General features: G+C 65.3%; 47 protein-coding genes (1 of these 47 cut by a window edge). 23 read left to right on the top strand and 24 right to left on the bottom strand.

Annotated elements, in window-relative coordinates; genetic code table 11:
* Together AC1ECK_RS11215 and AC1ECK_RS11210 are read left to right on the top strand one after the other, a co-directional pair.
* Positions 1-1,131, top strand: the final stretch of a protein-coding gene (locus AC1ECK_RS11215) for a [protein-PII] uridylyltransferase (RefSeq protein ID WP_480318923.1). Its footprint begins 1,449 nt before the window's first position; 1,131 of the gene's 2,580 nt are visible here — the last part of the coding sequence; the start codon falls outside the window, past its left edge; its stop codon occupies positions 1,129-1,131.
* 6 nt (positions 1,132-1,137) lie between these two features.
* The gene (locus AC1ECK_RS11210) at positions 1,138-3,132 is read left to right on the top strand and encodes a pseudouridine synthase (protein ID WP_480318921.1); all 1,995 of its coding nucleotides are present in this window, start codon (positions 1,138-1,140) and stop codon (positions 3,130-3,132) included.
* 174 nt (positions 3,133-3,306) lie between these two features.
* On the opposite strand, the gene def is transcribed toward AC1ECK_RS11210, so the two are convergent.
* Together def and ligA are read right to left on the bottom strand one after the other, a co-directional pair.
* Positions 3,307-3,840 carry a peptide deformylase gene (def, locus tag AC1ECK_RS11205; RefSeq protein WP_480318919.1) on the bottom strand — a complete coding sequence of 178 codons (534 nt, stop codon included), beginning with the start codon at positions 3,838-3,840 and terminating at the stop codon, positions 3,307-3,309.
* Positions 3,837-5,888, bottom strand: a complete 2,052-nt coding sequence (gene ligA / locus AC1ECK_RS11200; RefSeq protein ID WP_480318917.1) for an NAD-dependent DNA ligase LigA — start codon at positions 5,886-5,888, stop codon at positions 3,837-3,839. Before ligA ends, def begins: the two co-directional genes overlap by 4 nt.
* Positions 5,889-6,140: 252 nt before the next feature.
* Between ligA and AC1ECK_RS11195 the strand changes: the two genes are divergently transcribed.
* A complete protein-coding gene (locus AC1ECK_RS11195; RefSeq protein ID WP_480318915.1) occupies positions 6,141-6,989 on the top strand; it encodes a hypothetical protein in 849 nt (282 codons plus the stop codon).
* A gap of 108 nt (positions 6,990-7,097) precedes the next feature.
* Here AC1ECK_RS11195 and AC1ECK_RS11190 read toward each other — a convergent pair whose 3' ends face one another.
* The 3 genes from AC1ECK_RS11190 to AC1ECK_RS11180 form a co-directional block, all read right to left on the bottom strand.
* The gene (locus AC1ECK_RS11190) at positions 7,098-8,339 is read right to left on the bottom strand and encodes a cell division protein ZipA C-terminal FtsZ-binding domain-containing protein (RefSeq protein WP_480318913.1); all 1,242 of its coding nucleotides are present in this window, start codon (positions 8,337-8,339) and stop codon (positions 7,098-7,100) included.
* Positions 8,340-8,436: 97 nt separating this feature from the next.
* Complete coding sequence (smc, locus tag AC1ECK_RS11185; protein ID WP_480318911.1) at positions 8,437-11,955, bottom strand: chromosome segregation protein SMC; 3,519 nt, start codon at positions 11,953-11,955, stop codon at positions 8,437-8,439.
* 148 nt (positions 11,956-12,103) lie between these two features.
* Entirely contained in the window at positions 12,104-13,069 is a 966-nt protein-coding gene (locus AC1ECK_RS11180; protein WP_480318909.1) for a DMT family transporter, read from the bottom strand.
* A gap of 315 nt (positions 13,070-13,384) precedes the next feature.
* Between AC1ECK_RS11180 and dapC the strand changes: the two genes are divergently transcribed.
* The 6 genes from dapC to cls all read left to right on the top strand — a co-directional run bounded on the left by dapC (position 13,385) and on the right by cls (position 19,632).
* Positions 13,385-14,617, top strand: a complete 1,233-nt coding sequence (gene dapC, locus AC1ECK_RS11175; RefSeq protein ID WP_480318907.1) for a succinyldiaminopimelate transaminase — start codon at positions 13,385-13,387, stop codon at positions 14,615-14,617.
* 56 nt (positions 14,618-14,673) lie between these two features.
* Positions 14,674-15,501 (top strand): 2,3,4,5-tetrahydropyridine-2,6-dicarboxylate N-succinyltransferase, encoded by an 828-nt coding sequence (dapD, locus tag AC1ECK_RS11170; RefSeq protein ID WP_480318905.1) that lies wholly within the window; start codon positions 14,674-14,676, stop codon positions 15,499-15,501.
* The gene (locus tag AC1ECK_RS11165; protein ID WP_480318903.1) at positions 15,501-15,866 is read left to right on the top strand and encodes an ArsC family reductase; all 366 of its coding nucleotides are present in this window, start codon (positions 15,501-15,503) and stop codon (positions 15,864-15,866) included. The genes dapD and AC1ECK_RS11165 overlap by 1 nt, the downstream gene beginning before the upstream one ends.
* A gap of 127 nt (positions 15,867-15,993) precedes the next feature.
* A complete protein-coding gene (dapE, locus tag AC1ECK_RS11160; RefSeq protein WP_480318901.1) occupies positions 15,994-17,133 on the top strand; it encodes a succinyl-diaminopimelate desuccinylase in 1,140 nt (379 codons plus the stop codon).
* Positions 17,134-17,150: 17 nt separating this feature from the next.
* Complete coding sequence (gene prmB, locus AC1ECK_RS11155) at positions 17,151-18,035, top strand: 50S ribosomal protein L3 N(5)-glutamine methyltransferase (RefSeq protein ID WP_480318898.1); 885 nt, start codon at positions 17,151-17,153, stop codon at positions 18,033-18,035.
* 157 nt (positions 18,036-18,192) lie between these two features.
* On the top strand, positions 18,193-19,632 hold the full coding sequence (cls, locus tag AC1ECK_RS11150) for a cardiolipin synthase (protein WP_480318896.1): 1,440 nt from the start codon (positions 18,193-18,195) through the stop codon (positions 19,630-19,632).
* Between the two features lie 94 nt (positions 19,633-19,726).
* On the opposite strand, the gene AC1ECK_RS11145 is transcribed toward cls, so the two are convergent.
* Positions 19,727-20,206: a glutathione peroxidase gene (locus AC1ECK_RS11145; protein ID WP_480318894.1), complete on the bottom strand. Its 480-nt coding sequence runs from the start codon at positions 20,204-20,206 to the stop codon at positions 19,727-19,729.
* Between the two features lie 183 nt (positions 20,207-20,389).
* Here AC1ECK_RS11145 and abc-f point away from each other — a divergent pair, with 183 nt between their 5' ends.
* The gene (gene abc-f, locus AC1ECK_RS11140) at positions 20,390-22,336 is read left to right on the top strand and encodes a ribosomal protection-like ABC-F family protein (protein WP_480318892.1); all 1,947 of its coding nucleotides are present in this window, start codon (positions 20,390-20,392) and stop codon (positions 22,334-22,336) included.
* A 77-nt stretch (positions 22,337-22,413) separates the two neighbouring features.
* Positions 22,414-23,511 carry a CaiB/BaiF CoA transferase family protein gene (locus AC1ECK_RS11135; RefSeq protein ID WP_480319443.1) on the top strand — a complete coding sequence of 366 codons (1,098 nt, stop codon included), beginning with the start codon at positions 22,414-22,416 and terminating at the stop codon, positions 23,509-23,511.
* A 144-nt stretch (positions 23,512-23,655) separates the two neighbouring features.
* Here AC1ECK_RS11135 and AC1ECK_RS11130 read toward each other — a convergent pair whose 3' ends face one another.
* The 3 genes from AC1ECK_RS11130 to alr form a co-directional block, all read right to left on the bottom strand.
* Positions 23,656-23,919, bottom strand: coding sequence for a DUF2866 domain-containing protein (locus tag AC1ECK_RS11130; RefSeq protein ID WP_480318890.1), 264 nt, complete (start codon positions 23,917-23,919; stop codon positions 23,656-23,658).
* 142 nt (positions 23,920-24,061) lie between these two features.
* Positions 24,062-25,438: a DNA repair protein RadA gene (gene radA, locus AC1ECK_RS11125; RefSeq protein WP_480318888.1), complete on the bottom strand. Its 1,377-nt coding sequence runs from the start codon at positions 25,436-25,438 to the stop codon at positions 24,062-24,064.
* A 98-nt stretch (positions 25,439-25,536) separates the two neighbouring features.
* A complete protein-coding gene (alr, locus tag AC1ECK_RS11120) occupies positions 25,537-26,607 on the bottom strand; it encodes an alanine racemase (RefSeq protein WP_480318886.1) in 1,071 nt (356 codons plus the stop codon).
* A gap of 218 nt (positions 26,608-26,825) precedes the next feature.
* Between alr and lplT the strand changes: the two genes are divergently transcribed.
* On the top strand, positions 26,826-28,133 hold the full coding sequence (gene lplT / locus AC1ECK_RS11115) for a lysophospholipid transporter LplT (RefSeq protein ID WP_480318884.1): 1,308 nt from the start codon (positions 26,826-26,828) through the stop codon (positions 28,131-28,133).
* Positions 28,134-28,264: 131 nt separating this feature from the next.
* Complete coding sequence (thiD, locus tag AC1ECK_RS11110) at positions 28,265-29,071, top strand: bifunctional hydroxymethylpyrimidine kinase/phosphomethylpyrimidine kinase (RefSeq protein WP_480318882.1); 807 nt, start codon at positions 28,265-28,267, stop codon at positions 29,069-29,071.
* 142 nt (positions 29,072-29,213) lie between these two features.
* On the opposite strand, the gene AC1ECK_RS11105 is transcribed toward thiD, so the two are convergent.
* From AC1ECK_RS11105 to tsaB, 4 genes are read right to left on the bottom strand one after another with little or no spacing between them, the layout of a single operon-like run.
* Positions 29,214-30,191, bottom strand: coding sequence for a DUF1853 family protein (locus tag AC1ECK_RS11105; protein ID WP_480318880.1), 978 nt, complete (start codon positions 30,189-30,191; stop codon positions 29,214-29,216).
* Positions 30,191-31,249, bottom strand: a complete 1,059-nt coding sequence (locus AC1ECK_RS11100) for a uracil-DNA glycosylase (protein WP_480318878.1) — start codon at positions 31,247-31,249, stop codon at positions 30,191-30,193. Before AC1ECK_RS11100 ends, AC1ECK_RS11105 begins: the two co-directional genes overlap by 1 nt.
* On the bottom strand, positions 31,236-31,730 hold the full coding sequence (rimI, locus tag AC1ECK_RS11095; RefSeq protein ID WP_480318876.1) for a ribosomal protein S18-alanine N-acetyltransferase: 495 nt from the start codon (positions 31,728-31,730) through the stop codon (positions 31,236-31,238). The genes AC1ECK_RS11100 and rimI overlap by 14 nt, the downstream gene beginning before the upstream one ends.
* A complete protein-coding gene (tsaB, locus tag AC1ECK_RS11090; protein WP_480318873.1) occupies positions 31,727-32,551 on the bottom strand; it encodes a tRNA (adenosine(37)-N6)-threonylcarbamoyltransferase complex dimerization subunit type 1 TsaB in 825 nt (274 codons plus the stop codon). Before tsaB ends, rimI begins: the two co-directional genes overlap by 4 nt.
* A gap of 181 nt (positions 32,552-32,732) precedes the next feature.
* Here tsaB and AC1ECK_RS11085 point away from each other — a divergent pair, with 181 nt between their 5' ends.
* The 3 genes from AC1ECK_RS11085 to aceA all read left to right on the top strand — a co-directional run bounded on the left by AC1ECK_RS11085 (position 32,733) and on the right by aceA (position 36,691).
* The gene (locus AC1ECK_RS11085; RefSeq protein WP_074299679.1) at positions 32,733-33,002 is read left to right on the top strand and encodes an acyl-CoA-binding protein; all 270 of its coding nucleotides are present in this window, start codon (positions 32,733-32,735) and stop codon (positions 33,000-33,002) included.
* 416 nt (positions 33,003-33,418) lie between these two features.
* Positions 33,419-35,008, top strand: a complete 1,590-nt coding sequence (locus AC1ECK_RS11080; protein WP_480318871.1) for a DEAD/DEAH box helicase — start codon at positions 33,419-33,421, stop codon at positions 35,006-35,008.
* 375 nt (positions 35,009-35,383) lie between these two features.
* Positions 35,384-36,691: an isocitrate lyase gene (aceA, locus tag AC1ECK_RS11075; protein WP_480318869.1), complete on the top strand. Its 1,308-nt coding sequence runs from the start codon at positions 35,384-35,386 to the stop codon at positions 36,689-36,691.
* A gap of 325 nt (positions 36,692-37,016) precedes the next feature.
* On the opposite strand, the gene AC1ECK_RS11070 is transcribed toward aceA, so the two are convergent.
* Both AC1ECK_RS11070 and AC1ECK_RS11065 read right to left on the bottom strand, forming a co-directional pair.
* Positions 37,017-37,451, bottom strand: a complete 435-nt coding sequence (locus AC1ECK_RS11070; RefSeq protein WP_480318867.1) for a universal stress protein — start codon at positions 37,449-37,451, stop codon at positions 37,017-37,019.
* 233 nt (positions 37,452-37,684) lie between these two features.
* Positions 37,685-38,587 (bottom strand): LysR family transcriptional regulator, encoded by a 903-nt coding sequence (locus tag AC1ECK_RS11065; protein WP_480318865.1) that lies wholly within the window; start codon positions 38,585-38,587, stop codon positions 37,685-37,687.
* Between the two features lie 171 nt (positions 38,588-38,758).
* Between AC1ECK_RS11065 and AC1ECK_RS11060 the strand changes: the two genes are divergently transcribed.
* Both AC1ECK_RS11060 and aceB read left to right on the top strand, forming a co-directional pair.
* A complete protein-coding gene (locus AC1ECK_RS11060) occupies positions 38,759-39,547 on the top strand; it encodes a haloacid dehalogenase type II (protein WP_480318863.1) in 789 nt (262 codons plus the stop codon).
* A 155-nt stretch (positions 39,548-39,702) separates the two neighbouring features.
* Positions 39,703-41,304, top strand: a complete 1,602-nt coding sequence (aceB, locus tag AC1ECK_RS11055) for a malate synthase A (protein ID WP_480318861.1) — start codon at positions 39,703-39,705, stop codon at positions 41,302-41,304.
* 190 nt (positions 41,305-41,494) lie between these two features.
* On the opposite strand, the gene AC1ECK_RS11050 is transcribed toward aceB, so the two are convergent.
* The gene (locus AC1ECK_RS11050; RefSeq protein ID WP_480318859.1) at positions 41,495-41,896 is read right to left on the bottom strand and encodes a gamma-glutamylcyclotransferase family protein; all 402 of its coding nucleotides are present in this window, start codon (positions 41,894-41,896) and stop codon (positions 41,495-41,497) included.
* Between the two features lie 195 nt (positions 41,897-42,091).
* Between AC1ECK_RS11050 and AC1ECK_RS11045 the strand changes: the two genes are divergently transcribed.
* Positions 42,092-42,907 (top strand): AraC family transcriptional regulator, encoded by an 816-nt coding sequence (locus AC1ECK_RS11045; RefSeq protein WP_480318857.1) that lies wholly within the window; start codon positions 42,092-42,094, stop codon positions 42,905-42,907.
* On the opposite strand, the gene AC1ECK_RS11040 is transcribed toward AC1ECK_RS11045, so the two are convergent.
* From AC1ECK_RS11040 to xylA, 6 genes are all read right to left on the bottom strand, one after another.
* On the bottom strand, positions 42,904-43,368 hold the full coding sequence (locus AC1ECK_RS11040; protein ID WP_480318855.1) for a GNAT family N-acetyltransferase: 465 nt from the start codon (positions 43,366-43,368) through the stop codon (positions 42,904-42,906). The two genes, AC1ECK_RS11045 and AC1ECK_RS11040, sit on opposite strands and share 4 nt — an antisense overlap.
* Before the next feature lie 149 nt (positions 43,369-43,517).
* Positions 43,518-44,717 carry a sugar ABC transporter permease gene (locus AC1ECK_RS11035; protein ID WP_480318853.1) on the bottom strand — a complete coding sequence of 400 codons (1,200 nt, stop codon included), beginning with the start codon at positions 44,715-44,717 and terminating at the stop codon, positions 43,518-43,520.
* Complete coding sequence (gene xylG / locus AC1ECK_RS11030) at positions 44,714-46,273, bottom strand: D-xylose ABC transporter ATP-binding protein (RefSeq protein WP_480318851.1); 1,560 nt, start codon at positions 46,271-46,273, stop codon at positions 44,714-44,716. The genes AC1ECK_RS11035 and xylG overlap by 4 nt, the downstream gene beginning before the upstream one ends.
* A gap of 80 nt (positions 46,274-46,353) precedes the next feature.
* Positions 46,354-47,382, bottom strand: a complete 1,029-nt coding sequence (gene xylF / locus AC1ECK_RS11025) for a D-xylose ABC transporter substrate-binding protein (protein WP_480318849.1) — start codon at positions 47,380-47,382, stop codon at positions 46,354-46,356.
* Positions 47,383-47,574: 192 nt separating this feature from the next.
* Positions 47,575-49,053, bottom strand: a complete 1,479-nt coding sequence (gene xylB / locus AC1ECK_RS11020) for a xylulokinase (RefSeq protein ID WP_480318847.1) — start codon at positions 49,051-49,053, stop codon at positions 47,575-47,577.
* A gap of 14 nt (positions 49,054-49,067) precedes the next feature.
* On the bottom strand, positions 49,068-50,390 hold the full coding sequence (gene xylA, locus AC1ECK_RS11015; protein ID WP_480318845.1) for a xylose isomerase: 1,323 nt from the start codon (positions 50,388-50,390) through the stop codon (positions 49,068-49,070).
* A gap of 315 nt (positions 50,391-50,705) precedes the next feature.
* Between xylA and AC1ECK_RS11010 the strand changes: the two genes are divergently transcribed.
* From AC1ECK_RS11010 to AC1ECK_RS11000, 3 genes are all read left to right on the top strand, one after another.
* Positions 50,706-51,923 (top strand): XylR family transcriptional regulator, encoded by a 1,218-nt coding sequence (locus tag AC1ECK_RS11010; protein ID WP_480318843.1) that lies wholly within the window; start codon positions 50,706-50,708, stop codon positions 51,921-51,923.
* A 53-nt stretch (positions 51,924-51,976) separates the two neighbouring features.
* Positions 51,977-53,062, top strand: a complete 1,086-nt coding sequence (locus AC1ECK_RS11005; RefSeq protein ID WP_480318841.1) for an aldose epimerase family protein — start codon at positions 51,977-51,979, stop codon at positions 53,060-53,062.
* A 314-nt stretch (positions 53,063-53,376) separates the two neighbouring features.
* Positions 53,377-53,760, top strand: coding sequence for a hypothetical protein (locus AC1ECK_RS11000; protein ID WP_480318839.1), 384 nt, complete (start codon positions 53,377-53,379; stop codon positions 53,758-53,760).
* A 22-nt stretch (positions 53,761-53,782) separates the two neighbouring features.
* Here AC1ECK_RS11000 and AC1ECK_RS10995 read toward each other — a convergent pair whose 3' ends face one another.
* On the bottom strand, positions 53,783-54,664 hold the full coding sequence (locus AC1ECK_RS10995; RefSeq protein WP_480318837.1) for a phosphatidylinositol-specific phospholipase C: 882 nt from the start codon (positions 54,662-54,664) through the stop codon (positions 53,783-53,785).
* A 198-nt stretch (positions 54,665-54,862) separates the two neighbouring features.
* Here AC1ECK_RS10995 and AC1ECK_RS10990 point away from each other — a divergent pair, with 198 nt between their 5' ends.
* On the top strand, positions 54,863-55,888 hold the full coding sequence (locus AC1ECK_RS10990) for a LacI family DNA-binding transcriptional regulator (protein ID WP_480318835.1): 1,026 nt from the start codon (positions 54,863-54,865) through the stop codon (positions 55,886-55,888).
* 230 nt (positions 55,889-56,118) lie between these two features.
* Here AC1ECK_RS10990 and ugpB read toward each other — a convergent pair whose 3' ends face one another.
* Positions 56,119-57,444 carry a sn-glycerol-3-phosphate ABC transporter substrate-binding protein UgpB gene (gene ugpB / locus AC1ECK_RS10985; RefSeq protein ID WP_480318833.1) on the bottom strand — a complete coding sequence of 442 codons (1,326 nt, stop codon included), beginning with the start codon at positions 57,442-57,444 and terminating at the stop codon, positions 56,119-56,121.
* Positions 57,445-57,523 lie beyond the last annotated feature (79 nt).

The following is a 57,523-nucleotide window of genomic DNA, read 5'->3' as shown; positions in this document are numbered from 1 at the left end:
GTGGCGGCGCTGTTTCACGACATCGCCAAAGGCCGCGGCGGCGACCATTCCACGCTCGGCATGGCCGACACACGGCGTTTCTGCCGCGAACACGGTATCGAAAACGGCGACGGCGAACTAGCGGTGTGGCTGGTTCAGCACCATCTGACGATGAGCCAGGTCGCGCAGAAGCAGGATACGAGCGATCCCGAGGTCATCAAGCGATTTGCAGAACTGGTGGGCAACGAACGGCATCTGACCGCGCTGTACCTGCTGACGGTGGCCGACATTCGCGGCACCAGCCCGAAGGTCTGGAACGCCTGGAAAGGCAAGCTGCTCGAAGACCTGTACCGCACGACGCTCGCCGTGCTCGGCGGCGCCCGCCCGGACGCGCACTCGGAACTGAAGTCGCGTCAGGAAGAAGCGCTCGCGCTGCTGCGCCTCGAAACCGTGCCGGACAATGCGCATCAGGCGCTCTGGGACAAGCTCGACGTCGGCTACTTCCTGCGTCACGACGCTGCGGATATCGCGTGGCAAACGCGCGTGCTGTACCGCCATGTCGAAACGCCCACGCCGATCGTGCGCGCCCGCCCGTCGCCGGTCGGCGAAGCCCTCCAGGTGCTGGTCTACGTGCAGGACCGCCCTGACCTCTTTGCCGGAATTTGCGCGTATTTCGACAAGAACGGGCTGTCGGTTCTCGACGCCCGTGTCAGCACGACCCGGCACGGCTATGCGCTGGATAACTTCATCGTCCAGCACACCGAAGAAGACGTGCATTATCGCGACATCGCCAATCTGGTCGAGCAGGAACTGAGCGCGCGCCTCATGGCGGACGGCACCCTGCTGCCGGAGCCGTCGAAGGGGCGCCTGTCGCGCCTGTCGCGGACTTTCCCCGTTACGCCGCGCGTCGACCTTCGGGCCGACGAACGTGGTCAGTACTACATCCTGTCCGTGTCGGCGAACGACCGGCCAGGCCTTCTTTATTCGATCGCGCGCGTGCTGGCCGAGCACCAGGTCGGCGTCCAATCGGCGCGGATCAATACGCTCGGCGAACGCGTCGAGGACGTGTTCCTGCTGGACGGACGCGGCCTCTCGGACAACCGCCTGCAAATTCAGGTCGAGACCGAACTGCTGCGCGCGATCGCAGTGTGAGATTTCATGCGAGTCAAATTGACAGCCAAGCATCCGCGGTCGGCTTCGTCCGAACGCGCCCCTGTTCGCTCGGGTAGTAGCACCGCGCGCAAACCGACGCGCCCTGCCGGGCCGCGGCCCGCCACGCCGGCTGGCGGCGGACGGGAAGCCACGCCGGGCGGGGCCGGCAAGCGTCCGGCGGGTAAGCCTGCGGGTTTTGCGGGCGGCGCTGGCCGTGCGCAAGGCGGGGCACGGCCGCCGCGTGCCGAAGGTTCGTTTTCGCGTGACCGGGACGCGGGCAACGCCGGCGCGCCTCGTCGTGCGCCCTCGGAGCGGCCACCGCGCCGCGATGGCGATGCGGGTGCGCCGCGCCGGTTTGAGGGTGAACGTGCGCCGCGTAAGTTCGAAGGTGGGCGTACCGAGCGGGCGCCGGGCCGTTTCGAGGGTGAACGTCCGCCGCGTAAGTTCGAGGGTGAGCGTACCGAGCGGGCGCCGCGTCGTTTCGAGGGTGAACGTCCGCCGCGTAAGTTCGAAGGTGAGCGTGCCGAGCGTGCGCCGCGCCGTTTCGAGGGTGAACGTGCGCCGCGTAAGTTCGAGGGCGAGCGTACCGAGCGTGCGCCACGCCGTTTCGAGGGTGAGCGTCCGCCGCGAAAGTTCGAAGGTGAGCGTACCGAACGGGCGCCGCGTCGCGCCGAAGGCGAGCGGCCCGCTCGCTTTGCCCGCGAAGAAGGCGCGCGCCGCCCGTCCTTTGGCGCACCGCGCGGCCCCCGTGGCGCTGACGACGCCCGCGGTCCCGGCGCCCCGCGCGCCGCCAGCGCCTTCAATACCGGTCCACGTGGCGAGCAGCAACGCCCGGGGCGCCGCGAACGCGAAGAATTACGCGAGCGTGGCACTTCCGAGCGCCCGCGCTTTGGCGCCGGCCGCAGCGGTTCCGACGAGCGTCGCAGCTTCGAACGGGGACCGCGCGACGACCGTGGCACACGAGCTCCTGCCCCGCGCGGGTTCGGCGACCGGCCGCCGCGCACTGAACGTTCGGAGCGCACGGAGCGTACTGAGCGCGGCGCGCGCAGAGAGCGCCCCGTTAGTGGCGGTGCTGGTGCTGGTGCTGGTGCCCGCGCACCGCGCAGCAGCGAGCGCCCCGCACCCGCCAGCCGCTTCGCCGAGCGCGAGCGTCCGGCCCGCGCCGACAAGGCGCCGCGCCCTGAGCGTAGCGAAGACTCCGCTGCACGTCCGGCCGCGCATCGCCGCGATCACGACGACGCGCCGGGCACGTTGCGTCTGTCGAAACTGATGTCGGAACTTGGCCTGTGTTCGCGCCGCGAAGCCGACGAGTGGATCGAGAACGGCTGGGTGCGCGTCGATGGTGAAAAGGTCGACACGCTCGGCTCCAAGGTCCGCCCGGACCAGCGCATCGAGATCGACCCGGCGGCCCAGGCAATCCAGGCACGCCTCGTCACGATCCTCATCCACAAGCCGGTCGGCTATGTGTCGGGTCAAGCCGAAGACGGCTACCAGCCGGCTGTCACGCTCGTCACCCCGGATAACCGCTGGGAAGGCGACAACTCGGACATCCGCTTCTCGGTGTCGCATCTGCGTCAGCTCGCCCCTGCGGGCCGGCTCGACATCGACTCCACCGGGCTGCTGGTGCTGACCCAGGACGGCCGGATTGCCAAACGCCTGATCGGCGGGCACTCGGAAGTCGAGAAGGAGTATCTGGTGCGCGTGACCTACGGCGAGATGACGACCGAGATCGATCGGCACTTCCCGCCCGAAAGTCTCGAGTTGCTGCGCCACGGCCTGGAACTCGACGGCGTGCCGCTCAAGCCGGCCAAGGTAAGCTGGCAGAACGGCGAACAGCTGCGTTTCGTGCTGCGCGAAGGCAAGAAGCGGCAGATTCGCCGCATGTGCGAGCTGGTCGGCCTGGAAGTGGTCGGCCTGAAGCGTGTGCGCATGGGCAGCGTGCCGCTTGGCGCATTGCCGCCCGGACAATGGCGCTACCTGGCGCACGACGAGTCGTTCTGATCGTGCGGCGCGGCCACGACGCGCGTTGAAGGCTACCCGGCAGAAAACACCGCCTATATGAAAAAGCCCACGCGAATGCGTGGGCTTTACTTTTTCTGCACAGCCTGGCGCAGCGTGGCTTGAGCCGGCCCGGCGTGGCGGCCTTGAAGCAGGCCCGGGGCCGCCGCTCCTCGCTCAGTCGTCGCTGCTCGGATCCATATCCGGGAACAGCACTTCCGTGAAACCGAACTTGGCGAAATCGTTGATCCGCATGGGATACAGCTTGCCGATCAGATGATCGCACTCGTGCTGCACGACGCGGGCGTGGAAGCCCTCGGCGACACGGTCGATCGGATTGCCGAACTGGTCGAAGCCGTGATAGCGGATCATCGAAAAACGGCTGACGGCGCCGCGCAATCCCGGCACCGACAGACACCCCTCCCAGCCCTCTTCCATGTCCTGCGACACCGGCGTGATGGTCGGATTGATCAGCACCGTTTCCGGCACCGGCGGCGCGTCAGGATAACGTTCGTTATGCCCGAAGCCAAAAATCACCACCTGCAGGTCAACCCCGATCTGCGGCGCGGCGAGGCCCGCGCCGTTCGCGTCGTGCATGGTCTCGAACATGTCCTTCACGAGGGCATGCAGGTCGGGCGTGTCGAAATGGTCGACTGGGGCGGCGATGCGCAAAAGGCGCGGATCGCCCATCTTGAGAATTTCGCGGATCATGTTATTTGCCCCTCCAGGAGCTTACGCATACCATCTTCGTCGAGCACAGGGATGCCGAGTTCCTCTGCTTTCGCCAGTTTGCTGCCTGCTTCGGCGCCGGCCACCACATAATCGGTTTTCTTCGACACGGAGCCGGCCACCTTGGCGCCGGCCGCTTCGAGCATTTCCTTCGCTTCTTCGCGCGCCAGCGTCGGCAAGGTGCCCGTCAGCACGACTGTCTTGCCGGCCAGCACCCCTTGCGGCGCCTTCGGCGCGGGCGGGCCTTCAGTCCATGCGACCTTGCCCGGCGCACGCAGTTGCTCGATCACCGTGCGGTTGTGCTCTTCGGCGAAAAATCGCTGGATCGACTCGGCAACCACCGGCCCGACGTCGTTCACCTCCAGCAGTTCTTCGACCGTGGCGTTCATGATCGGATCGAGCGAGCCGAAATGCTTGGCCAGATCCTTCGCTGTCGATTCGCCGACCTGGCGAATGCCGAGCGCGTAAAGAAACCGCGCGAGCGTAGTGTGCTTGGCCTTTTCGAGCGAGTCGAGCAGGTTCTGGGCGGACTTCTCGCCAAAGCGGTCGAGTTCGGCGAGCGTCGCGAAGCCGAGGTTGAACAGGTCAGCCGGGGTGCGCACGAGGTTCAGTTCGACCAGTTGGTCGATGATCTTCTCGCCGAGCCCGTCAATATCCAGCGCGCGGCGTTGCGCGAAGTGCCACAACGCCTGCTTGCGTTGCGCCGGGCAGAACAGGCCGCCGGTGCAACGGGCAATCGCCTCGTCGGGCAGCCGCTCGATGGCCGAGCCGCATACCGGACACTGCGTCGGCATGACGAACTCGGCGGCATCCGCCGGCCGACGCTCCATCAGCGCGCTCACCACCTCCGGAATCACGTCGCCGGCGCGCCGCACGATCACGGTGTCGCCGATACGGATGTCCTTGCGGCGCACCTCATCCTCGTTGTGCAGCGTGGCATTGGTCACCGTGGCGCCGCCGACGAACACCGGCTCGAGCCGCGCCACCGGTGTGATCGCGCCCGTGCGGCCCACCTGCACGTCGATTGCCAGCAACTTCGTCAGCGCTTCCTGGGCCGGGAACTTGTGCGCCAGCGCGAAGCGCGGCGCGCGCGATACAAAGCCAAGGACATCCTGCTCTTCGCGGGCATTGACCTTGTAGACCACTCCGTCGATGTCGTACGGCAGCGCATCGCGCTTCTCGCCCACCGCGCGGAAGAATCCCAGCAGCCCTTCAGCGCCCTCTACGACCGACCGCTCGCCGTTGACCGGCAAGCCCAGTTCGTCGTACCAGTCGAGCAGTGCGCTGTGGGTAGCCGGCATCGGCTCGCCGTCGAGCACGCCAATGCCATAAGCGAAAAACGACAGCGGACGCTGGGCCGTGATGCGGGGATCGAGCTGGCGCAAACTGCCGGCCGCCGCGTTACGCGGGTTCGCGAATTCCTTGAGCCCGGCCGCGCGCTGCCGCTCGTTCATGCGGTCGAAATCGCGCTTGAACATCAACACTTCGCCGCGCACGTCGAGCATCTTCGGTATGCGTTTTCCTTTGAGCGTCAGCGGAATGGAACGGATCGTGCGGACGTTTCCCGTCACGTCCTCGCCGGTGGTGCCGTCGCCTCGCGTGGAAGCCTGCACGAAGCGGCCGTCGACGTAGCGCAAGGAAATGGCCAGGCCGTCGAACTTCAGTTCGCACGCATAGCGGACCGGAGTTTTGCCGAGTGCGTCGGCAATGCGCTTGTCGAACGCAACGATGTCTTCGTCGGCGAAACCGTTGTTCAGCGAGAGCATCGGCTGGTCGTGCAAGACCGGCTCGAAGCCGCTCGCGGCCTCCCCGCCGACGCGTTGCGTGGGCGAGTCCGGGGTGACCAGATCCGGGTGATCCGTCTCGATCTGTTGCAGCTCCCTGAAGAGCTTGTCGTACTCCGCATCCGGCAGGTCCGGCTGGTCGAGTACGTAGTACGCATGGTTCGCGCGTTCAAGTTCCGCGCGCAACCACGCGGCGCGCTCGGCCGGGCTGCTCGTTGCTGGGTTAGGGACGGTAGTTCGGGCCATGCTATCGGAAGATTCGCCGGTGAAATTCAGACCCCAGATTATCTCAGGAACCGTGCTCCGTGGACATTAGCCGGATGGCCAGTTTCGTACGCCGCCTCACCCAGATGCCGGATTCACGCATGCCTCGCGTGATGGCCTACCATCGGCCGAACGGCTAACGTATGCGCCGCCGCATTGACACTCGTGCGGCGCAATGCGACTGTGAGCACATCATCCACGTGCCGCGGGGGCACATCGATCAGAGGAGAAATCATGGCAGGCTTCATCGTGATCGGGCAAAGCAGCCTTCGCCGGCTGGCCGCGCTCGCCGTGGCAGTGTTAGCCACCCTGCTCGCCGGATACGCGGCACCGGCCTCGGCGCTCGAACAGGTGATCAGCGTGCCGGTGGCCGATAACGCCACGATCTCGTACCTGCTCACGCAGAAGGACAGCAGCCACCCGGCGTGGATACTGGTGATGTTCGCCGGCGGCGACGGAGCTTTGCAACTTGCACAGGCGGGCGACGGCGCAATCAGCCTGCGTCTGAAGAACAATTTCCTCGTGCGGGCCCGCACGCTGCTGGTCGACGACCGCTTTGCGACTGTGCTGGTCGACGCGCCGTCCGACCAGCCCGGCGGCTACACGGACGCGTTCCGCGCGGCGCCGCGCCACGCGCAGGATGTCGCGCGCATCGCGGCCGACCTGCGCACGCGCTTTCCCGAGGCAAAACTGGTGCTCGTCGGCACCAGCCGCGGGACGATTTCCTCGGCGTTTGTCGGCCGCGCGCTGCCCGATACCTGGGACGCGGTGATCCACACGTCGACGCTAAGCAGCCCGGCGCGTGGTCAGGCGTTGCAGCTTGACGGCTTCAACTATGGTGAGATCCATGCGCGGCAACTCTTCGTGCATCACGTCGACGATGGCTGCTTTCTGTGTTCGTTCAGTGCAGCGAAACGTATCGCCGATAACGGGCACGACCTGATCGCCGTCAGCGGCGGGAGCGCGCAAGGCAATCCCTGCGAAGCCAAGGGGCACCACGGTTTCTATGGACAGGACGCCGCGGTAGTGGCCGCGCTCAAGGCATGGATCAGCGGCGCGCAATGGCCGAAGGAGATTGACTGAGCCGAGTGCTCGCGACGCTCGCGAGACTGGTTTTCGCGGTGTTTGGCGCCATCGCGCCGCGCGCCGGGCCACCCAGCGTGTGGCCCGGCGCGCAAACATCAAAACAGCTCACTGGCTAAACAGGCGCCGCGTGGCCGGCGAGCCCGCCGGGATCCCGGCCTGTTCGAGCTTGGCGTACAACGTCATCAGTTGCTTTTCGATCGCCAGCAGCGCGGTCTCCGGCAGCGGACGACGGCCGTCGTCGACCACTCGCCCGCCGATCCGCTCGGACAGCGATTTCGCGTAGTCGCACATCAGCCGGAACGGCAGGATGTCTTCGTCGGCCACCGGCACGTCGAGCACCAGGGTGATCATCTGGCCGCCCTTGTAGGTGAGGTCGTCGCGCAGGAAGTTGGTGTCGCCGAACTGCAGCATGAACACCGGGCTTTGCTTCGCGTCGAGCTTGACGAAGCGGGTGCCGTCGCGCGAGAGCAGCAGGCCGTCCTGCGAAGCCACCGCCTGCACGTAGTTCGCCGACCACGGCGCGCCGTCCGACAGCACGTTGATCGACAGTTGCGCGTCGCACTGGGCGGCAAAGCCGTCCAGCTCGCGCGCCATCGAGACCGTCTCCATCATGTCCGGGAATTCGGGCGCCGCGTCGATCGCATCCGCGAACTGCTGCACGCCGGTGACGAACTCGGAGAACTCCAGTTCGTTCAACGGCCCGTTGCGGTTCGCCAGTTGCGCCGCTGCGCGCAACTCTTCGTAGCGCACGCCGTTCTGCAACAACTCCCACGCGCCGCCGCCTTCCGGCTTGCCTTCGATATGCACCGGCTTGCTGCCCGCCCGGCGCAGGCGTTGCGCCAGCGGAATCACCTTGTCGCCCGCCAGCGGGCCCGCCAGACGAAGCGGCACGATGCAGTCGATGCGCCGATCGACGATCGCGGGCGGCGCCGAGGAAATCGTCGTCGCGGCCGGCAAAATCGGCTCGACCGGCTCATCGGCACCACCCGCGGCAGCACCAGCAGCAACTTCGCCCTCGGCCTCAGGGAACCCATTCGGCGTGGTCGTTTCGGCCTGGATATCCGCCGGTGTATCGAGCGGCGCCGCCGTACCGAAGGTGGGTTCGACACGCGACCCGGTATCGGCCGTCTCATCGGAAGCGGGCTCGCGGCGCGCGGTCGGCCGGGCCGGTTCGATGAACGGGCTGGGTTCTTCCTGATCCTCCCGTGCGAAGGCCTCGGCAGTATCGGCCGGCATCGGCCGCGGCATGCGGCGCCGCACTTTCGCGCCTTGCCATGCGTTGTACACCACCACCCCCCCGACCACCACGGCACCCGCGCCGATCAAACCGAGTGTCAACTCGTCCATGCATGCTCCATCAGCAATTCTTCTGTTTGTGCGGCGCCTGAACCTGCGCCGCGCGGCAACCGGGCCGCAGCGGGGCGCAGGCTCGCGCCGTCCGAACTCAAACGATATTCTGGGCGAAACCCGCGGCCGTTTCCATGTCGACCGCGACGATCCGCGACACGCCCTGCTCCTGCATCGTCACGCCGATCAGTTGCTGGGCCATTTCCATCGCGATCTTGTTGTGCGAAATGAACAGGAACTGGGTCTTGTCCGACATCGCGCGCACGAGATTGGCAAAGCGCTCGGTGTTGGCGTCGTCGAGCGGCGCGTCCACTTCGTCGAGCAGACAGAACGGCGCCGGGTTCAACTGGAACATCGCGAACACGAGAGCCGTTGCCGTCAGCGCCTTCTCGCCGCCGGACAGCAGGTGAATCGTCGAGTTCTTCTTGCCCGGCGGTTGCGCCATGACCTGCACGCCGGCATCGAGAATTTCGTCGCCTGTCATGATCAGTTTCGCCTGACCGCCGCCGAACAGACGCGGGAACAGTTCGCCGAAATGCCGGTTCACCTCGTCGAAGGTGCCCTGCAGCAGCGTACGGGTTTCCTGGTCGATCTTATGGATTGCGTCTTCCAGCGTTTCGATCGCGCTGGTCAGGTCGGCCGACTGCGCATCGAGGAAGGTCTTGCGTTCGGTGGCGGCCTTCAGTTCGTCGAGCGCGGCCATGTTGACCGGCCCCAGCGCGGCGATGGCGTTGTTCAGCCGCGTGACTTCGCCTTGCAGGTAGGACGGCTTCATGTCCGGCGTCAGCCTCGCCTGCAATTCGGCCTCGTCGACGCCCGCTGCGGCAAGCTGCTCGATGAACTGCTCGGCGTTCAGGCGCGCGGCCTGTTCCTTCAACTGCAATTCGGTGATGCGCTCGCGCAGCGGCTGCAGCGCGCGTTCTGCCGTGAGACGCGTCTCGTCGGCGGCACGCAGCTTCGCGGTCAGGTCGTCCAGTTCGAGACGCGCGGCATGCAGCGCCTCTTCCTTGACCGCGCGGATCTCCAGCGCGCCTTGCAAGCCGGTATGCGCGGTCTGCTCGTTGATCGTTTCGAGCTCCGCGCGCGCGTCTTCGAGCGAGGTAGCCACGCGCTCGCTCTGCTCGTGCGCCACCTGGATGCTGCGCTTCAATTCGTCGATCCGGTTCGCCATGTTGCGCGCGGCAAAGCGTGCATCGGTGGCGGCCCGGTCGAGATCGCGCGACTGCGCGCGCGCTGCGGTCAATTCCTCGTCGAGTGCTTCAAAGGCCAACTGGTTGTCTTCGAAACGCGCCTGCAACTCCGCCAGCTCGGCATCGTGGCGCTCGAAGTTCGCCTCCGACTCGCCGCGCAATGCGCGTTGCTCGTCGATCTGCGCGGTGATCTCTTCGAGCTCTTCGCGGATCTGCGTGCTGCGCTGCATGTAGCGCTCGTGCGCTTGCGTGAGCTTGAGCACGTCCATCTGCAGCGCGTGCACGCGCTGGGTGGCCCGTTCGGCTTGCTGGCGCACGTCCGTCAAGGCTTGCGCCGCTTGCGTGTGAGCGGCCTCGGCGCGAATCGCAGCCGATTTCGCTTCATCGGCGAGCAGCGCCTGGGCGCGCACCTGACGGGTCAGGTTTTCGATTTCCTGCTGACGGGCCAGCATGCCGGCCTGTTCGGAATCCGCAGCATAGAGTTGCACGCCGACGCGCGTCACGGCATGGCCTGCCTTGACGACGAACACGCCGCCCTCGGGCAGTTGCGAGCGCTGCGAGAGCGCCTGGGCCAGATCGTCGGCAACGAAAACCAGACCCAGCCAGTCGTTCAGGACCGCACGCAGACCGGCATCGTCGATGCGTACCAGCGCCAGCAGCGGCCGCAGCGCGGCCGGGCTCGCGACCGGCGCACCGGCCACCGGCGGCGCATAGAAGGCGAGCTTGGCAGGCGGCGCATCGGTCGCGAAGGCTTTGACCCAGTCGAGATTCGACACTTCGAGCGCAGCGAGGCGTTCGCGCAGCACCGACTCGAGCGCGGTTTCCCAGCCGGCTTCGACGTGCAGCTTCTTCCACAGCCGCGGCAGGCCGTTCAGCTCGTGTTTTTCGAGCCACGGCTGGATCTTGCCTTCGGTCTGGACGTTTTCCTGCAACTGCCTGAGCGCGGCAAGACGCGCGTCGAGCTGATGAATCTGCGCGCTTTCCGACTGCACGCGCTCCTGGGCGGCGCGCCGTTCGCCGTCGAGGCGCGGCAGCGTTTCCTGGGCATCGGCAAGACGCGCCTGGGCATCGTGCAGGATTTCTTCGTGCTCGGCCAACTGCATGCGCAGTTCTTCGAGCTGGCCTTCGTCGGGCGCGTCGAGTCCGCCCGCTTCCGATTTCAGACGCTCGTGACGCTGCTGCAACTGCTGCAGTTGCTGATCGGCGTTGCGCTGGTGCGCGGCTTCGAGCTTGAGCGCCTGCTCGGTCTGGGCAATGCCGCCACGCTCCTCATTGAGCTGGGTCTGCGCATCGCGCCAGCGCGCTTCGAACGCCGGCATCGCGTCATGCTTCGCAGCGGCTTCGTCTTCGGCGAGCGCGGCCTTTTCTTCCGCCACCGCCAGTTGCTCTTCCGCATCTTCGAGATCGCCCTGAGCCTTCTGGGCCTGCGACAGCCACTGCTCGCGCTGCGCCGTCAAGGCGGCGATCTGCGCCTGCACGCGATTGCGCGATTCGACGATGAACTTGATCTCGGCCTCGAGGCGGCTGACTTCAGCGTTGGCCTCATAGAGCGCGCCTTGCGCACCCTGCATGGCGTCGCTTGCCGAGTAATGCGCCACCCGCAGCGTTTCGAGCTGCGCTTCGACTTCGCGCAGCTTCGCGGTGTGGGCTTCGAGATCGATCTGGGCCTGCTCGATGGCGCGCTTCTGGCGTTCCTGCTCGCCGCCGGCTTCGTTCTTGCGCAGCAGCCACAAGAGGCGCTGCTTCATTTCGCCGTCGGCCTGCAGTTCCTTGAACCTGGTCGCAACGATGGCCTGGCCTTCGAGCTTTTCCAGGTTCGTACCGAGTTCGCGGACGATGTCTTCCACCCGCGTCAGATTCTCGCGCGTGTCGTGCAGACGGCTCTCGGTCTCGCGGCGGCGTTCCTTGTACTTCGAGACGCCGGCGGCTTCTTCGAGGAACACTCGCAGCTCTTCGGGCTTCGCCTCGATCAGGCGCGCAATCATGCCCTGGCCGATGATGGCGTACGCCCGCGGCCCGAGACCGGTGCCGAGGAAGATGTCCTGAATGTCGCGGCGGCGCGCCGGCAGGTTGTTGATGTAGTAGCTCGAGGTGCCGTCGCGCGTCAGCACGCGCTTGACGGCGATTTCGGCATACTGCCCCCACTGGCCGGCGGCGCGGCCGTCGGCGTTGTCGAACACGAGTTCGACGCTGGCGCGGCTACCCGGCTTGCGCGCAGTGGAGCCGTTGAAGATCACGTCCTGCATCGACTCGCCACGCAGCTCGGAGGCGCGCGATTCGCCGAGCACCCAGCGCACGGCGTCGATGATGTTGGACTTGCCGCAACCATTGGGACCGACCACGCCGACGAGCTGGCCCGGAACCTGGAAATGCGTGGGATCGACGAATGATTTGAAGCCAGCGAGTTTGATCGAGGTCAGACGCACGGCGATATCGCTGATTGAAAAGGGAAAATGAAGGTGGACCGCAGAGGCCGCGCGAGCCGTTTCCGGCTACGGCGCAACGCCCCATGCGAGCCCCGCGATACGGGCGCCGCGCACGCCCGCTCAGGCGCGCGACGGCAAGCAGGGGCAATCATACCATCGCCCGTGGGCCATCCTGGCCCCTCGCCTCGCGATCGTCCCCTGGCGGCGCCTCTCTCTCCTGCTTTGGCTTCGTCCGGTGTACCCAGCTCGACAGCGCCGAGGCCAGCACGATGCACGCGCCGCCCGCCCACTCGCGCGGGCCGGGTGTCTCACCGGCGAACAGCCAGGCGGAGAGCGCGGTCACCACGATCTCGAACAGCATGATGATCGACGCCCGGTTGGCGGGAATCCGCGCCACGCCGTATTGAACCAGCATGTTGTTCGACGCCAGCAGGAAGCCCAGGCCCAGCACCAGCAACGCTGCTGTGCCCAGATGCGCGCCGGTAGGCGGCGCGGGCATCGCTTCGAAGAACGACGCGCAGGCGCCAAACAGCGCCGCGCCGCCGAAAATCGTCGCGGTGCGCATCTCGCCCTTCATCTCGGGCAACACGCGGCTCGTCTTGAGGATCAGCACATTGCTCATGGCAAAGCCCATCCCGCCGGCCAGACCCGCCCATTCGGCAAGATTGTCAGGCAGCGGCACGCCGAGCTGCGGCGACCACAGCATGGTCATGGCGCCCGCCAGCGACAGCGCCGCGAGACCCGCAGCCGCCCAGCTCAGGCGTTCGCGCAGGATGAAGTGGGCAAACAGTGCGGTCCAGGCCGGCGTCAGATAGAACAGCAGTAGCACGCGCATCACCTGGCCGTGGATCGAACCCCACACGAAGCCCACGTTGGTGACGCCGGCCGCCAGCGCGAGCGCGGGCAGCACCCAATGCCAGCGCACCGTGGCGATGGAGCGGCGGCGCACCAGCAGCACGAACAGGCAGCCGGCGCCGCTCGTGAGCGCGCTGGCCGCGGTGCCGGTCACGCCGAGCGCGGCCAGCATGCGCAGCGGATACCAGACCACTCCCCATACCGACGCGCCCAGCATGATGGCGAGCGTCGGCCAGCTCGTGCGAAGCCAGTTGTTCATCGGGCGGCGCTCCTGCCTTGCGGTTCAGGTGCTCCACCCGCGCGCCGTACTTCATGGCCCGTTTTGCCCTCGACTGCCGACTGCATCGTCTCTCCCAGTTTTATTTACGCAGGCTGCCCGGCGCGGACCGCGCGCCAGGCGACCTGGCGGCCGCGCCCTGCCGCACGCCTTTTGCCCGGCACGCGGCGCTCTGCGCCACGTTATAATCATCGATCCGCCGCCTGTGCCGTCCAAGCGCCGTACTACAGCGATTGTGGCCACTGCGCGTGCCCGTCACCTGCCTCTGCCCGTCTTCGATCAGGCCCGATCCGCCAAGTGAACCCGCTACTCGACTCCCTCCAGCCCTATCCGTTCGAAAAGCTGCGCGTGCTTTTCAAGGACGTCACGCCGCCCGCCAGCCTGCCGCACATCAGCTTCGGCATCGGCGAACCGAAACATCCGACCCCCGCGCTGATCCGCGACGCGGTGATCGCCTCGCTCGGCGGCCTGGCGGTGTATCCGGCTACCATCGGTTCACCGGCGCTGCGCGAGTCGATTGCCAACTGGGCAACGAAGCGCTACAACCTGCCGCCGCTCGATCCGGCCACTGAAGTGCTGCCGGTCGCCGGCTCACGCGAGGCGCTGTTTGCGCTCGCGCAGACCGTGATCGACCCGAAGCGGAACGCGGCGGGCGAGCCCGCGATCGTACTCTGCCCGAACCCGTTCTACCAGATCTATGAAGGCGCCGCCTTGCTGGCCGGCGCGCAGCCGTATTTCGCCAATAGCGATCCGGCCCGCAATTTCGCCTGCGACTATGCGGCGATTCCCGCCGACATCTGGGCGCGCACGCAACTGCTCTACGTCTGCTCGCCGGGCAACCCGACCGGCGCCGTGCTGACGCTCGAAGACTGGCGCGAACTGTTCGCGCTGTCCGACCGTTACGGCTTCGTGATCGCCTCCGACGAATGCTACTCGGAGATCTATTTCGACGAAGCCAAACCGCCGCTCGGCGCCCTGGAAGCCGCGCACCAACTGGGCCGCGGCTTCGAGCGCCTCGTGATGCTCTCCAGCCTGTCGAAGCGCTCGAACGTGCCCGGCATGCGCTCGGGCTTCGTCGCGGGCGACGCGGCGATCCTCAAGCAGTTCCTGCTATACCGGACATACCACGGCGCCGCCTTGTCGACGGTGTATCAAAGCGCGAGCATCGCCGCCTGGAACGACGAGACGCATGTGCGCGAAAACCGCGCCAAATACGTGCAGAAATTCGCCACCGTCACGCCGATGCTGGCCGAGGTGCTCGACGTGCGTCTGCCGGATGCGGCCTTTTATCTCTGGGCCAATGTTGCGCGCACGGGCCTCCCGGATACCGAGTTCGCCCAGCGGCTGTACGCCGACTATAATGTGACGGTTCTGCCGGGCTCGTATCTCGCGCGCACTGCGCACGGCACCAACCCCGGCCGCAATTTCGTGCGCCTCGCCCTTGTCGCCGATGTCGACGAGTGCACTGAAGGCGCGCAGCGGATCGTCGACTTTTGCCATGGGCTCGCGCGCGAGGCGCACGCCCGGTGACGCGCGGCACCTCCTTCCTCAGACTTCAACTCTTTCATCCACGATAAGCCACGAATATGTCGCAACAACTTCAGCAGATCATCGATAACGCCTGGGAAAACCGCGCCGACCTGTCGCCGAAGGCCGCCCCCGCCGAGGTGCGTGAGGCCGTCGCGTACGCCATCGAACAACTCGACAAGGGCGCCCTGCGCGTCGCCGAGAAGAAAGACGGCGAGTGGCTCGTCAATCAATGGCTGAAGAAGGCGGTGCTGCTGTCGTTCCGCCTGGAAGACAACGCGCCGATGCCCGCCGGCGGCTACTCCCAGTTCTACGACAAGGTGCCCTCGAAGTTCGCCAGCTACACCGCTGAAGACTTCGCTGCCGGCGGCTTCCGCGTGGTGCCGCCCGCCATCGCGCGGCGCGGCTCGTTCATCGCGAAGAACGTCGTGCTGATGCCGTCGTACACCAACATCGGCGCTTACGTCGACGAAGGCACGATGGTCGACACGTGGGCCACCGTCGGCTCGTGCGCGCAGATCGGCAAGAACGTCCACCTGTCGGGCGGCGTGGGCATCGGCGGCGTGCTCGAACCGCTGCAGGCCAACCCGGTCATCATCGAAGACAACTGCTTCATCGGCGCGCGTTCGGAAGTCGTGGAAGGCGTGATCGTCGAAGAGAACTCGGTGATCTCGATGGGCGTGTACCTCGGCCAGAGCACCAAGATTTACGACCGCGAAACCGGTGAAGTCACGTATGGCCGGATTCCGGCCGGCTCGGTGGTGGTGGCGGGCAACCTGCCGTCGAAGGATGGCTCGCACAGCCTGTACTGCGCTGTGATCGTCAAGAAGGTCGACGCGAAGACGCGCGCCAAGGTCGGTCTCAACGAGCTGCTGCGAGGCGACTGATGGCGCGCGCCAACAAGACCGTCGTCTACGGCATTCCGAACTGCGACACCGTGAAGAAGGCCCGCGTGTGGCTGGAAGAACACGGCGTCGAGTTCGAGTTTCACGATTTCAAGAAGGCCGGCGTCACGGCGCCGCTCGTGCAGGACTGGCTGAAGGACGTCAAGCTCGACGCCCTGCTGAACCGCCGCGGCACGACCTGGCGCGGCCTGTCGGACGACCTGAAGGCCGCCGCGGACACGGAGTCGGGTGCGATCGCGTTGATGATCCACAAGCCCTCGGTGATCAAGCGGCCGGTGCTGGTCGTCAATGGGCGGGTCAAGACGCTCGGCTTTTCCGCTGAAGAGTACGAAACGTTGTTCGCCTGAGATTGTTACCTGAGCGCAAGGCCGGCGCCTGCCGTCCGGGCGCCACGCGCATAAGAAGCTGTTGCCGGCTGCGGCGGTTCACCCGCAGCCGGCATTTTTTCATTTCAAAGTGGCTTGTACTGAATCCATGTCCGGCACCCTTGCCCTTACCGAACAACTGATCGCGCGCGCCTCCGTCACGCCCGACGACCAGCATTGCCAGCGCATCCTGATCGAACGCCTGAGCGCGCTCGGCTTCGAATGCGAGACCATCGAATCGCACGGTGTGACCAACCTGTGGGCCGTCAAGCGCGGCGTCGACGGCACGCGCGGCAAGCTGCTCGTGTTCGCCGGCCACACCGACGTGGTGCCGACCGGTCCGCTCGAGCAGTGGAGCTCGCCGCCGTTCGAGCCGACTCATCGCGACGGCATGCTGTATGGCCGCGGCGCAGCCGATATGAAGACCTCGATCGCGGGCTTCGTGGTGGCCAGCGAAGAGTTCTTGGCGGCGCATCCGGCGCATCGCGGCTCGATCGGCTTCCTGATCACGAGCGACGAAGAAGGTCCCGCCACCGACGGCACCGTCAAGGTCGTCGAAGCCCTGCAGGCGCGCGGCGAACGGCTCGACTACTGCATCGTCGGCGAGCCGACTTCGAGCGTGCGGTTCGGCGACATGGTGAAGAACGGCCGGCGCGGCTCGATGTCCGGCAAGCTCACCGTCAAGGGCGTGCAAGGCCATATCGCCTATCCGCATCTGGCAAGGAACCCCGTGCATCTGCTCGCGCCCGCGCTGGCGGAACTGGTGGCCGAGCGCTGGGACGACGGCAACGAATACTTCCCACCCACCACGTGGCAGGTGTCGAATATCCACAGCGGCACGGGCGCGAGCAACGTGATTCCGGGCCATGCCGACGTGCTGTTCAACTTCCGTTTCTCGACCGCCAGCACGGTCGAAGGCCTGCAAGGCCGCGTACATGCGATTCTCGACAAGCATGGGCTCGAATACGACCTGCAATGGTCGGTGAGCGGCCTGCCGTTCCTGACGCCGCGCGGCGACCTGTCGAACGCCCTCGCCACGGCAATCAGGAACGAGACCGGCGTGACGACCGAGCTGTCGACCACCGGCGGCACCTCGGACGGCCGCTTCATCGCGCGCATCTGCGAACAGGTGGTCGAGTTCGGCCCGCTGAACGCCAGCATCCACAAGATCGACGAGCATATCGACGTCACCCATATCGAGCCGCTCAAGAACGTGTACCGCCGCGTGCTCGAACAACTGGTCGCCTGACCAAGGACACCCCTGCGATGACGCTCCCGTTTTCCACCGTCCGCGACCTGCTGCGTTTTGCAGTGACGCGCTTTAACCAGGCCGAACTGTCGTTCGGCCATGTCTCGGCCAACGCTTACGACGAAGCCGCTTACCTCGTGCTGCACTCGCTGCATCTGCCGCTCGATCTGCTCGAGCCGTTTCTCGATGCGAAGCTGACCCCGGCGGAAATCGACACCGTGCTGGGCGTGATCGAGCGCCGCGCCACCGAACGCGTGCCGGCGGCCTACATCACGCAGGAAGCGTGGATGCACGGTTTCCGCTTCCACGTGGACGAGCGCGTGATCGTGCCACGCTCGTTTATCGGCGAACTGCTGCAGGACGGCCTGCAACCGTACGTCGAAGATCCCGAGCAGGTCGGCGCGGTACTGGAGTTGTGCACCGGTTCCGGCTGCCTCGCGATTCTCGCGGCGCACGCCTTCCCGAATGCCGACATCGACGCGGTGGACCTGTCGAAGCCGGCGCTCGAAGTGGCAACGCGCAACGTCGACGAATACAAGCTCGACGACCGGATTGCGCTGTTCGAGGGCGACCTGTTCGCCCCGCTGCCCGAGCGCCGCTACGACGTGATCATCACCAATCCGCCGTACGTCAATGCGGATTCGATGGCCTCGCTGCCGGCCGAGTATCGGCATGAACCGGAAATGGCGCTGGCCGGCGGTGCGGACGGCATGGACATCGTACGCAGGATCATCGCAGAGGCGCGCAACTGGCTGACCGACGACGGCGTGCTGGTGGTCGAAATCGGCAACGAGCGCGCCAATGTGGAAGCGGCGTTCGGCGGGCTCGACCTCGTGTGGCTGTCGACCAGCGCCGGCGACGACAACGTGTTCCTGATCCAGGCGGCAGATCTGCCGGGTTGATCTGCCGGGCTAGTCAGTTCGGCTGATTGGCCAGGCTCAAGTACCAAAATCCGTCGAACCCGACCGCAACGCGAACGGGTTCGGTAAGATGAGCGCGACCGACTTCCCTGCCCTCATACCGGATGGCCGGGAAGCGCATTGAACACCGCTCGCGCCTATGCAATTCGATTTGCTTCACATCGCCCCGCTCGTCGCTCTCGCCCATGTGCTTGGCGTAGTCGCGGCGTGCCACGCCATTCTGAACACGCGGACCTCCCAGGGCGCGATCGCATGGGCGGTCTCGCTGGTAGCGATGCCCTATCTGACACTGGTGCCGTATCTGTTCCTCGGCCGCAGCAAGTTCGCAGGCTACGCCGACGCACGCCGTCTCGAGAACGAATCGCTGCGCACCCAGGCGCATCCCCACGCCTGGGACGAACAGGGCTCATCGGCCGGCCATCCGACCGAAGAGCTTGGCCACCGGCTCGTACGCTCGCTCACGCACCTGGGCGGGATGCCCTTCCTGCCCGGCAATACGGTGCGCACGCTGGTGAACGGCGAAGCGACCTTCGCCGCCATCCTCGAAGCCATCGATCAGGCGCGCAGCTACATCATCGTGCAGTTCTTCATCGTGCACGACGATGCGCTCGGCGAGATGCTCAGGGACGCCCTGCTCGCCAAGGCCGCGCAAGGCGTGCGCATCTATTTCCTGTACGACAGCATCGGCAGCTTCGACCTGCCGCATAGTTACGTGGCGAGGCTGCGGGCAGGCGGCGTGGAGGTGCACCCGTTCGCCACCAACCGGCGCTTCGTCAACCGTTTCCAGCTCAACTTCCGCAATCACCGCAAGATCGTTTCGGTGGACGGCGAGCGGGCGTTCGTGGGCGGCCATAACGTCGGCGTGGAATACCTCGGCGCCAAGCCACCGCTGTCGCCATGGCGCGATACGCATATCGAGGTGCGCGGTCCGGTGGTCGCCAGCATCCAGTTCGTCTTCACCGAAGACTGGTACTGGGCCACCCAGACACTGCCGCCGTTCGAGATGCCGCCGTACCAGCCGACCGGTCAGGGCATGCATTGCATCGTCATGCCGACCGGTCCGGCCGACAAGCAGGAAACCTGTTCGCTGTTCTTCGTCGAGGCAATCAACGCGGCGCGCGAGCGGATCTGGATCACCACGCCCTATCTCGTGCCGGACGAAGCCGTGTTTTCGGCGTTGCGGCTGGCGGTTCTGCGCGGCGTGGACGTACGCATTCTGATTCCGTGCCGGCGCGACCACTATGTCGTGTTCGAAGCGTCGAAGCTGTACGCCTACGATTCGGTGCGCGCGGGCATCCGGATCTTCCGCTACCGGCCGGGCTTCCTGCATCAGAAGGTGGTGCTGATCGACAGCGTGGCTGCCGCAATCGGCAGCGCCAATCTCGACAACCGCTCGTTTCGCCTGAACTTCGAAATCATGGTGCTGACCGTGGACCGCGGCTTTGCGGCCGAGGTCGAAGCGATGCTCACGCGCGATTTTGCCGAAGCCTATGAGATCGACCGTAGCGAGTACCGTCAGGCGCCTGCGTTCAGGCGCGTCACCATGCATATCGCGAGGCTGTTTGCGCCGATTCTTTAGCGGCAGCGTTGGCAACGGCCGGCATGCTTGCCGGGGCCGCCGCCCCGGACTCGGCTGTGCGTCACCCAAAACCTGCAGAACCGGCCAGGTTCGCTTACAGCAGCTTCTCGATCTCGTCGGCGATCGCTTCGGGTTTGGTCACCGGTGCATAGCGTTTGACGACCGTGCCGTCGCGGCCCACCAGAAACTTGGTGAAATTCCACTTGATGCCCTCGAGTCCCAGCAGGCCCGGCGCCTCGCCGGTCAGATAGCGGTACAGCGGATGGGCATTGGCGCCGTTCACGTCGATCTTGTCGAACATCGGGAAGGTCACGCCGTAATTCTTCTCGCAGAAACTGCCGATCTGCGCCGCATCGCCCGGCTCCTGCTTGCCGAACTGGTTGCAGGGAAAACCGAGAATCTCGAAGTCACGCCCTGCATAGGTTTCGTACAGCGTCTGCAGGCCGGCGTATTGCGGCGTGAAGCCGCATTCGCTCGCCGTGTTGACGATCAGCAGCACCTTGCCCTGATAGCGCTCCAAGCTGACTTCTTCGCCACCCAGGGTGCGCGCCGAAAACGAATAAATCGATGTCATATACCCTCTTGTATGTCGATTGGAGTTAGCGCCTTAGCGCTTACTCCTGTCCCCTGCAACATATCCAACGAAAGACCTCAGTCTAAGCGAAAAGCCCGGCCAGCACAGTCGGCCGAACGGCCGATCCCTGCCGGGGCGTGGGCCGGTCTAAAATAGCGTTTTTCTCAAGCCGGCCTCTTCCTTGTGATCCGCTTCAACCAGTTCAGCCTCGCGCGCGGCACCAAGCCGCTCTTCGAACAAACCACCTTCACCCTGAATCCCGGCGAGAAAGCCGGGCTGGTCGGGGCGAACGGCGCGGGCAAGTCGACCCTGTTTGCCGTGCTGCTCGGCGAACTGCATGCGGACGCCGGCGACTTCTCCATGCCGCCGTCGTGGCAGATCGCCCACGTGGCGCAGGAAACCCCCGCCGTCGACAAGACCGCGCTCGCCTATACGCTGGACGGCGACGCCGCCTTGCGCGCCATCGAGGCGCGGATCGCCGCCGCATCGGCCGCGCACGACGGCGCCGCCGAAGGCGAGGCGCACGCGGCCTTCGCCGACGCTGACGGCTACACCGCCCCGGCGCGCGCCGAAGCGCTGCTGCTCGGCCTCGGCTTCACGCTCGAGCAAACCCGCCTGCCGGTGGCGAGCTTCTCCGGCGGCTGGCGCATGCGCCTGAATCTGGCCCAGGCGCTGATGTGCCGCTCCGACCTGCTGCTGCTCGACGAGCCGACCAACCACCTGGACCTCGATGCGATCGTCTGGCTCGAAGACTGGCTGCACCGTTATCCGGGCACGCTGATCGTGATCTCGCACGACCGCGAATTTCTCGATTCGGTCTGCAACGTGACGCTGCATCTGGAGCAACAGCAGATCAAGCGCTACGGCGGCAATTATTCGCAGTTCGAAATCCTGCGTGCCCAGCAGATCGCCCTGCAGCAGAGTGCGTATGAGAAGCAGCGGCGCACGGTCGAGCATCTGCAGAGCTACATCAACCGCTTCAAGGCGCAGGCCACCAAGGCGCGCCAGGCGCAAAGCCGGGTGAAGGCGCTCGAAAAGATGGAGCTGATCGCGCCGGCGCATGCGGCCTCGCCGTTCACATTCGAGTTCCGCACGCCGGACTCCGCGCCCAATCCCATGATGGTGATGGAAGGCGTGCGCTGCGGCTATCGCAACGAAAGCGGCGAAATTCCGATCGTCGAGCACGTCAACCTGTCCATCCAGAACGGCCAGCGTATCGGCCTGCTCGGCGCCAACGGCCAGGGTAAGTCCACGCTCATCAAGACGCTCGCCGGCACGCTCGAAGCGCTCGGCGGCGGCGTGCGCGAAGGCAAGGGACTGCGCATCGGCTACTTCGCGCAGCATCAGCTCGAAACGCTGCGCCCGCAGGACTCGGCGCTGCAACATCTGGCACGGCTTGCACCCGATACCCGCGAGCAGGAACTGCGCGATTACCTCGGCGGCTTCAACTTCTCCGGGGAAATGGCCACCGCCGCGATCGAACCGTTTTCCGGCGGCGAGAAAGCCCGTCTCGCGCTCGCGCTGGTCATCTGGCAAAAGCCGAACCTCCTGCTGCTCGACGAGCCGACCAACCACCTGGATCTCGAAACACGCCATGCGCTCACCATGGCGCTCGCCCAGTTCGAAGGCACGCTGATTCTCGTCTCGCATGACCGGCATCTGCTGCGCGCCACCACCGATCAATTCATGCTGGTGGCGAAACACCGCCTGCAACCGTTCGACGGCGATCTCGACGACTACCGCGACTGGCTGCTGCAGCACGCCGCCGAACAGCGCGCCGCACTCAAGGCAGGTAACGGAGCCGCGGTCGGCGTCAATGGCGGCAACAGCGAAGACAGCGCGGCGAACCGCAAGGAGCAGCGCCGTCAGGACGCCGAAACGCGCCAGAAGCTATCGCACCTGAAAAAGCCGCTGCAAAGCCGCATCGGCAAGATCGAAAAGGAAATGGACGCGCTCAACGCCGAAAAGGCGGCGCTGGATACGTTCGTCGCCGATCCGGCGAGTTACGATCAGGAGCAGAAGAGCAAACTGACGGAAGCGATCCGGCGTCAGGCGGATGTGAATGCGCGCCTCGAAGCGCTCGAAGCCGAATGGCTCGATACTCACGAGGAACTCGAACAGATCGGCTAGCGGCGCGATACGCGGCTGCACCGGCATCGCCGGGCGTTTTCTAAAGAGAGAGGTTGGCATTGACGTCTCCCGCTGCATTGCAAGGCCTGCGCGTACTGGACCTGACGCGCCTGTTGCCCGGCCCGGTCGCGGCTCTGCGCCTCGCGGAAATGGGCGCGGACGTACTGAAGATCGAAGCGCCCGGCGCCGGCGACCCCACCCGCACGATGCTGCAGGCCTCGAGCGACCGCGTCGCCGGCCGCCCCGGCGCGTTCTACCGGATGGTCAACCGCGGCAAGCGCGAAACGCGTCTCGACCTCAAGTCCGAAGCAGGACGCACCGTGCTGCGCGCGCTGGCGCGCGAAGCCGACGTGCTGATCGAGAGCTTCCGGCCGGGTGTGATGGAGCGCCTCGGCATCGGCTACGAAACCCTGAGCGCGCTCAATCCCAAGCTCGTCTACTGCGCGATCACCGGCTATGGATCGACTGGGCCGTTCGCCAGTCAGGCCGGCCACGATCTGAACTACATCGGCTACGCGGGCGTCCTCGAGCAACTGGCGAGCCGCGACGGCGCACCGATCCTGCCGAACTTCCAGATTGCCGACCTGCTCGGCGGCGCCGCGAGCGCGGTCGCACAGATTCTCGCGGCGCTGTGGCACGTGGCGCGCGGCGGCAACGGCCGCTTCGTCGATATTTCGATGTCGCACGTCACCCATGCGAACAATTTCCTCGCCCAGGTCTCGCTCGCGAACGACGGCGCGGCGCCGCCGCCGGGCGGCGGCCTGCTCAACGGCGGCGTGCCTTGCTACAACCTGTATCGCACCCGGGACGGCCGCTGGCTCGCGGTCGCGGCGCTCGAACTCAAGTTCTGGGAGACGCTTTGCCATGCGCTTGATCGCCCGGAATGGGCATTCCGGCACTGGAGCGTCGGGCAGGCTATCGGCGGCCCGGATGCGCTCGCGCTGATGCAGGAGATGGCCGGCCTGATCGTCAGCCGACCGCTGGAAGATTGGGTAAGGTTGCTTGAGCCGCTGGATTGCTGCGTCTCGCCGGTGTTGACGCCGGCAGAAGCCGCGCAGCATCCGCTTTTCAATCCGGATGCCGAGGCCGACGAAGCGAGCGCAGAAGCAGATGAAGGTGTACCTGACGAGGCCAGTCAAGCGCCCAATGATAACGAGGCCGGACGGCCTCGCTGAAGGCGTAAAGGCGCGCCAAGGCAAGTAAAGGCACACAAAGGCACGCTAAAAACGAGCTGCTGGCACGCCTGAGACACCCTAGGGGCACGCAGCGCACGCGTCAGACATTGCGCCGCCTCCTGCCTCCTACCCCCTGCAGCCCGCTTACCGCCGCGGCAAAGTCTGCCGAGGCGCACGCTCATCGTCGTACAGCATGTATTTGCGGCCTTCGACGTGCCGGTCGATGGTCGCGCGCACTTCATCCGGCGTAGCGTTTTCAGCAACCACGCGGCGCGAAATCTGGCCGGTTGTGTCAATCCATTCGACGATCCGGCACGCACCGCCCCAAGGCTGACGGATGGGCGCGGAGACGCGGCAGCCGCGCACCAGCATGGGACGCTCGGTCACGGTTTCACAAGACTGTTTCAAGGCGCGATCCTTTTCCGCTTGAGAGGGATGGCAGATCCGCCCAGCTTAGGGAATACGCGTGTTGCGTTGGTTACAGCCTTGACCCGGTTATTTACGGAGCATTACGCAGCGCCTGCTGCAAAAAATGCCGCGCGGGCAACGCCTACTCTAGCGTGCGAATCCTGTCGATGGCCTGTTCGAGCCGGTCGACGGCAATAACCTGTAAGCCGTCGATCGGCTGCTTCGGCGCATTCGCCTTGGGAATCAGCGCAATCGAGAAGCCCAGCTTGGCGGCTTCCTTGAGCCGGTCCTGGCCGCGTGGCGACGGGCGGATCTCGCCCGCCAGCCCCACTTCGCCGAACACGATCAGGCCCTTGGGCAACGGTTTGTTACGCATCGACGAATGGATCGCCAGCAGCACCGCAAGGTCGGCGGCCGGCTCGGTAATCTTGACACCGCCCACCGCATTCAGAAACACATCCTGGTCGAAGCAGGCAATCCCGGCGTGCCGGTGCAGCACGGCGAGCAGCATCGCCAGACGGTTCTGTTCCAGCCCCACCGCAAGCCGGCGCGGATTCGGCACATTGGCCGCATCGACCAGCGCCTGCACTTCCACGAGCAACGGCCGCGAGCCTTCCTGGGTGACCAGCACGCACGAGCCCGGCACGATCTGCTCATGCTGCGAGAGAAACAGCGCCGACGGGTTCGCCACGCCGCGCAGGCCGCGCTCGGTCATGGCGAACACGCCGAGTTCGTTGACCGCGCCGAAGCGGTTCTTGAACGCCCGCACCAGCCGGAACGACGAGTGCGTGTCGCCTTCGAAGTACAGCACCGTATCGACGATGTGCTCGAGCACGCGCGGGCCGGCCAGATTGCCTTCCTTGGTCACGTGGCCGACCATGATGATGGCCGTGCCCGACTGCTTGGCGATGCGCGTGAGCTGCGCCGCGCATTCGCGCACCTGCGCGACCGAGCCGGGCGCCGAGGTCAGCGCCTCGGAATAGACGGTCTGGATCGAATCGATCACCGCCACCTCGGGCCGTTCGCTTTCGATCGTCGCCTGGATTTTTTCGAGCTGGATTTCGGCGAGCAGCCTGAGTTCGCTCGCTTTCGAGCCGGGATCGAGCAGCGACAGCCGTTGCGCGCGCAGCGCAATCTGCGCTGCCGATTCTTCGCCGCTGATATAGAGCGCGCGCCGGTCGTGAGCGATTTCCGCGAGCGACTGCAGCAGCAGCGTCGATTTGCCGATGCCCGGATCGCCGCCGATCAGCACCACCCCGCCCGGCACCAGACCGCCGCCCAACACCCGGTCGAATTCGCCGACGCCGGTTGAAAAACGCGGCACGTCCGATGCCTCGATGTCCGCGAGGCGCTGCACCGGCGCGCTCTTGGCGAGCGACTGAAAGCGGTGCGCGGAAGGCGCTTCGGCCACCGTCTCGACCAGCGTGTTCCACGCATTGCATGCCGGGCATTGGCCCTGCCACTTGGGCGCCTGCCCGCCACATTCGGTGCAGGTGTACATCGTCTTCTGTTTAGCCACGCGCCCTTGCCTTGCCTGTTTGTCTATCTAGTTAGTTGAGTGTTGTCGAAGCGGTCTGCCGAGAGATCCGTTTGTACCGGAGCCGCTTGCAGCGCCGCCTATTCCGCGCGCACCTGCACGCGCGGCGCCACCGCGCACATCAGCTCGTAGCCGATCGTGCCGCAGGCCTGAGCGACGTCGTCGATCGGCAGCGCATTGCCCCACAGTTCGACGCGCGAACCGACGTTAGCCGCCGGACACGGCGTCAGGTCCACCGTGAGCATATCCATCGACACCCGGCCGACGACGCGCGTGCGCACCCCATCGACGATCACCGGCGTGCCTTCCGGCGCGACGCGCGGATAGCCGTCCGCATAGCCGCACGCCACCACGCCGATGCGCATCGCGCTGCGCGCCTTGAAGATCGAGCCGTAGCCCACGGTTTGCCCCTCGGGGACGTTCTGCACCGCGATCAGTTCGGACGCCAGCGTCATGGCCGGCTGCAGGCCGGTGCCCTCGATGGCTCTCGTGACCCCGGACGGCGACGCGCCATACAGAATGATGCCTGGGCGCACCCAGTCGAAATGCGACGACGGATGCCATAGCGTAGCCGCCGAGTTGGCGAGGCTACGCGCTCCCGCGATGCCCTGCGCACCGCGTTCGAACGCCTCCATCTGATAAGCGACGCCGCGCTCGCTGTCAGCATCAGAGAAATGCGTCATCAGCGTGATCTGACCCACGCCCTGGCATGCACGGGCCCGCTCCCACGCCGCCCGGAAACGCTCGGGCGTGTAACCGAGGCGATTCATGCCGCTGTTCATCTTCAACTGGATATTGACGGGCTTCGACAGACGCGCCATTTCCAGCATGCGCAACTGTTCGTCCGAGTGCAGCGCGGTGCTCAGGCTGTAGCGGTCGATCACATCGATATCGGTGGGGCGAAAAAAGCCCTCGAGCAACAGGATTGGCCCGGCCCAGCCCAATTCACGCAACTTAACGGCCTCTTCGAGGTCGAGCAATCCAAAGCCGTCGGTCGCGCGCAAACCTGGAAAGGCTCTCGCGAGACCGTGCCCATAAGCGTTGGCCTTGACAACCGCCCAGATTTTCGAATTTGGCGCGTAGCGGCGGACGACGGCAAGGTTGTTGGCGAGTGCAGCGGTGTGGATCGTGGCTGAGAGGGGGCGCGGCATGGGAAATTTTCGTAAAGACGCTTGCGAATCAGGAGCTTACAGTGCGTTTTCAGTGCTCAGGAGCCCGCTGGGCGGTGCGATCAAGGATTCTGCTAGTCCGAATTCACCTATTTTCATGATATAAAGCCGTGCGCACAACCCATTTCGAACGGAATAAGCCCGGACGCCTTGCACACGGCCGGGGCGGACAGACCGCAGCGAGGACAGCATCGCATCAGATGAAAAAAGGTTTTTACACCATCATGGCCGCGCAGTTTTTTTCATCGCTGGCCGACAATGCGCTTCTGATCGCTGCTATTGCACTGCTGAAAGATCTTCACGCCCCAAACTGGATGACGCCGCTGCTCAAGCTGTTCTTTGTGCTGTCGTACGTCGTCCTTGCTGCTTTCGTCGGCGCCTTCGCCGACTCGCGCCCGAAGGGGCACGTGATGTTCGTCACCAACACCATCAAGGTGGTCGGCTGCTTCACGATGCTGGTCGGCGCGCATCCGCTGATTGCGTACGGCATCGTCGGCTTCGGGGCCGCGGCCTACTCGCCCGCCAAATACGGCATTCTGACCGAACTGCTGCCGCCTGACCGGCTGGTCGCCGCGAACGGCTGGATCGAAGGCACCACGGTCGGCTCGATCATTCTCGGCACGGTATTGGGCGGCGCGCTGATCAGCCCGCATATCGCCTCGCACATCCTCAAGCACCATATTCCGACCGTCAACACGCCGGCCGAAGCCGCGATGCTGGTCATCATGGCCATCTACGTGATCGCTGCGCTGTTCAACCTGCGGATTCCCGACACCGGCGCGCGCTATCCGAAACAGGAACGCGGCCCGATCAAGCTCATCACCGATTTCGCCGACTGCTTCCAGGTGCTGTGGCACGACAAGCTCGGCCAGATTTCGCTCGCCGTCACGACGCTGTTCTGGGGCGCAGGCGCCACGCTGCAGTTCATCGTGCTGAAGTGGGCGGAAGTCTCGCTCGGCATGTCGCTCTCCGAAGGCGCGATCCTGCAGGCCGTGGTGGCCGTCGGGGTGGCCGCCGGCGCCATCATCGCGGCCTCGCGCGTGCCGCTCAAGAAGTCGCTTTCGGTGCTGCCGGTCGGCATCATGATGGGCATCGCCGTGATGATGATGGCCTTCTATACCCGCGACCTGTTCCCTGCGCATTGGGGCGTGTACTTCGGCCGCATGCATGTGCCCGGCTATCTGATCCTCGCGTATATCTTCCTGATGGTCGTGGGCGGCCTGTCGGGCTTTTTCGTCGTACCGATGAACGCGCTGCTGCAGCATCGGGGCCATGTGCTGCTGTCGGCCGGCCACTCGATCGCCGTGCAGAATTTCAACGAAAACCTCTCGGTGCTCGTGATGCTGTGCCTGTACGCGGTGCTGGTATGGCTCGACGTACCGGTGTCGGCGGTGATCGTGCTGTTCGGCACCTTTGTCTGCGTGATGATGTGGTTTGTGATGCGGCGTCACCAGGCGAACCAGCGCGCGTTCGATTCGGTCGCGCTGATCGGCGAAATGAAGCATTGACGCCGCGCGGCGTTGCTCCGCGTCGTTGTGCCGTGTTTGTGCCGCATTGCTGCGTTGAACGACCGCGCCGGGAGCACCTTACGCAGCGAAGACAAGTGCCGCACCTGCGGCCGTCCCTTTCCAGCCTTGCCATGACTCAACCGATTCCCAACGTCCTGACGATCGCCGGCTCCGACTCCGGGGGCGGTGCCGGCATTCAGGCCGACCTCAAAGCCTTTTCGGCGCTCGGCGCCTATGGCGCAAGCGTGATTACGGCGCTGACGGCGCAGAACACGCGCGGCGTGACGGCGATCCATACGCCGGACCCGGCGTTTGTCGCCGCGCAACTCGACGCGGTATTCGACGATATCCGCATCGACGCGGTGAAGATCGGCATGCTGGCCAACGCGCAGATCGCGCGGGTCGTGGCCGCGGCGCTGCGGCGTTATCAGCCGAAGCACGTGGTGCTCGACACCGTGATGATCTCCAAGAGCAACCACGCGCTGCTGCTGCCCGACGCGGTGGCCGTGGTGCGCGACGAACTGCTGCCGCTCGCCGGTCTGCTGACGCCGAATCTGCCGGAGGCGGCTGCGTTGCTGGGGCTGCCTGCCGCAACCGACGAAGCGGGCATGATCGAACAGGGTGAAGCGTTGCGCGCACTCGGCGCGCGCGCTGTGCTGATGAAAGGCGGCCATCTCGCGGCCGCCGACAGCCCCGACTGGCTGGTGCAGGACAGCGGCACGCTACGCCTCGGCGCGCCGCGCGTGCCGGTGAAGAACACGCATGGCACGGGCTGCACGCTGTCATCGTCGATCGCGGCGCTGATTCCGCAACGCGCCGACCTCGCAAGCGCGGTCGCGGATGCGAAGGCGTATCTAACCGGGGCGCTCGAAGCGAGCGACCAACTCGACGTCGGCAAGGGCGTCGGACCGGTGCATCATTTTTATCGCTGGTGGTGAGACGGGTTGGGATCGGGGAACCGGGTTTGTGTCTGCCGGTTCGGCGCCTTGGTTCGGTGCGTTCGTATCGTGTTCGTATTTGAGGCCTGACGCGCCGCCGGCAAGGGCCAGCTTGTCCCCCGCCTGCAGTACCGCCGGAGCGTCACTGCCGCGCGAACGCCTGCGCCTTCTGCGGCCAGTCGTCCGGCACGATAAAGCCGCGTGAGCGCTCGACCCAGCGCCCCGCATCGTCGATATGGAACGCCGCCACCATGGTCGGACCGTTCTGATGCGCGACCCGCTCACTGAGTGTGGCCACATCGACAAACGCGATGCCTTCAGCCTCGGCCATCCCCTGCTCATGCCGCCGCGGCGCCAGCCATTCGAGACGCGGCAAAACCCGCCACGCCTGCGCATGCTCAGCAGCGAAAGCCGGCCAGTCCGTGCGCGTCGTCCACCAGCCGCGCGCATGCGCGGGATCGATTTCCACGGGAGCGCTGCTCGCCTCGCCCTGCGGGTAGAACAGCCAGCCCTTGATGAACATCTGCGGCTCCCACGGCCCCGTGTGCCCGAGCGTGGCGAACTCCTCGCGCCCGCTGAGCGGCAACTGATGATCGAGCAAGTGCGCGAGCTTCAGATCGAAGCGGTCCTGCAGATTGGGGCCCACGTAGTCCGACAGTTGCGCCCTGCCATCCCCCGCGTGCAGATAGCATTTGACGGCCAGTTCCCAATGCAGACGCCGCCCTGCTCGCGTCTGCACCAGAAAATCGCACTCGCCCAAGGTGAGACCGGCGCGCCGCAGCGGCACGTTCGCCGCGATCAGGCGCGCGGTCGGTCCATGCTGCAGGAACCACGCGAGCAGACACTCCGCGTAACGGCCCAGACGCGTGACGCGGGCCGCAGCGATGTCGCTCCGCAGTGCGCTCGCGTCGGCATCGAGAGCGAGCAGCCAATCGATCGTGGCAGCCAGCTCATCCGACGTTTCGAATGCGCTGGCGAGCATCCCCACCGGTGGTTGCGCACGCAACAGATCCGCGCTGAACAGGAGCCAAGCCAGATCGCGCACCGCGGGTTCGCGCAGCGCATCCCACTGTGCCGGGGGCACAGCGGCCGGGAGCAGGGCCGGCCGGGGGGCGTTCATCAGTTGGCCGGCGTGCCGGCTGCCTTCAGCCAGGTATCGCGGGCAAGGCACAGGTCGGTCCAGGCCTTGGCCTTGTCGGGCAGGCTGCGCAGCAGATAAGCCGGGTGATACGTGACGATCACGGGCACCCCCTCGTACTGGTGCACGCGGCCGCGCAACGACGAAATGCTGGCGTCGGTCTTCAACAGGCTCTGCGCGGCGAAGCGGCCGAGCGCGATAATCAGCTTCGGCTTGACGAGCTCGACCTGGCGCTGCAGATAGGGTTCACAGCGCGCCACCTCGTCGGGCTCGGGATTGCGGTTGCCGGGCGGCCGGCACTTGATGACGTTGGCGATGTAGACGTTGGTGCCGCGCGCGAGCGTCAACGAACGCAGCATGTTGTCGAGCAGCTTGCCGGCCTGGCCGACAAACGGTTCGCCCTGGCGATCTTCGTTCTCGCCCGGCGCTTCGCCGATCAGCATCCAGTCGGCATTGCGGTCGCCGACGCCGAATACCGTCTTGGTGCGCTTCTCGCACAGGCGGCAGCGTTCGCAACCAGCGACACGTTCGGCGAGCGCATCCCAGTCGAGGGTCTGGATGGCTGGCTCGGCGCGCCCGGCCGGCGCCATGTGCGCTGCGGCCGGCGGATGGGCCGGGAGCTCGTCGAACCAGGCGAAATCGTCGTCGGGCGGGGCTGCAGGCGAAGCGGGCTCGACGCGGGTCGGGGACGCCATCGCGGCTGATTGAGCGGCTGATTGAGCAACCACCTGAGCGGCTGACTGATCGGCTAACGGCACGGCTTGCTGAGCAACTGATTGAGCGACTGGCTGAGCGGCCGGCTGCACGGGGCGTGCGACGGGCGCACCCGGAACTGCTGCTGGGGCGTGCTCCCGGCCGTCGCCACCCGGCTGGTCCGCTCGACCCGCCAGCCCCACTTCACGCGGCTCAGCACTGCGCGGCTCAGCCACGCTGATATCCCCGGCGCGAGCAGCAGGCACGGCACTCGCCTGCCCCATTCCCCGGCGTACCCACATCGGCGCGAGGCCAAGCTCTTCCAGTGCGGATTCATGCAGCGCCATCTGCGCCCTCCCTGGCAAACGAAAAACGCATCACGATGGCGTCCTCCCGGCTGCGATGACGCGCCGGATAGTAGTTCTTGCGACGGCCGATCGAAGCAAAGCCGAAGCGTTCATAAAGCCGGATGGCCCGGTGGTTCGACGGCCGCACTTCGAGCAGCAGTCCTTCAAGCTTTTCGTTGCGCGTGATGCGCACCGCTTCGCGCAACAGCGACAGCCCGGCGCCCGCGCCCTGCGCGACAGGCGCCACGCACAGATTGAGCAGATGCATCTCGTCGACGACCGGCATCAGCACGCAATAGCCGATCAAGGCGCCGGTGACGTGGCGCAGGCAGATGCCGAAGTAGCCGTTGCGCAGCGAATCTTCGAAATTGCCGCGGCTCCACGGAAACTCGTACGCCGCCTTTTCGATGACGGCGACTTCGTCCAGATCGCCTTCGGTCATCGGCGACATGTAACGGTCCGCCAGCAACACGCCGCTCATCGTCCGCCCTCGCCCTGGGGCGCGGCGTGAGGAGCAGCCTGTGAAGCCGCGCGCGCCTCGCCGGCGGCCTTCTCAGCCTTCCCGGCCTTCTCAGCCAGCCGCTCCGCCGTGGTTTGAGCCACCTTGTCGCGCACGTACTCCGGCGCGGCCCGCTCGGCCGGCACGGTGCGTCCCGCACGCAGCGCCCGCAACGCCGCGAAGGCGAGCGGCAGCGCATGTGGCAGCGCCTCGCCGTCGATGGTCCGTGCCACCGTGCTCACCACGAGGCGCGCGCCGAACGCGGCGGCGGCATTGCCTGCCAGCGTAAACGGCACGTCAGGCAAGCTGAGCCGGTCCGGCGCATCGAGCGACGCGGACTGGATGGTGCGCCACTCGCCCTCTGCGTCATCCCACGCGTAATCGGCCCAATACACCTCATCCATGCGGGCGTCGAGCGCGGCCAGCACGCGTTTGACCGATGGATCGCGCAAACGCGCGCTCTCGGCACAGGCAAGCAAGGTGCTGATCGGCACCACCGGGCAATTCAGACCAAAGGCGAGCCCCTGCGCAACGCCGGTCGCGGTACGCAACCCCGTGAACGAGCCCGGGCCCGCGCCGAAGGCAATCGCGTCGCAGTCGGCCAGCGCAAGGTCGGCTTCGTCGAACAGTTCACGGATCGCCGGCAACAGGCGCGTGCTGGACACCGCGCCGGTCGCTTCATGGCGCACCCAGTTGCGCGGTGCCAAGGCAGGGTCAAGCGTCGCATCGACAGCGGCGGACAGAAGCGCGACCGAGCAGAATTCGGTCGACGTATCGAGGGCAAGCAGCACAGTTCGGGTCATGACCGCTATTGTAATGCGACGCCCCGCCTTCCCGGGCACGCAGCGTGCATGCAGCGCCGCGGGCCGGGGGTCGCACGCGCCGCTCGGCGTTTGGAATGAACGTTCGGGCCTGGTTCGAACCAACCGGCGATGCCGCTTGATATGATCGTCAGCCTATCTTGAATTCGCCACGGAGAAAAACATGAGCGACGTCGACGCACAATTCGCGAAAGCCCACGAAGAAGTGCAACAACTGCCGGAACGCCCGGGCAACCTGACACTGCTGCGCCTCTACGCACTTTACAAGCAGGCCACCAAGGGCGACGTGCACGGCGACAAGCCGGGCTTCACCGACATCGTCGGCAAATACAAGTACGACGCCTGGGCAGCGCTGAAAGGCACCGCGCAGGACGCCGCCAAGCAGCAGTACGTCGAACTGGTCGAATCGCTGAAAAGCGGCGCCTCGGCTTAAGGAATGATCGCAGGATCAAACGAAACAGTACTTTCCTTCACTGAAGTGTCTTAAATGTGGCGCGGTGCAGCAAAACCCTATACAATGCTGCCTGCGCTTTACTGCTTTGCCCGGCTTTCTTCTAGCGGCCTTTGCGGCGCAGCGCCTCGTAGCGTTTAGCTCCAATCCAGTTTAGAACCTGTCCCCTCCTGCCTAGCCCCCTACGGGCGATCATGTACCAGGCTGGCGGCACGCCGTGTTGGCATGTCGCAACCGATACAGCTTCTAACGAAAAGCTCGCCTTAACTGCCGCGAGCTGCCCCCGTTTTTCGATTTGCTCGCTGCTTCTTTGCTCGCTGAATCCGACGACTTGGGTATGCCGATTGGCGCCGACGTATTTATTCCGTGCATCACCCAGGATCGTTTCAAGGATTCTCATGACTTCGAGCAATACCCCCAGCAGCCCGTTGAACGCCATCGCCGACCAGGCCCTCGGTCTCGCCGACGCTCCCGCACAAGCGGCAGCCGTCGCCGCGGAAACCGCCGCACCGGCCGGCCCGTCGTTCGCGTCGCTCGGTCTGTCCCCGGATGTCGTCTCCGCCCTGACCGCCGCTGGCTACCAGACTCCGACTCCGGTTCAGCAACGCGCCATCCCCGCCGGCATCGCCGGCCGCGACCTGCTGGTCTCGAGCCCGACCGGTTCGGGCAAGACCGCCGCGTTCATGCTGCCCGCCATCGAGCGTTTCTCGCAACTGCAAAAGGCGCAAGCCAGCCAACCGCGCGAGCCGCGCCCGGCTGACGGCGCCCGCACGCGCCGCCCGCAACCGGTCGCCCGTCCGACCATGCTGGTTCTGACGCCGACCCGCGAACTCGCCATGCAGGTCACCACCGCGGCCGCCACCTACGGCAAGCACCTCAAGCGCCTGCGCACCGTCAGCATTCTTGGCGGCGTCGCTTACGGCCAGCAATTGATGCTGCTCGCGAAGAACCCGGAAATCCTGGTTGCCACGCCGGGTCGTCTGATCGACCACCTCGAACGCGGCCGCATCGACCTGTCGCAACTGCAGATCCTCGTGCTCGACGAAGCTGACCGCATGCTCGACATGGGCTTCATCGACGACATCGAGACCATCGTTGCGGCTACGCCGGCTACGCGTCAAACCATGCTGTTCTCGGCCACGCTCGACGGCAAGATCGGTTCGCTGACGAGCCGCCTGCTGAAGGATCCGGAGCGTATCGAAATCGTCCAGCGCATGGAGCAGCGCACCAATATCGCGCAAACCGTTCACTACGTGGACGACCGCGATCACAAGGATCGTCTGCTCGACCACCTGCTGCGCGACGCCGGCCTCGACCAGGCTATCGTGTTCACGGCAACCAAGATGGACGCCGACCAGTTGGCTGGGCGTCTTGCCGACGCCGGCTTCGAATCGGCCGCCCTGCACGGCGACCTGCCGCAAGGTGCGCGTAACCGCACGATCCGCGCCCTGCGCGAGCGCCGTGTGCGCGTGCTGGTGGCAACGGACGTCGCGGCTCGCGGTATCGACATCCCGGGCATTACGCACGTGTTCAACTACGACCTGCCGAAGTTCGCTGAAGACTATGTGCACCGTATCGGCCGTACCGGCCGTGCTGGCCGCTCGGGTGTCGCGGTGAGCCTCGTGCATCACGCCGAGCAAGGCGCGTTGAAGCGCATCGAGCGTTTCGTGCGCACCCCGCTGCCGGTCAACGTCGTCGAAGGCTTCGAGCCGCGCAAGTCGGCTCCGTCGGGTAACGGCCGTCCTGGCTTTGGCGGCCGTGGCCGTCCGGGCGGCGGCAACGGCGGCGGCCGTCGTTTCGGCAGCGGCAGCGGTACGGGCGGCAAGCAGGCTGGTAACGGCGGCGGCGCTCGCAGCGGCGGCAATGGCGGCGGCTGGGCCGGCAAGTCGGCTGGAGGCGGCTCGCGTGAAGGCTACGGCGGCTCGCGCGACGGCGGCTACGGCGCACGCCGCAGCGACGGTCCGCGTACGGCGCGTCGCGGCAGCTAAAAAGCAAGGCGTTGGGCGGCCCTGAGCCACCCAAACCCCAGAAGAAACCGGTGCTCATGCGCCGGTTTTTTTTCGTCCCCACCTATATTTCACAATGTGGAAAATTTTTTTGCCTCGTAAAAAATTGTGTTGCGTGGCACAACGGAGGTTATTGCAGTAGGGAAAATTGCATTTCTCAATGCGGAACAACGATCACAAGCGCATGATTTAAAAAGATAAAAAATCTCATATAAAGCTTGCCCTGCGTCTATTGCGCGCATCCTGTTTTGCCTAGACTCTTATATAAGACTTCACGAAACGAAACGCCCTCGGGCACTCGCTTCGCAGAAGACAGCGTTCACTGATCCATTTTTCAGGCAATCCAAGGAGCACACCATGACGTCACGCCAACAGCAAGCACAAGCACTCCAGCAACAATGGGAAACCGATCCGCGCTGGAAAGGCATCAAGCGCACCTACACCGCCGATGACGTGGTGCGCCTGCGCGGCTCGGTGCCGGTGGAGCACACGCTCGCGAAGCGCGGTGCGGAAAAGCTGTGGGACAGCATCCATAGCGAGCCCTTCGTCAACGCACTCGGCGCGCTGACCGGCAACCAGGCCATGCAGCAGGTCAAGGCCGGCCTGAAGGCGATCTATCTGTCGGGCTGGCAGGTGGCGGGCGACGCCAACGTCGCCGGCGAAATGTATCCGGACCAGTCGCTGTATCCGGCCAACTCGGTGCCGCTCGTGGTGAAGCGCATCAACAATACGCTCACGCGGGCCGACCAGATCCAGTGGTCCGAAGGCAAGAACCCGGGCGACGAAGGCTACGTCGACTTCTTCGCGCCGATCGTGGCCGACGCGGAAGCCGGTTTCGGCGGCGTGCTGAACGCATTCGAACTGATGAAGGCGATGATCGAAGCGGGCGCGGCAGGCGTGCACTTCGAAGACCAGCTCGCTTCGGTCAAGAAGTGCGGCCACATGGGCGGCAAGGTGCTCGTGCCGACCCGCGAAAACATCGCCAAGCTGACCGCGGCGCGTCTGGCAGCCGACGTCTCCGGCACGCCGACCGTCCTGCTCGCCCGCACCGATGCGGAAGCGGCCGACCTCGTGACCTCGGACATCGACGACAACGACAAGCCGTTCCTGACCGGCGAGCGCACCGTGGAAGGCTTCTACCGCACGAAGCCGGGGATCGAACAGGCCATCTCGCGCGGCCTCGCCTACGCGCCGTACGCCGACATGATCTGGTGCGAAACCGGCAAGCCGGACCTCGAGTTCGCGAAGAAATTCGCCGAGGCGATCCATAAGGAATTCCCGGGCAAGCTGCTGTCGTACAACTGCTCGCCGTCGTTCAACTGGAAGAAGAACCTCGACGATGCGACGATCGCCAAGTTCCAGAAGGAACTCGGTGCGATGGGCTACAAGTTCCAGTTCATCACGCTGGCCGGCTTCCATGCGCTGAACTACTCGATGTTCAACCTCGCGCACGGCTATGCCCGCACGCAGATGAGCGCCTTCGTCGAAATGCAGCAGGCCGAGTTCGCCGCGGCGGAAAAGGGCTTCACCGCCGTGAAACACCAGCGCGAAGTCGGCACCGGCTACTTCGACGCCGTCACGCAAACGGTCGAACGCGAAGCGTCGACGACCGCATTGCACGGCTCGACGGAAGACGAACAGTTCTTCGACAAGAAGGTGGCGTGAGCCGCGCTTCAAGACAGCGAACAGCCCGAAACGCCTAGGCGAATCGGACAACCGACAGACGGAAAGCGGCCCCGCCAGAGGGCCGCAATCAGGGGGAGACAGTCAGCCGGAGAGGACCAGCAAGCCGGGACTCACGAGGTCCCAGGCAAGGTCCCAGGACAGGCCCGGGCGGACTGGAATCTGAGAGGAAAGATACGGCACAGCGCACCGTGCCCTGACGCAAGCACGCGCCGGCCTTACCGCCGGCGCTTTTTTTGTCGCTGCGCGCTCCAAAGGCGCCCGAGGCGCGCTTGACGCAGGCGTAATACGCGCTTGCGCGGCCACCTCAGCGATACACGATCACCGGAATCTTCGTATGCGTGAGCACGCGTTGCGTCTCGCTGCCGATCAGCAGGCTGCCGAGCCCGCGACGCCCGTGCGAGGCCATGAAGATCACGTCGCAGCCACCCTTCTCGGCCGCCTCGATGATGCCGAGATACGGCGACGGATGCACGCTGGTCCGGCTCGTCACAGCCACGCCGACATTGCGTCCGGCCCGCTCGACCTCCTGCAGATGCATGCGCGCTTCGCGCTCGCTGCGCTCCAGAAAGTCGCCCGGGGGCTCGATCACCACTTCGGAAAACGGCGAATAGGGATATTGCGGCAAGCAGGCATACGCGGTGACGTCCGCGCCGACCGCCTGGGCGAGATCGATGGCGCCTTCGATCGCCTTGCGTGACAAGTCTGAACCATCGGTCGGAACCAGGATGTGCTTGAACATGGTGCCTCCGTCGTCGACTGCGGCTGGACCCGCTCATGCGGCAACTCAGGCGGCGCTGCGTCAGCAGCCGGCGAGCAGGTCTTCAGGGTGCGGCCGGACCGAACATGGGCCGTACAGAAAATGGGCCGCCCAAATCGATTGTAGTGCGCCTAAATCTCCGCAACGCCGGCCTGCGGGTCTGTCCGCATATCGGAAACCCGCGCGGGAGCCTTGCTGCGCCTCGCTTTGGAGCCTCATCCCCAATAGCCGGGATGGCCGTAGGTATGTTTAAGAAAATCCAGAAACAGCCGCACGCGCAGCGGCAAATGGCGACGCTGCGGAAACACGGCATGAATGCCGATCGGCGGCGCGGCAAACTCATCGAGCACGCTGACGAGGCGGCCGGCGGCGATATCCGAGCCCACTTCCCACCACGAGCGCCACGCGAGGCCATAACCATCGAGACACCACTCGTGCAGCACCGCGCCGTCCGAGCATTCCATCGTGCCGGACACCTTGATCGAGACGACCTTGCCGTCCTGCTGGAACATCCAGCCGCGCTGCTGGTTGGCGCCGGCGCCGAGCGCGAGGCAATTGTGATGGGTCAGATCGGCGAGGCTTTGCGGCGCGCCGCGGCGCGTCAGATAGGCAGGAGAAGCGACGCAGACGCGGCGGTTCTCACCCAGTCTGAGCGACACCAGCGAGGAGTCCGGCAACTCGCCGAGCCGCACTGCACAGTCGAAGCCTTCGTTGACCAGGTCCACCAGCCGGTCGGACAGATCGAGCGTGATCGAGACATCCGGGTGCGCGACGGTAAACGCCGGCACCAGCGGCGCGACGTGCCGGCGGCCGAAACCGGCCGGCGCCGACACGCGCAGGTGGCCGCTCGCCTTGACGCCGCCCGCCGAGACGCTCGCCTCGGCGTTCTGCATGTCGTGGATGATGCGCTGGCAGTCTTCGAGAAAGGCCGAGCCTTCGAAGGTCAGCGTGATCTTGCGGGTGGTGCGCACCAGCAGCTTGACGCCCAGGCGCTCTTCGAGCGCGTCGATGCGGCGGCCGATGATGGCCGGCGCCACGCCCTCGGCCTGCGCCGCCGCCGACAGGCTGCCCTTGGCCGCGACGGTGACGAAGGTTTCGATCTGCTTGAAACGGTCCATGAGCTGGCTGGGGCCCGGCGTAGCGGGCAACAACACCGAAGCGCCCCAAAAGTGGGAATGAGCGCCAGATTAGGTGGATGAAAGTAAAAGATCAAGTGATGTTTAGCCTCTTTTTGCGCGCCGAACTTCACTAATACAATTCATCTCGACCTCTAACTGGAGCGCACGGCAATGTCGGCCACAACGACACTCTCCCCTAAAGCAGTGATTTTCGACGCCTACGGCACGCTCTTCGACGTGCACTCGGTCGTCGCTGCGGCGGAGCAGATGTTCCCCGGCCACGGCGATGCGCTCTCGCAGTTGTGGCGGCAAAAGCAAATCGAATATACGCAGTTGCGCACGCTGGCCGACCCGGCAGGCGCGCACTACCAGCCGTTCTGGAACATCACGCTCGACGCGCTGCGCTTCGCCGCGCACAAGCTCGGCGTCACGCTCAATCGCGCGGCGGAAAAGCGCCTGATGGACGAATACGCGTGCCTGTCCGCCTTCCCCGATGCCGTGCCCGCGCTGCGCCAGTTGCATGACCAGCGCGGCGTTTCCGGTGCGTCGGGCAGCCAGAAAGCGCCACCCGGCCTCGCCATTCTCTCCAACGGCAACCCGCAGATGCTCGACATCGCCGTGAAAAGCGCCGGCATGTGCGGCCTGTTCGATCACGTGCTCTCCGTCGACACCGTGCGCGCCTACAAACCGGCGCCCGCCGCCTACGCGCTCGGCACGCAAGCCTTCGGCGCGCAGCCGGGAGAAATCGTCTTCGTCTCGTCGAACGGCTGGGACGCCGCCGGCGCGACCTGGTTCGGCTACACGACCTTCTGGCTCAACCGGCAAGGCGCTCCCGCTGAAGAGCTGGGCGTCACGCCACACGGCACGGGCGGCAGCATGAACGAGCTGCTCGTGTTTCTGCAAGCGCTCGCCGCGCCCGACGGGAGCCGCAGCCGCACAAGCCACAGCCATGGCGCATGACGGCAGCGCCCCCCGACGGACGCACGCAAGGCAGTACGAGGCAACGACCGCGCCACCTGGCGCAGTCGAGCCACACCTGAACCGCAGTTAAACCGCGCACTTAAACCGCATTTGACGATCCGCATCTTTGCAATCTGACCGACCAAGGAGAAACCATGGCGCACCCGCTTTCATCGTCGCAGTTGCCGCAGGGCATGGAAATCACGGCTGAGATCCTGCCGGGCTATGAAGCAATCCTCACCCGCGAAGCGCTCGAACTCGTCGCGGCCCTGCATCGCACGTTCGAGCCGCGTCGCCAGGCGCTGCTGAAAGCGCGCGTCGAGCGCGCGAAGCGGCTCGATGCCGGCGAGCGTCCCGACTTCCTCGTCGAGACGAAGAGCATCCGCGAAGGCGACTGGAAGATCGCGCCGCTGCCGCAGGATCTGCAATGCCGCCGCGTGGAAATCACCGGACCGGTCGAGCGCAAGATGATCATCAACGCGCTCAACTCGGGCGCGGATTCGTACATGACGGACTTCGAAGATTCGAACGCGCCGAGCTGGCACAACCAGATCAGCGGCCATATCAATCTGCGGGACGCGGTGCGCCGCACGATCGCGCTGGAACAGAACGGCAAGACGTACCAGTTGAACGACAAGGTCGCCACGCTGATCGTGCGTCCGCGCGGCTGGCACCTCGACGAAAAGCATGTGAGCGTGGACGGCCAGCGCGTCTCGGGCGGCATCTTCGACTTCGCGCTGTTCCTGTTCCACAACGCCAAGGAGCTGGTCGCTCGCGGCTCGGGCCCCTACTTCTATCTGCCGAAGATGGAGAGCCATCTCGAAGCGCGCTTGTGGAACGACATCTTCGTGGCCGCCCAGGAAGCGGTCGGCGTGCCGCGCGGCACGATCCGCGCGACAGTGCTGATCGAAACGATCCTCGCCGCGTTCGAAATGGACGAGATCCTGTACGAACTGCGCGAACATAGCTCGGGCCTGAATGCCGGCCGTTGGGACTACATTTTCTCGGCCATCAAGAAGTTCAAGGCCGACCGCGACTTCTGCCTCGCCGACCGCGCGCAGATCACGATGACCGCGCCGTTCATGCGCGCCTATGCGCTGCTGTTGCTGAAGACCTGCCATCGCCGCAACGCGCCGGCGATCGGCGGCATGAGCGCGCTGATCCCGATCAGGAACGACCCGGCTGCCAACGACCGCGCCATGGGCGGCGTGCGCTCGGACAAGGCGCGCGACGCGGGCGACGGTTACGACGGCGGCTGGGTCGCGCACCCGGGCCTGGTGCCGATCGCCATGGAAGAGTTCGTCAAGGTACTGGGCGAGCAGCCGAACCAGATCGGCAAGCAGCGCAGCGACGTGGAAGTCGCGGCCAGCGATCTGCTCGACTTCCGCCCGCAAGCGCCGATTACGGAAGCCGGTCTGCGCAACAACATCAACGTCGGGATTCACTACCTCGGTTCGTGGCTCGCGGGCAATGGCTGCGTGCCTATCCACAACCTGATGGAAGACGCCGCCACCGCGGAAATCTCGCGCTCGCAGGTCTGGCAGTGGATCCGCTCGCCGAAGGGCGCGCTCGACGACGGCCGCAAGGTCACGGCGGAGTTGGTGCGCGAACTGTCGAAGCAGGAACTGGACAAGGTGAAGCAGGCGGTCGGCGGCGACACGAAACCGTACGACCGCGCCGCGGAAATCTTCGTCGACATGTCGACCTCGGAGCAGTTCACCGATTTCCTGACGCTGCCTTTGTACGAGGAAATCTGAGGCAGGCGCTCATGACGCGCTGCGCCTCGGCCGCCGGACACGGTTTCCGGCGCCACTGACGTTGCTACGCCGCTGCGCGATGCGGCGGCGCGGTGGTGCGGCGGGCCGATCGCAAGGCTGACCGACCGGACGGCCCAGCAGGCTCAGGCTTGCCGGGCCGTTTTTTTACGGACGGCGCACGGCGCGCCAGTTACCGCGAACGGCGATGCGCAACCCAGTCGCCACAATGAATCTCGGGCAAGCCCTTCACCGCGTTTTTCGTGACCGGATAGAAACGGCATGCCATCGGGGCGCCGTCCACTTCGACCGTGACCTCGCGCGCCACGAACAGGCCCTCGACCCCGGGATAGATCTCCTCGATTTCATCGAGTACGGCGATCAGACCCGGATCGATTTCATAGACGTCGCCGTGCACCGGCGGCCCCGCCTCGTCGAGCACCAGCCCGGGATAAGCGCCGAAGTCGAACAGACGGCCACGCACGGTGGTCGTGCCGAGCAACGTCGGTTCGGCGATGTCGTGCCGCGCAGCGGCCTCGCTAATATCGTTGATCTCGCCGGCCCGGAGCGTGCCGTACACGAAAACCTTCTGCATCGTGGTGAGTCCTCTCTCTTGGATCAATACGGGTTCCGTGACCCGGCTGTTTCGACGAAACGAACCGGATGTGCATTATGCCCCGCAGCAATCGATACCCGCAGTTTGAAAAAATGCCGGCTTAGGCTACCGATGGTCCGACAGCCTACAATGGGAGCCACCTAACCGTTCGGGATTCCGCCCGGTGTCGCCGCCATGAATGGATCAGACGCTCCCACGCTTTCCACCCAGGTCGAGTTCGCCGATATTCCGCCGGCCTTCGCGCCGACGGCTGTCCATCCGATCATCGTGCGCTCGCGGCCGATGCCGGCCGGCGTGCGCATCGCCCGCCATAACCATGCGTGGGCACAGGTGGCCTACGCATCGCGCGGCGTGCTACGCATCGGCACGCTCGATACCACCTGGATGGTGCCGCCGTCGCGGGCCATCTGGGTGCCGCCGCATGTGACGCACGAAGTGGTGATCGTCGAGGACGCGTTCCTGCGCACGCTGTATATCGACGAAAACGCCGTCCCGCCTGGACTGGATACCTGCCGCGTCGTGGAAGTGTCGAACCTGCTGCGCGAAGTGATTGCAGCACTCGATATGCCGGGTCTGTCAGCCACCCGCGAACAGGTGCTCGGCGCGCTCGCGCTCGATGAGCTGACCCGTTCCGAGCCGCTGCCGCTGTCGGTGCCGATGCCCAACGAAAAGCGCCTGCGGGCGCTCTGCGAAGCGGTGATCGCGGACCCGGCCAGTTCCGATTCGCTCGAACAGTGGGCCGCGAGCGTCGGCGCCAGTACCCGCACGATTGCGCGGCTGTTTCGCCAAGAGCTGGGGGTGAGCTTTTCGCAATGGCGTCAGCAGGCGCTGCTCGCCCGCGCGATTCCGTTGCTGAGCCAGGGGCGGCCGCTCGCGCATGTGGCGCAGGAATTGGGCTATCAAAGCCAGAGCGCCTTTTCGGCGATGTTCCGGCGCGCTTTCGGCAACAGTCCGCGCGCCTTCATCGAACGCGGTTCGGAGCAACGCTAGACGCGGCGGGCCAGGTGGCGGATCGCGCCGAGTTGCGCGAGGCGCGGGCCGGCGAGCTTGTAGCCCATGCGCAGATAGAGCCGCGCCGCGGGATTGTCGACGAACACGCGCAGTTGCAGTTCGCGCAAGCCGCGCTCGCGCGCCCATTGATGCGAGATCTCCAGCAGGTAGGTTCCCGCACCGCGCCGGCGGAAACCGTCGGCGATCTGCACGTCGCGGATATGCAGCGAATCGCCCTCCTCGGTGATGCGCAGCACGCCGGCCGCCTGGCCGTCCATTTCGAGGATGTAGTTCTCCGACTCGCGCCAGCTCCCGAGGAACAGATCGCTACGCCAGACCAGATGGTGCCGGTGATAGTAGCCGCCCATGTTGCCGCGGGTCAGCGCTTCGGCAAATGCGAAGTCGTCCATGCTGGCTTTGCGCAACTGGAACGGCGACGGTGCATCGTTAGGGACGAACATGACACGGCGGGCAAATGAGTGGTCGGCACAACGGTAAAACATGCCGCCTGTGCTGGCAATGGCTGTTTGTCCCGAGACGAATGGGGACAGATGCAATAACGCCAAAACCGCCGCCCCGCGTGACGCAGCAGCGGCGCCACACCGCCCGCTCAGCGCCGGTTCGATCCCGACACCACATCGATCCACACCGCCAGCACCAGGATGCTGCCTTTGACGATCATTTGCCAGTACGCGTCCACGTCGAGCATCGACATGCCGTTGTCGAGACTGGCCATCACCAGCGCGCCGATCAACGCGCCATACACGGTCCCCGAGCCGCCGCGCATCGACGTACCGCCGATAAAGCACGCCGCGATCGCATCCAGTTCGCCCATCGAGCCGGCCGAAGGCGAGCCCGCCGCCAGCCGCGCCGTATTGACGATGCCGCCGAACGCGCACATCAGCCCCATCAGCGCGAAGATCGCCAGCTTCACGCGGTTCGTATTCACGCCGGACAGACGCGTCGCTTCGAGGTTGGAACCCACGGCATAGATGCGGCGGCCGAACACGGTTTGCGTCGCGATCCAGGTGAAGATGCCGAGCAGCGCCAGCAGCAGCAGCACCGGCACCGGAATGCCGCCGTAGCGGTCGAGCGTCGCCACGAAGGCGAACAGGATCACGCCCGCCCCGACGATCTTCGCCACGTCTTGCCAGAGCGGCACCACCTGCAACTGATAGCGCTGGCGGTTACGCCGCTGCCGCACAGTCAAGAGCGCCAGCAGCGCGAACAGCACGACGGCGAGCGTGTCGCCCGCGAGCCTCGGCAAATAGCCCTGGCCGACGAACACAAAGCCGTCGGACACCGGCGCGATCGTCGAGCCGCCGGTCACGCCGAGCAGAATGCCGCGATAGGCCAGCATCCCGCCCAAACCGACGATGAACGACGGCACGCGCCGGTAGGTGGACCACCAGCCGTTGAAGAGGCCCACCAGCACGCCGAGCACCATCACCACCGGCACCGTGACGCCGATCGGCCAGTGCCGGTTGACGTCGAGAATCGCCGCGACGCCGCCGAGCAGCCCGAGCAGCGACCCCACCGACAGATCGATCTCGCCCGCGATGATGACGAACACCATGCCGCACGCGAGCATTCCGGTGATCGACATCTGCCGCAACAGGTTCGACAGATTGCGCGGCGTGATGAACGCCCCGCTGGTCAGAAACGAGAAGAAGATCCAGATCGCCGCAACCGCAAACAGCAGCGCGAGAATCTTGTAGCGCGCGAACAGTTGCTGCACGCGCTGCGCGCCGCCGAACGAAGCGTGCGGCGAGGCGTCTTTCGGGGTTTGGGAAGTGACGTCGGGAGTCATGCTGCGCTCGCTCCGGTTGGATTCGTGGCTCGCTGCGCCGGACGGATCGCGGCGGTGAGGATGTCCTCTTGCGTGAGGCCGTCGTTGACGAAGTCGCCGCGCAACTCGCCCTCGCCGATCACCAGCACGCGATCGCTGATGCCGAGCACCTCGGGCAGTTCCGACGACACCATCACGATCGACATGCCGCGCTGCGCGAGCTGCACGATCAGTTTGTAGATTTCGTATTTGGCGCCGACATCGACGCCGCGAGTCGGCTCATCGAGAATCAGCACCTTCGGGTCGGTCAGCAGCATGCGCGTCAGCACGGCCTTCTGCTGGTTGCCGCCGGAGAGGCTGGCGATCGATAGCATCGGATGCGCCGCGCGCACCGAGAGCCGCTTCATCTCCGTGTGAATCGTGTCGAGCTCGGCCGCCGAATCGATACGCGCGCCTCTCGCGAAGCGCTGCAAGACCGACAACGTGATGTTGTGCCCCACGCTCAGGTGCGGCACGATGCCGTGGCGTTTGCGATCCTCCGGCACCATGGCGATGCCGGCGCGAATCGCATCGGCGGGTGCGTGGATCTTCAGCGGCTTGCCTTCGAGCAGCACGCTCGCCTCGCTCACGCCGGCATACGCGCCGAAGATCGCCTGCATCAGTTCCGTGCGCCCCGCTCCCACCAGTCCCGCCACGCCGAGTATCTCGCCGCGTCTTAAGCTGAACGACACGTCGTCGACCCGTTTGCGGCGCGCATTGGTGACGTCGAAACAGGTCACGTGACGCGCTTCGAAGATCACCTCGCCGAGCGGCCGCGGCTCGCGCGGAAACAGATTGGTGATCTCGCGGCCCACCATCATGGCGATGATGCGATCGGTGCTCAGCGTGCGCATGGGTTCAGTCGCGACATGCCGGCCGTCGCGGATCACGGTGATCGTGTCGCACACGGCTTCGACCTCGTCGAGCTTGTGCGAGATATACACGCAGGCCACGCCGCGCCGCTTCAGATCGCGCACGATGTCGAGCAGAATGCGTGTCTCCGCGCCGGTGAGCGACGACGACGGCTCGTCGAGAATCAGCAGTTTCGCCCGCTTGTTGAGCGCCTTGGCGATCTCGATCAACTGCTGGTGGCCGCCGCCGTAATTCATCACCGGCTGCGCCACATTGATGCCCTCGATATGCAGCTCGCGCAGCAGTTCGTCGGCGCGCTGGAACATCGCCGCGTAGTTCATGCGCCCGCCGGGCAGCGTGATCTCGTTGCCGAGAAAGATGTTCTCCGCCACCGACAGCTCCGGCACCAGCATCAACTCCTGGTGGATGATCACGATCCCGGCGCGTTCGGTATCGCGCACGTTGGCCGCCTTCAGCGGCTGCCCTTCCCAGAGGATCTCGCCGTCCCACGTGCCGTACGGATAGACCCCGGAGAGCACCTTCATCAGCGTCGATTTGCCCGCGCCGTTTTCGCCGCACAGGCCGACGCACTCGCCGGGCGCGACCACGAGATCGATACCGTCGAGCGCCTTCACGCCGGAAAACGCCTTGACGATGTTGCGCATCGCCAGTAAAGGTTGCGTCATGCCCATTTGCCTCGCTGCAAGGAGCGCGGCAACGCCGCTGCGCGCAATGCGCAGCAGGCGCCGCCGCGCGTCGGTTCCACTTATTGGCTCGCGAGCTGCGCCTGGGTATAGAAGCCGTCCTTCACGACCACGTCCACGTTGCTTTTCGTCAGGAGCGTCGGTTGCAGCAGGATGGTGTCCACCTTCTTTTTGCCGTTGTCGTATTGCGCGTTATAGGCCGGCTTGTCGCCCTTCGCGAGCTGCACGGCAAGCTTGGCCGCTTCGCCGGCAATCAGCTTGAGCGGCTTGTAGACGGTCATCGTCTGCGTGCCGGCTATCAACCGCTTGACGGCCGCAAGGTCCGCGTCCTGGCCCGATACCGGCACCTTGCCGGCCATATGCTGCGCGGCGAGCGCCTGGATCGCGCCGCCTGCCGTGCCGTCGTTCGACGCCACCACCGCATCGATCTTGTTGTTGTTCGCGGTCAGGGCGTCTTCCATGATGCGCAGGGCCGTCGAGGCGCTCCACTCCGGCACCCATTGCTGGCCGACCACCTTGATATCGCCGCGGTCGATGGCCGGCTTGAGCACTTTCAACTGCCCTTCGCGCAGCATCTTGGCGTTGTTGTCGGTGGGCGCGCCGCCGAGCAGGAAGTAGTTGCCCTTCGGCTGCGCGTCGAACACGCCCTGGGCTTGCAGTTCACCGACCTTTTCGTTATCGAACGAGATATAGGCGTCGATATCGGCATCGAGAATCAGCCGGTCGTACGACACCACCTTGATGCCCGCTTTCTTCGCTTCGGCTACGACGTTGCCGAGCGTTTTCGAATTGAACGGCACGATCACGATCACATCGACGCCGCGCGAAATCAGGTTTTCGATCTGCGAGATCTGCCGCTCTTCACTGGCGTCAGCCGATTGCACCGACACCTTGGCGCCGAGTTTTTCCGCGGCGGCCACAAAATAGTCGCGGTCGCGCGACCAGCGTTCGACGCGCAGGTCGTCGATACAGAAACCGATTTCCGGATGGTCCTTGCTCGCGTGCGCGAGCGGCGCGACGAGCGACAAACTGGCGAGCACCGCCCCACACACGAGCGAACCCAGAACCGAACGACGCGTTGCGAATTTCATGTCTCACTCCTCTCTCTTATAGCCGGCAATGCCGGATTGGCGGCCTGCGCAACAAAGTGCGCGGCCGGGTACATAACTACAAAGGATAACGAAGTACTACCGCCTGCTGCGCGTCCAATGCGGCCGCGCATTTTCCTGCTTTTCTATTCGACGCGTAGCTTCGTCGTAGCGCCGGGCGTTTGACGTCCGGCGCTACGCGTGCCCGGCAAACACCGGTTCGAGCGCCCGATACAGCGCATGAAAGGTCGGGCGCCGTTCATTGCAGTACCAGGCATGACGAACCATGTCCGGTTCGCGCACGGCGAGAATCTCGGGTGTCGGGCAGATGTCATCGAGCGCCGCGCCGGGCTCGAGCGCCAGATGAGCGAGCCGCGCCGCGCCCAGCGCCGGGCCGACTTCGCCGCCGGCGCGCAAGGTCAGCGGGCGTCCGGCCAGATCGGCCAGCATCTGGGTCCAGTAAGCGCTGCGCGAGCCGCCGCCGATCACGGAGATGTCGTCCGGCACGAGCCCTGCCGCGTGCAGCGCGTCCATACCGTCGAGCAAGGCGAAACCAACACCTTCGAGCGTTGCGTTCGCAAGGTCCGCGCGGTTGGTCTGCGGCGCGAGGCCGTAAAACACCCCCTTCGCATTGACGTTGTTGTGCGGCGTGCGCTCGCCCGACAGATACGGCAGAAACCAGGGCCGGCGATCGCGCGCTTCGCGTTCGGCATCGGCGAGCAGCGCGGCGACGTCGGCGTAGCCGGTCAATTGCGCCGTGAAATCGAGGCAGCCCGCCGCGTTGAGCATCACCGACATCAGATGCCACGTCTGCGGCAGCGCATGGCAGAAGCTGTGCACGGCCGAAGCAGGATTGGCAAGAAAACCGTCGGACACCGCGAAATACACGCCGGAGGTGCCGAGCGACAACATCGCCTGCTTCGGCCTGACGATGCCCACGCCCACTGCCCCCGCCGCGTTGTCGCCGCCGCCCGCGATCACCGGAATCTCGCGCAGCCCCCACTCGCGTGCGAGTTCCGCCTTGAGCAGGCCGGTCACCTGGTTACCCTCGAAGACCTTGGGCATCTGTTCCCGCGACAGGCCGCAGGCGCCGAGCAACGCCGCGCTGTAGTCGCGCTGCGCCACGTCGAGCCAGAGCGTGCCCGCGGCGTCCGACGCATCGGTGGCGAAAGCGCCGGACAAGCGATAGCGCAGATAGTCCTTCGGCAACAGCACATGAGCGATGCGCGCAAAGATCTCCGGTTCGTGCTTGCGGACCCACAGCAGTTTGGGCGCCGTAAACCCCGGCATCGCCAGATTGCCCGCCACGCTGCGCAGTTGCGGGACGGTCGCCTCGAGCTCGCGGCACTCGGCATCCGAGCGCCCGTCGTTCCATAGAATCGCCGGGCGCAATACCTCGCCCTGCGCGTCGAGCAAGGTCGCGCCGTGCATCTGGCCAGTGAGACCGAGCGCTTCGATCTGCTGTGCGCCGATACCGGCGGCGCGCGCTTGCGCGAGCAGATCGGTGAGCGCCGTCGTGCTCGCCTGCCACCAGTCCTGCGGCGCCTGTTCGGACCAGCGTGGCTGCGGCCGGCTCACCGAGAGCGGGTGTGATGCCGTCGCGCGCACCTGTCCGTCGCGGTCGAGCAGCACGACCTTGACGCCCGATGTGCCGAGGTCGATACCGATGAACATGTCGCAATCCTCGCTTAACGCAGACCGTAGACCGCCTGGTTCACGACGTTTTCCAGCCGCTCCTGCTGGCCGCTCGCGTGCTGAGGATTCAGGCCGCGCCCGAGCGCGTCGGCGGCGAGCGTTTCCAGCGAATAGCCGCCGGCAAGGATCTTGCGGCCGAACTCGGTGTCCCAGCCGGCGTAACGCTGGCGCTTGAACTGTTCGAGGCGGTCGTTTTCGATCAGCGTCGCGGCACGCTCGACGGCGAGCGCCAGGTTGTCGATCGCGCCGATATGCCCATAGAACAGGTCCTCAGCATCGATGCTCTGACGCCGTACCTTGGCATCGAAGTTCATGCCGCCGGTCGTGAAGCCGCCATGCCTGAGGATTTCGTAGAAGGCGAGCGTCAGTTCCTCGACACTGTTCGGAAACTGGTCCGTATCCCAGCCGTTTTGCGGGTCGCCGCGATTCGCGTCGACGCTGCCGAAGATGCCGAGCGCAAACGCCGCGGCAATCTCATGATGAAACGAGTGTCCCGCGAGCGTCGCATGATTGGCTTCGATATTGACGCGGATCTCGTTCTGCAGACCGTACTGCGTGAGGAAGCCGTGCACGGCGGCAACGTCGTAATCGTATTGATGCTTGGTCGGCTCCTGCGGCTTCGGCTCGATCAGCAGCGTGCCCTTGAAGCCGATCTTGTGCGCATGTTCGACCACCATGCCGAGAAAGCGCGCAAACTGGTCGCGCTCGCGCTTGAGGTCGGTATTGAGCAGCGTTTCGTAGCCTTCGCGGCCGCCCCACAGCACGTAGTTCTCGCCGCCCAGCCGTTGGGTGGCGTCAAGCGCATGGCGCACCTGACTGGCGGCGAATGCAAATACCTCCGGGTTCGGATTGGTCGCCGCACCAGCCGCATAACGCGGGTGCGAAAACAGGTTGGCCGTGCCCCATAGCAGCTTGACGCCGGTATCCTGCTGCTTGCGCGCCAGATAGTCGGCGATGCGCGCGAAGTTCTCGCTGTACTCCTTCAGGCTGCTGCCTTCCGGCGCGACATCGGTATCGTGGAACGTGTAGTAAGGGGTGCCGAGCTTCGAGAAAAACTCGAACGCGGCATCGGCTTTCTGGCGGGCGCGCTCCAGCGGGTCGCCCGGTTGCTGCCAGGGGCGCACGAAGGTGCCCTGCCCGAAGATGTCGGCGCCCGGCCACACGAAGGTATGCCAGTAGCACACGGCGATGCGCAGATGCTCCTCGAGCGTCTTGCCGAGCACGCGCTTCGTGCGGTCGTAATGGTGAAAAGCCAGTGGGTTGTCCGATTGCGGGCCTTCATAACGGACGGCGGGAATGTGTTCGAAGTAGGACATCAGCGTCTCCAGTTTTATGTTGCAGCGCAACCCGCGCAGTGCATGCTGCGCCGTGCAGCATGGCTGCTGCATGCACTGCGCGGGTTCGACAAGCTGACGCCATGCTGCCGCGCGCGGCAGCGGCCCGCAATTGCGAAATTGCGCAGCCTAACTAATGTTTCTCACCGCTTGCGCTGCGCACCGTGCACACGCTGCGCAATCCCGGCCTAAAATAACCGGACGCTTAAAAAACCGGCGCAGGACGGGCAAGGCCCGCCGCGCTCAACTGGAGACAATGGCCCGCCGGCTCGCAAGGCCCGCGCGCCGGCACCCGCGATGACCCGACCCCAGACGCCGCAAACGCCGCATCGGATCGCGCTGCTGTTCAACGCGAACAAGGTGTATGACCGCGAGATCATTACCGGTATCGGCAATTACCTGCTCTCGACCCGGGTCGCGTGGGACCTGTTTCTCGAGGACGATTTCCGCTGCCGGCTGGCCGGCATCGAGCGCTTCGACGGCGACGGCATCATCGCGGACTTCGACGACCCCGCAGTCTGCGAAGCGCTGCGCGGTTGCCCTCTGCCGGTCGTGGCGGTCGGCTCGTCGTACGAGGATGAAATGCACTATCCGCCCGATCTGCCGTACATCGCAACCGATAACGCCAAGCTCGTCTCGCTCGCCTACACCCATCTGATCGGCTCGGGCTTGCCGCACTTCGCGCTCTACAGCCTGCCGCAAGCGCCGGAGAACCGTTGGGCGCAGCAGCGCGAACTGGCCTTCGCCAGTCTGCGCGCCGCCGAAGGGCGCAGCGCCGAAGAGATCGACGTCGAGATCCACCGTGGCCTGTCCACCAGCGCGCCAGTGTGGAATCAGGCCATCGAACAATTGACGGACTGGCTGGAAAAGCTGCCCAAGCCGGTCGGCATCATCGCGGTGACCGACGCGCGCGCCCGCCATCTGCTGCAGGCCTGCCTGATCGCCGGCATTGCGGTGCCCGAGCAGGTTGCCATCATCGGCATTGACAACGATCCGTTGACCCGGACCCTCACCCGTATTCCGTTGTCATCCGTGATCCAGGGGACCGAGGAAATGGGCCGCACCGCCGCCCACCTGCTGCATCAGATGCTGCATGGCGCGCGTTTTCCGGGCCGGCGCATCCGCGTGCCGCCGGTCGGCATCAACGTGCTCGAATCCACCCGGCACCAGCCGCTCGCGAGCCCGTATGTGATGCGCGCGCGACACTTCATCCGCCAGTACGGCTGCCAGGGCATTCGCACCGAGCAGGTGGCCGATTACGTCGGCGTGTCGCGCTCTTCGCTGGAAGAATATTTTCGGCGCGAGTTGCAATGTACCGTGCATCAGGAGATCCTGCGGCATAAGCTCGATGCGGCGAAGGCGCTGCTCGCGAAACGCGACGCCTCGAGCGCGGAGGTTGCGATCCGTTGCGGCTTCACTTCGCTGCAGTACATGTATGCGGTGTTTCGCCGTGAGCTCGGCTGCACGCCGCGCGAATATCAGGAACGCACGAAGGCAACCGCCGGGCCCGGCTAGGTCCGGCGTAATCCGCGCCAGCCCTTTTTGGAATTTTTTTCTCCCTTGCAGATATGATCAGTCAAGCATGCTTCTCGACCGCCCCCTGGGGCACCGTGCCGGGCGGCGACCCGGTCCGGCTCTTCACGCTGCGCAATGTGCATGGCATGAAGATCAGCGTCAGCGAGCTGGGCGCCACGCTGGTGTCGTGGCATGCGCCGGATCGCACCGGCAAGCTTGCCGACATCCTGCTCGGTCACGATACGCCAGCCGGCTACCTTGACTCGACGACCTACATGGGCGGCCTGATCGGCCGTTGGGCCAACCGCATCGCCGCAGCGCGCTTCACGCTCGACGGCATCGACTACACGCTCGATCGCAACGAGGGCGACAACCTGCTGCACGGCGGCGCGAGCGGCTTCAACCGCCTGCACTGGCAAGCGAGCGAAGACAACAGCGCGCTCGTGATGCGGCTCGAATCGCCGGAAGGCGATGCCGGCTTTCCTGGCAATCTGTCCGTGCAGGTGCGCTACACGCTCGACGATGACGGCACGCTGACGATCGCCTACGAGGCGATCGCCGATGCGCCGACACCGCTCAACCTGACGAGCCATCCCTATTTCAATCTGAGCGGCAACCCGGCTTCCGATGTCCGCGGGCACGTGGTGTCGATCGATGCGGACGCGTTCTTCGAAGTCGATGCAGCAATGATTCCGTGCCGGCGCACGGAGGTGGCAGGCAATGCCTTCGATTTTCGCCAGAGTGCCCCGTTGGGCGCACGGCTCGACTGGCCGAATACGCAACTCGCGCTCGCGGGCGGCTTCGATCATTGCTACGTGTTGCACGATGCAGGCGGCATAACTCACGCACCACGGCCGGTGCGCGAAGTGGCCCGCGTCTACGAGCCGGGCAGCGGACGCGAACTGACTGTGCTCACCGATCAATGGGGTCTGCAGTTCTATACCGGCAATCACCTCGAAGGCGAGCCGGGCCGCGGCGGCGTCGCCTATTCGAAGTATGCGGGGCTGTGTCTCGAGGCCGGCGGCTTTCCCAACCAGATCAATATGGCCGAAGCCGATCAGGATCAGGTCGTGTTGCGTCCCGGTGCGCAATACCGGCAGGTCACGCAGTATCGCGTCGGAGTGCGTACGGGTATCTGAGCGCGACCGGCACAAAATGCGGCGGCCCGGCCTCGCCATGCATCACGCATCGAAAGGCACATTCTCCCTGACGGTAGGTGATTTCAGGCGCAAATCGGCGTGATAAAGTCCGGCGGTGCCGCTCAAAAGGCGGCTGCTATAAAAGGCCCTTTCCATCCGGCCCATCCCGCCGCCCAAGCTGAAGGAGAAACAAAATTAACAAGACTCTAAAAGCCGTTGCCGCCGCAACGCTTTCTTTAGCCTCGATCTACGCAGGCGCTGCCGGCCTCGGCAGCGCTAACAACGCCGCCCTGCAATCCGCCAATACGGTCAACGTGACCGGCGCATCGAACGCCAACAACGGCGGCGCCAACCGGGACCGCGAAACAGTGTCGATTGCGGTAGTGGACAGCAACGGCCCCGTCGCCGATGCGAAATGCAGCCTGACCAACGCCAAAGGCGACTGGTCCGTGACCGCTCCCGATAGCGTCGACGTGCGCCGTTCGGACTCCGACCTGCAGATCAAATGCGAGAAGCCCGGCTACGATCCGGTCTCGGCGACGATCAAAGCCTCGAAGACCCAGATTCCGCGTCCGCAATTCCGCTTCGCCGCGGGCGGCACCGGTGACGACGATGAGGATGCGATGATCACGGTGCCGCAATACGCATCGTCGATCACCGTGACGCTCGTCAGCAGCAAGCAGGCCAGCAGCAACTAGCCCTTCATCGAGCGAGCATGGCCTAAAGCGGATTACGCGCGACCAGAGCGCGGACCAGCGCCCAGTCGGCGTGCTCGCAAAAGTCGATCATGACGGTTCCGGCCGGGCCGTCGTGCTGGCCCAGGCGCTCAGTAAAGCGGTCGTTCATGCCGCGCGTCTGCTGATCTCCGCAGGCCACCACATGCGGATTGGCAGCCATACCTGTGCCGCTGCAAAAATTCACCACCCAGCGCACATCGCTCGCGTCCGGTGTCCGCGCCAGCAGCGCCTCGATGACCCGCCACTTGTACTCCATCGACGCCCGCACCGGCACGCGAAACTCATCCTGAATCGCGAACGCCGCGCCGTCGATGTCGAGATCGAAAGTCGCATTGTCGGGCCATGCCGAGAGATCGATGCCAAGCGGTGCAGCGCTTTCGAAGCGCCTGAGCAACACGATCGAACCGCGCACGTCCGCGAGGCGGGCCGTCGTATCGCCCAGATGCCAGCGAACCTCCGGGTAGCGCCGCACATACGCCTCGAACGTCTGCGCGAAGCTGCGCGTGCAGGCCCGCGTGCCGCACTCGTCCTTGACCGACATGACGATGCATTCGCCCGGGTGCTGTGCGAGAAAACCGGCACAGTCCGCGATCACGTCGTCGAACATCAGGCCGAGCGCAATGCGCGCGTGATTGATGTGAAAGACATCGTCTTCATGACGGCAGCGGATATCGAGCACGCGTACGCCATGCGCCAGTTGCTGGGTCAACGTCGCCCCTTGCGTGCGGGCGAGCGAATCGTCCACCGTGTACGCACAGGTGTCGTGGCTGCCCGGCAGCGTCAGTTGATTGAGCATGCGCTGATCCGGCAGCGCCGACATCCAGCGCGCCAGCGCGTGCTCGTCTTGCAGCAGATGAGCGCTCATGGTCGTACGCTCCGGTGGAGGTGAGCGCGCTCACGGGGTTGGACAGGCGTGTTCAATCTTGCTCTCCTTGCAATCCGAAAGCTTAATCATCGCTGAAATCGTTTACGGACCAATAAACTCCGCCGTGGCTGCCCTTTGCGCCCATGGCGGCGAGTAAGTTGCGGTAAGCTTGTTGCCATCACGTACTTACATCATGACATGACGCAAAAGCAGAGACTGTGGGTCACGGCGTCGGAGGTCGCGCGCCGCGCCGGCGTGTCGCGTTCGGCCGTTTCGCGTGCCTTCACTCCCGGTGCCAGCATTGCACCCGAAACACGCGAACGCGTGATGAAAGCAGCCAACGCGATGGGCTATCAGGTGAACATGATTGCGCGCGAAATGATTCAGCAGCGCAGCAGTCTGGTCGGAGTCGTGACGGCGGGCTTCGAGAATCCGTTTCGCGCCAGGCTGCTCGCGCATATCTCGCTCGCCCTGACCCAGCACAACCTGTCGCCGCTCGTCATGAACGCGGAAGATCCGGCGCAAACCAAGCACTCGCTGGAGATGCTGCTGAGCTACCGGATCGCCGGTGTCATCATGACCTCCGCGTCGCCACCGCTCGATCTGGCGCGCCAGTATCTGAAACTCAAGGTGCCCGTCACGATGATCAACCGCGGCGCCGAGCTCGACGAAGCGGACGTGGTGGTGAGCGACAACGCGAGCGGCGGCGCGATGGCCGCCCGCATGCTGCTCGACACGGGCGCGACGCGCCTTGCCTTCATCGGTCCGAGCAAGACCAGCTATAGCGGCAAGTCGCGCCGCGCAGCGTTCCTGCGCGCGGTAAAAGCGGCGGTGGGCGCGCGCGGCGAGCCGGTTGCCACGGTCATCACGCCCGCTGACGATTACGCAAGCGGCGTGAACGCCGCGCTGGAGTTGCTCGCTCTGCCGCCGCACCAGCGGCCCGACGGCGTATTCTGCTCGTCGGACCTGCTGGCGCTCGGTTTTATCGATATCGCCCGGCAGCGCTTCAATCTGCGCGTGCCGCAGGATATCGCCGTGGTGGGGTTCGACGATATCCCGGCAGCGAGCTATGAGAACTATGAATTGTCGACGATTCGGCAGGATACCGAAGGACTGGCCAACGTCGCCGTCGAGATGCTGATGGAGCGGATGGATTCGTTTCGCGGCGCGTCAAGGGTGCGCGCAGTGCCCGTCTCGAGCGTCGTGCGGCGCACCTGCGAGTAAGACAGCCGCTCAGACCACCCGGCGCCCGCTGCGGGCGTCGAAGAAATGCATCTGCGCAGGCGGCAGCAACACCTGCAGCATCGCGCCGGGGTCCGGCCGCTGATGCGGGAGCGACCCGTGGAGCTGGCTGACATCGAAGACAAGCTCCTGTAGAAAGTAAAAAAACGGCGGTCGCACGGATGCGCAGCCGCCCAACGGAGAAGCCCAGATGAAAAAGTTAGCGTGACTGATCAGTTCTGCTGTTGCTCGAAACGACGCAGCAGTTCATTGCCACGTGCGACGCTCGAGTCGAGCCCTTGCTGCGGGGTCTTGGTGCCGGCCCACACCTGCTCTAGCTCCTCGTCGACCACAGTGCGGATCTGCGGCATGTTGCCCAGACGCAGGCCCTGCGTGTACGGCAGCGGCGGCTTGTTCAGCATCTGCTTGATGGCGGTCTCGGTGCCGGGGTTTTTGGCGTAATAGCCTTGCTCGCGTGCAAGGTCGTAAGCAGCCTGAGTGACCGGCAGATAGCCGGTGTCTTCATGCCACTTGGCGGCGACCGCCGGGCTCGAGAGATACGCAAGGAATTTCGCCACGCCCTTGTATACTTCGGGGTTCTTGCCGGCCAGCACCCACAGGCTCGCGCCGCCGATGATCGCGTTTTGCGGCGCGCCCTTCACCGACGGATCGTACGGCATCATGCCCGTGCCGAACTCGAACTTGGCCGACTTGCGAATCGTCGCGAGCGCACCCGACGAGTTGGTGACAATGCCGCAATCGCCGCTATAGAACTTCGAGTTCGCTTCGTCCTTGCGGCCCGCGTAGGTAAGCGTGCCCTGCTTCGCCATGTTGGCGAGAAAGGCGATGTGATTGACCTGTAGCGGTTTGTTGAATTCGAGCGAGGCGTCCAGGCCGTCGAAGCCGTTATTCTTCGTGGCAAACGCCGCGCCATGCCACGCGCTGTAGTTTTCGAGCTGAATCCAGCTCTGCCAGCCGGTCGAGAAACCGCAGGCCATGCCGCTCGCCTTCAGCTTCGCCGCGTCGGCGGCGACTTCGTCCCACGTCTGCGGTGCGCGGTTCGGGTCGAGCCCGGCTTTGCGGAACGCATCCTTGTTGTAGTACAGGATCGGCGTCGAGCTGTTGAACGGCATCGAGATCAGGCGGCCGGTTTTCGCTTCGCCGTAGTAGCTGGCAATCGCCGGCACGAACGCATGCGTATCGAGCGGCACGCCCGCGTCCCGGAACACTTTCCACACAGGCACGACGGCCTTCTTCGCGCCGATCATCGTCGCAGTGCCGACTTCGTAGACCTGCAGGATCGCCGGCGCATCGCCGCTGCGCCAGGCCGCGATACCCGCCGCCAGCGTCTGGTCGTAGTTGCCCTTGAAGACCGGCACGATCTTGTACTCGCTTTGCGATGCATTGAAATCGTCGGCGATGGCGTTCACGCGCTCGCCGAGCGAGGCTTCCATCGCATGCCAGAACTGAATTTCGGTGGCGGCCTGCGCGGCCTGGCCGGCAAACAGCGCGACGCCCACGGCGGCCGCTGCTTGCCGAAGCCATTTTGCTTTCAACATAGGTCTGTCCCAATCCTGTTATGCGTCCGCCGCGCGCTCTGCTATTGCTCCCGCGCGGCGAGCGGACTGTCTGCGGCCG

Source organism: Paraburkholderia sp. SSBN10T, from assembly GCF_056619545.1.
Note: the sequence above shows the minus strand (reverse complement) of the source record. Positions and strands in the feature narration are given on the sequence as shown.

What these genes read in the sequence shown, in the direction of transcription:
- AC1ECK_RS11035 (WP_480318853.1), bottom strand. Translation starts at nt 44,717, where the DNA reads ATGACTCCCGACGTCACTTCCCAAACCCCGAAAGACGCCTCGCCGCAC.
- AC1ECK_RS11100 (WP_480318878.1), bottom strand. Translation starts at nt 31,249, where the DNA reads ATGGCGCTGCATGAATCCGCACTGGAAGAGCTTGGCCTCGCGCCGATG.
- ugpB (WP_480318833.1), bottom strand. Translation starts at nt 57,444, where the DNA reads ATGTTGAAAGCAAAATGGCTTCGGCAAGCAGCGGCCGCCGTGGGCGTC.
- AC1ECK_RS11210 (WP_480318921.1), top strand. Translation starts at nt 1,138, where the DNA reads ATGCGAGTCAAATTGACAGCCAAGCATCCGCGGTCGGCTTCGTCCGAA.
- xylG (WP_480318851.1), bottom strand. Translation starts at nt 46,273, where the DNA reads ATGACGCAACCTTTACTGGCGATGCGCAACATCGTCAAGGCGTTTTCC.
- prmB (WP_480318898.1), top strand. Translation starts at nt 17,151, where the DNA reads ATGACGCTCCCGTTTTCCACCGTCCGCGACCTGCTGCGTTTTGCAGTG.
- AC1ECK_RS11085 (WP_074299679.1), top strand. Translation starts at nt 32,733, where the DNA reads ATGAGCGACGTCGACGCACAATTCGCGAAAGCCCACGAAGAAGTGCAA.
- AC1ECK_RS11005 (WP_480318841.1), top strand. Translation starts at nt 51,977, where the DNA reads ATGATCAGTCAAGCATGCTTCTCGACCGCCCCCTGGGGCACCGTGCCG.
- AC1ECK_RS11105 (WP_480318880.1), bottom strand. Translation starts at nt 30,191, where the DNA reads ATGAACGCCCCCCGGCCGGCCCTGCTCCCGGCCGCTGTGCCCCCGGCA.
- AC1ECK_RS11045 (WP_480318857.1), top strand. Translation starts at nt 42,092, where the DNA reads ATGAATGGATCAGACGCTCCCACGCTTTCCACCCAGGTCGAGTTCGCC.
- AC1ECK_RS11050 (WP_480318859.1), bottom strand. Translation starts at nt 41,896, where the DNA reads ATGCAGAAGGTTTTCGTGTACGGCACGCTCCGGGCCGGCGAGATCAAC.
- cls (WP_480318896.1), top strand. Translation starts at nt 18,193, where the DNA reads ATGCAATTCGATTTGCTTCACATCGCCCCGCTCGTCGCTCTCGCCCAT.
- rimI (WP_480318876.1), bottom strand. Translation starts at nt 31,730, where the DNA reads ATGAGCGGCGTGTTGCTGGCGGACCGTTACATGTCGCCGATGACCGAA.
- dapE (WP_480318901.1), top strand. Translation starts at nt 15,994, where the DNA reads ATGTCCGGCACCCTTGCCCTTACCGAACAACTGATCGCGCGCGCCTCC.
- def (WP_480318919.1), bottom strand. Translation starts at nt 3,840, where the DNA reads ATGATCCGCGAAATTCTCAAGATGGGCGATCCGCGCCTTTTGCGCATC.
- alr (WP_480318886.1), bottom strand. Translation starts at nt 26,607, where the DNA reads ATGCCGCGCCCCCTCTCAGCCACGATCCACACCGCTGCACTCGCCAAC.
- AC1ECK_RS11080 (WP_480318871.1), top strand. Translation starts at nt 33,419, where the DNA reads ATGACTTCGAGCAATACCCCCAGCAGCCCGTTGAACGCCATCGCCGAC.
- AC1ECK_RS11010 (WP_480318843.1), top strand. Translation starts at nt 50,706, where the DNA reads ATGACCCGACCCCAGACGCCGCAAACGCCGCATCGGATCGCGCTGCTG.
- thiD (WP_480318882.1), top strand. Translation starts at nt 28,265, where the DNA reads ATGACTCAACCGATTCCCAACGTCCTGACGATCGCCGGCTCCGACTCC.
- AC1ECK_RS11070 (WP_480318867.1), bottom strand. Translation starts at nt 37,451, where the DNA reads ATGTTCAAGCACATCCTGGTTCCGACCGATGGTTCAGACTTGTCACGC.
- lplT (WP_480318884.1), top strand. Translation starts at nt 26,826, where the DNA reads ATGAAAAAAGGTTTTTACACCATCATGGCCGCGCAGTTTTTTTCATCG.
- tsaB (WP_480318873.1), bottom strand. Translation starts at nt 32,551, where the DNA reads ATGACCCGAACTGTGCTGCTTGCCCTCGATACGTCGACCGAATTCTGC.
- AC1ECK_RS11165 (WP_480318903.1), top strand. Translation starts at nt 15,501, where the DNA reads ATGGCGCGCGCCAACAAGACCGTCGTCTACGGCATTCCGAACTGCGAC.
- AC1ECK_RS10995 (WP_480318837.1), bottom strand. Translation starts at nt 54,664, where the DNA reads ATGAGCGCTCATCTGCTGCAAGACGAGCACGCGCTGGCGCGCTGGATG.
- ligA (WP_480318917.1), bottom strand. Translation starts at nt 5,888, where the DNA reads ATGGCCCGAACTACCGTCCCTAACCCAGCAACGAGCAGCCCGGCCGAG.
- AC1ECK_RS11145 (WP_480318894.1), bottom strand. Translation starts at nt 20,206, where the DNA reads ATGACATCGATTTATTCGTTTTCGGCGCGCACCCTGGGTGGCGAAGAA.
- aceB (WP_480318861.1), top strand. Translation starts at nt 39,703, where the DNA reads ATGGCGCACCCGCTTTCATCGTCGCAGTTGCCGCAGGGCATGGAAATC.
- aceA (WP_480318869.1), top strand. Translation starts at nt 35,384, where the DNA reads ATGACGTCACGCCAACAGCAAGCACAAGCACTCCAGCAACAATGGGAA.
- AC1ECK_RS11195 (WP_480318915.1), top strand. Translation starts at nt 6,141, where the DNA reads ATGGCAGGCTTCATCGTGATCGGGCAAAGCAGCCTTCGCCGGCTGGCC.
- AC1ECK_RS10990 (WP_480318835.1), top strand. Translation starts at nt 54,863, where the DNA reads ATGACGCAAAAGCAGAGACTGTGGGTCACGGCGTCGGAGGTCGCGCGC.
- AC1ECK_RS11180 (WP_480318909.1), bottom strand. Translation starts at nt 13,069, where the DNA reads ATGAACAACTGGCTTCGCACGAGCTGGCCGACGCTCGCCATCATGCTG.
- xylA (WP_480318845.1), bottom strand. Translation starts at nt 50,390, where the DNA reads ATGTCCTACTTCGAACACATTCCCGCCGTCCGTTATGAAGGCCCGCAA.
- AC1ECK_RS11060 (WP_480318863.1), top strand. Translation starts at nt 38,759, where the DNA reads ATGTCGGCCACAACGACACTCTCCCCTAAAGCAGTGATTTTCGACGCC.
- dapD (WP_480318905.1), top strand. Translation starts at nt 14,674, where the DNA reads ATGTCGCAACAACTTCAGCAGATCATCGATAACGCCTGGGAAAACCGC.
- AC1ECK_RS11065 (WP_480318865.1), bottom strand. Translation starts at nt 38,587, where the DNA reads ATGGACCGTTTCAAGCAGATCGAAACCTTCGTCACCGTCGCGGCCAAG.
- xylF (WP_480318849.1), bottom strand. Translation starts at nt 47,382, where the DNA reads ATGAAATTCGCAACGCGTCGTTCGGTTCTGGGTTCGCTCGTGTGTGGG.
- AC1ECK_RS11190 (WP_480318913.1), bottom strand. Translation starts at nt 8,339, where the DNA reads ATGGACGAGTTGACACTCGGTTTGATCGGCGCGGGTGCCGTGGTGGTC.
- xylB (WP_480318847.1), bottom strand. Translation starts at nt 49,053, where the DNA reads ATGTTCATCGGTATCGACCTCGGCACATCGGGCGTCAAGGTCGTGCTG.
- AC1ECK_RS11040 (WP_480318855.1), bottom strand. Translation starts at nt 43,368, where the DNA reads ATGTTCGTCCCTAACGATGCACCGTCGCCGTTCCAGTTGCGCAAAGCC.